Origin of the sequence: Pseudoalteromonas sp. NEC-BIFX-2020_002 (genome assembly GCF_013002825.1) — a bacterium.
In the GTDB taxonomy this organism is placed as follows: domain Bacteria; phylum Pseudomonadota; class Gammaproteobacteria; order Enterobacterales; family Alteromonadaceae; genus Pseudoalteromonas; species Pseudoalteromonas neustonica.
The window spans coordinates 230687-288357 of sequence record NZ_JABEPJ010000002.1 but is presented as its reverse complement, the minus strand read 5'-3'; the positions used below and the strand labels follow the sequence as shown (position 1 = coordinate 288357).

At 39.9% G+C, this 57671-nt stretch carries 49 protein-coding genes and 1 tRNA gene (2 of these 50 running past the window's edge); 33 read left to right on the top strand and 17 right to left on the bottom strand.

Features of this window, described 5'->3' with window-relative positions; all coding sequences use genetic code 11:
- Positions 1-765, top strand: the 3' portion of a protein-coding gene (locus HJP15_RS03520) for a sigma 54-interacting transcriptional regulator (RefSeq protein ID WP_054204232.1). 585 nt of this gene lie to the left of the window's left edge; 765 of the gene's 1350 nt are visible here — the last part of the coding sequence; its start codon lies beyond the left edge, outside the window; it ends in the stop codon at positions 763-765.
- Positions 766-786: 21 nt separating this feature from the next.
- Positions 787-1287 (top strand): DUF1543 domain-containing protein, encoded by a 501-nt coding sequence (locus HJP15_RS03515; protein WP_064435251.1) that lies wholly within the window; start codon positions 787-789, stop codon positions 1285-1287.
- A gap of 30 nt (positions 1288-1317) precedes the next feature.
- On the opposite strand, the gene HJP15_RS03510 is transcribed toward HJP15_RS03515, so the two are convergent.
- Together HJP15_RS03510 and HJP15_RS03505 are read right to left on the bottom strand one after the other, a co-directional pair.
- Positions 1318-1551 carry a hypothetical protein gene (locus tag HJP15_RS03510; protein ID WP_054454874.1) on the bottom strand — a complete coding sequence of 78 codons (234 nt, stop codon included), beginning with the start codon at positions 1549-1551 and terminating at the stop codon, positions 1318-1320.
- Between the two features lie 266 nt (positions 1552-1817).
- Entirely contained in the window at positions 1818-2774 is a 957-nt protein-coding gene (locus HJP15_RS03505) for a DMT family transporter (RefSeq protein ID WP_054204229.1), read from the bottom strand.
- 282 nt (positions 2775-3056) lie between these two features.
- On the opposite strand from HJP15_RS03505, the gene proB reads away from it, so the two are divergent.
- The 6 genes from proB (at position 3057) to HJP15_RS03475 (ending at position 10131) form a co-directional block, all read left to right on the top strand.
- Positions 3057-4160 (top strand): glutamate 5-kinase, encoded by a 1104-nt coding sequence (proB, locus tag HJP15_RS03500; protein WP_054204228.1) that lies wholly within the window; start codon positions 3057-3059, stop codon positions 4158-4160.
- A gap of 457 nt (positions 4161-4617) precedes the next feature.
- Positions 4618-4977 carry a glutaredoxin family protein gene (locus tag HJP15_RS03495; protein WP_170173082.1) on the top strand — a complete coding sequence of 120 codons (360 nt, stop codon included), beginning with the start codon at positions 4618-4620 and terminating at the stop codon, positions 4975-4977.
- Between the two features lie 82 nt (positions 4978-5059).
- Positions 5060-6544, top strand: a complete 1485-nt coding sequence (gene gltX, locus HJP15_RS03490) for a glutamate--tRNA ligase (RefSeq protein ID WP_064435252.1) — start codon at positions 5060-5062, stop codon at positions 6542-6544.
- A gap of 322 nt (positions 6545-6866) precedes the next feature.
- Positions 6867-7568 (top strand): DUF3581 domain-containing protein, encoded by a 702-nt coding sequence (locus tag HJP15_RS03485; protein WP_054204225.1) that lies wholly within the window; start codon positions 6867-6869, stop codon positions 7566-7568.
- A 109-nt stretch (positions 7569-7677) separates the two neighbouring features.
- Positions 7678-8922 (top strand): DEAD/DEAH box helicase, encoded by a 1245-nt coding sequence (locus HJP15_RS03480; RefSeq protein WP_054204224.1) that lies wholly within the window; start codon positions 7678-7680, stop codon positions 8920-8922.
- Between the two features lie 231 nt (positions 8923-9153).
- Positions 9154-10131: a sensor domain-containing diguanylate cyclase gene (locus tag HJP15_RS03475; protein ID WP_054204223.1), complete on the top strand. Its 978-nt coding sequence runs from the start codon at positions 9154-9156 to the stop codon at positions 10129-10131.
- Between the two features lie 10 nt (positions 10132-10141).
- Here the strand turns inward: HJP15_RS03475 and HJP15_RS03470 are convergent, their stop codons facing one another.
- A complete protein-coding gene (locus HJP15_RS03470) occupies positions 10142-11098 on the bottom strand; it encodes a methylenetetrahydrofolate reductase (RefSeq protein ID WP_054204222.1) in 957 nt (318 codons plus the stop codon).
- A gap of 523 nt (positions 11099-11621) precedes the next feature.
- Here HJP15_RS03470 and HJP15_RS03465 point away from each other — a divergent pair.
- From HJP15_RS03465 to HJP15_RS03455, 3 genes are all read left to right on the top strand, one after another.
- On the top strand, positions 11622-14507 hold the full coding sequence (locus HJP15_RS03465) for a M16 family metallopeptidase (protein WP_054204221.1): 2886 nt from the start codon (positions 11622-11624) through the stop codon (positions 14505-14507).
- Between the two features lie 594 nt (positions 14508-15101).
- On the top strand, positions 15102-15920 hold the full coding sequence (gene cysE, locus HJP15_RS03460; RefSeq protein WP_054204220.1) for a serine O-acetyltransferase: 819 nt from the start codon (positions 15102-15104) through the stop codon (positions 15918-15920).
- A gap of 110 nt (positions 15921-16030) precedes the next feature.
- Complete coding sequence (locus HJP15_RS03455) at positions 16031-16705, top strand: hypothetical protein (RefSeq protein ID WP_054454868.1); 675 nt, start codon at positions 16031-16033, stop codon at positions 16703-16705.
- A 36-nt stretch (positions 16706-16741) separates the two neighbouring features.
- Here the strand turns inward: HJP15_RS03455 and xseA are convergent, their stop codons facing one another.
- Positions 16742-18076: an exodeoxyribonuclease VII large subunit gene (xseA, locus tag HJP15_RS03450; RefSeq protein ID WP_170173081.1), complete on the bottom strand. Its 1335-nt coding sequence runs from the start codon at positions 18074-18076 to the stop codon at positions 16742-16744.
- Positions 18077-18211: 135 nt separating this feature from the next.
- Here xseA and guaB point away from each other — a divergent pair, with 135 nt between their 5' ends.
- The 5 genes from guaB (at position 18212) to rimI (ending at position 22414) form a co-directional block, all read left to right on the top strand.
- Positions 18212-19681, top strand: coding sequence for an IMP dehydrogenase (gene guaB / locus HJP15_RS03445; RefSeq protein WP_054204217.1), 1470 nt, complete (start codon positions 18212-18214; stop codon positions 19679-19681).
- A 102-nt stretch (positions 19682-19783) separates the two neighbouring features.
- Entirely contained in the window at positions 19784-21361 is a 1578-nt protein-coding gene (guaA, locus tag HJP15_RS03440; protein WP_054204216.1) for a glutamine-hydrolyzing GMP synthase, read from the top strand.
- A gap of 154 nt (positions 21362-21515) precedes the next feature.
- Positions 21516-21592 (top strand) — tRNA-Trp (locus tag HJP15_RS03435).
- Positions 21593-21657: 65 nt separating this feature from the next.
- Positions 21658-21966 (top strand): hypothetical protein, encoded by a 309-nt coding sequence (locus tag HJP15_RS03430; RefSeq protein WP_054204215.1) that lies wholly within the window; start codon positions 21658-21660, stop codon positions 21964-21966.
- The gene (rimI, locus tag HJP15_RS03425; RefSeq protein ID WP_054454862.1) at positions 21953-22414 is read left to right on the top strand and encodes a ribosomal protein S18-alanine N-acetyltransferase; all 462 of its coding nucleotides are present in this window, start codon (positions 21953-21955) and stop codon (positions 22412-22414) included. Before HJP15_RS03430 ends, rimI begins: the two co-directional genes overlap by 14 nt.
- Here the strand turns inward: rimI and HJP15_RS03420 are convergent.
- Entirely contained in the window at positions 22400-25078 is a 2679-nt protein-coding gene (locus HJP15_RS03420; RefSeq protein ID WP_170173080.1) for an ATP-binding protein, read from the bottom strand. The genes rimI and HJP15_RS03420 overlap by 15 nt on opposite strands.
- A gap of 262 nt (positions 25079-25340) precedes the next feature.
- Between HJP15_RS03420 and prfC the strand changes: the two genes are divergently transcribed.
- The 4 genes from prfC (at position 25341) to HJP15_RS03400 (ending at position 30568) form a co-directional block, all read left to right on the top strand.
- The gene (gene prfC / locus HJP15_RS03415; RefSeq protein ID WP_054204212.1) at positions 25341-26924 is read left to right on the top strand and encodes a peptide chain release factor 3; all 1584 of its coding nucleotides are present in this window, start codon (positions 25341-25343) and stop codon (positions 26922-26924) included.
- 54 nt (positions 26925-26978) lie between these two features.
- On the top strand, positions 26979-28721 hold the full coding sequence (argS, locus tag HJP15_RS03410) for an arginine--tRNA ligase (RefSeq protein WP_170173079.1): 1743 nt from the start codon (positions 26979-26981) through the stop codon (positions 28719-28721).
- Between the two features lie 428 nt (positions 28722-29149).
- Positions 29150-29788 carry a pyridoxamine 5'-phosphate oxidase gene (gene pdxH, locus HJP15_RS03405; protein ID WP_170173078.1) on the top strand — a complete coding sequence of 213 codons (639 nt, stop codon included), beginning with the start codon at positions 29150-29152 and terminating at the stop codon, positions 29786-29788.
- 6 nt (positions 29789-29794) lie between these two features.
- Complete coding sequence (locus tag HJP15_RS03400; protein WP_170173077.1) at positions 29795-30568, top strand: TatD family hydrolase; 774 nt, start codon at positions 29795-29797, stop codon at positions 30566-30568.
- On the opposite strand, the gene HJP15_RS03395 is transcribed toward HJP15_RS03400, so the two are convergent.
- Positions 30535-31155 carry an AhpA/YtjB family protein gene (locus HJP15_RS03395; RefSeq protein WP_054204208.1) on the bottom strand — a complete coding sequence of 207 codons (621 nt, stop codon included), beginning with the start codon at positions 31153-31155 and terminating at the stop codon, positions 30535-30537. The genes HJP15_RS03400 and HJP15_RS03395 overlap by 34 nt on opposite strands.
- A 133-nt stretch (positions 31156-31288) precedes the next feature.
- Here HJP15_RS03395 and serB point away from each other — a divergent pair, with 133 nt between their 5' ends.
- Positions 31289-32311 (top strand): phosphoserine phosphatase SerB, encoded by a 1023-nt coding sequence (serB, locus tag HJP15_RS03390; protein WP_054204207.1) that lies wholly within the window; start codon positions 31289-31291, stop codon positions 32309-32311.
- On the opposite strand, the gene HJP15_RS03385 is transcribed toward serB, so the two are convergent.
- On the bottom strand, positions 32295-34781 hold the full coding sequence (locus HJP15_RS03385; RefSeq protein ID WP_170173076.1) for a PilZ domain-containing protein: 2487 nt from the start codon (positions 34779-34781) through the stop codon (positions 32295-32297). The genes serB and HJP15_RS03385 overlap by 17 nt on opposite strands.
- 379 nt (positions 34782-35160) lie before the next feature.
- Here HJP15_RS03385 and radA point away from each other — a divergent pair, with 379 nt between their 5' ends.
- A complete protein-coding gene (gene radA, locus HJP15_RS03380) occupies positions 35161-36546 on the top strand; it encodes a DNA repair protein RadA (RefSeq protein ID WP_054204205.1) in 1386 nt (461 codons plus the stop codon).
- Positions 36547-36646: 100 nt separating this feature from the next.
- Positions 36647-37579 carry an aq_1923 C-terminal domain gene (locus tag HJP15_RS03375; RefSeq protein ID WP_054204204.1) on the top strand — a complete coding sequence of 311 codons (933 nt, stop codon included), beginning with the start codon at positions 36647-36649 and terminating at the stop codon, positions 37577-37579.
- A gap of 138 nt (positions 37580-37717) precedes the next feature.
- Here HJP15_RS03375 and HJP15_RS03370 read toward each other — a convergent pair whose 3' ends face one another.
- Positions 37718-38131: a hypothetical protein gene (locus HJP15_RS03370; RefSeq protein WP_054204203.1), complete on the bottom strand. Its 414-nt coding sequence runs from the start codon at positions 38129-38131 to the stop codon at positions 37718-37720.
- 575 nt (positions 38132-38706) lie between these two features.
- On the opposite strand from HJP15_RS03370, the gene HJP15_RS03365 reads away from it, so the two are divergent.
- The 3 genes from HJP15_RS03365 to HJP15_RS22270 all read left to right on the top strand — a co-directional run bounded on the left by HJP15_RS03365 (position 38707) and on the right by HJP15_RS22270 (position 40129).
- Complete coding sequence (locus tag HJP15_RS03365) at positions 38707-39402, top strand: aspartate/glutamate racemase family protein (RefSeq protein ID WP_054204202.1); 696 nt, start codon at positions 38707-38709, stop codon at positions 39400-39402.
- Between the two features lie 88 nt (positions 39403-39490).
- Entirely contained in the window at positions 39491-39931 is a 441-nt protein-coding gene (locus HJP15_RS03360) for a hypothetical protein (protein ID WP_331458692.1), read from the top strand.
- Positions 39932-39946: 15 nt separating this feature from the next.
- On the top strand, positions 39947-40129 hold the full coding sequence (locus HJP15_RS22270; RefSeq protein ID WP_331458691.1) for a hypothetical protein: 183 nt from the start codon (positions 39947-39949) through the stop codon (positions 40127-40129).
- Between the two features lie 130 nt (positions 40130-40259).
- Here the strand turns inward: HJP15_RS22270 and HJP15_RS03355 are convergent, their stop codons facing one another.
- On the bottom strand, positions 40260-40562 hold the full coding sequence (locus HJP15_RS03355; RefSeq protein WP_054204201.1) for a hypothetical protein: 303 nt from the start codon (positions 40560-40562) through the stop codon (positions 40260-40262).
- 511 nt (positions 40563-41073) lie between these two features.
- Between HJP15_RS03355 and HJP15_RS03350 the strand changes: the two genes are divergently transcribed.
- Both HJP15_RS03350 and HJP15_RS03345 read left to right on the top strand, forming a co-directional pair.
- Positions 41074-41532 (top strand): hypothetical protein, encoded by a 459-nt coding sequence (locus HJP15_RS03350; protein WP_054204200.1) that lies wholly within the window; start codon positions 41074-41076, stop codon positions 41530-41532.
- A gap of 487 nt (positions 41533-42019) precedes the next feature.
- Complete coding sequence (locus tag HJP15_RS03345; RefSeq protein WP_082379012.1) at positions 42020-42670, top strand: YceI family protein; 651 nt, start codon at positions 42020-42022, stop codon at positions 42668-42670.
- 217 nt (positions 42671-42887) lie between these two features.
- Here HJP15_RS03345 and serA read toward each other — a convergent pair whose 3' ends face one another.
- The 5 genes from serA to HJP15_RS03320 all read right to left on the bottom strand — a co-directional run bounded on the left by serA (position 42888) and on the right by HJP15_RS03320 (position 47756).
- Positions 42888-44117, bottom strand: coding sequence for a phosphoglycerate dehydrogenase (gene serA, locus HJP15_RS03340; protein WP_054204199.1), 1230 nt, complete (start codon positions 44115-44117; stop codon positions 42888-42890).
- Positions 44118-44130: 13 nt separating this feature from the next.
- Positions 44131-44784 carry a ribose-5-phosphate isomerase RpiA gene (rpiA, locus tag HJP15_RS03335; protein ID WP_054204198.1) on the bottom strand — a complete coding sequence of 218 codons (654 nt, stop codon included), beginning with the start codon at positions 44782-44784 and terminating at the stop codon, positions 44131-44133.
- Positions 44785-44837: 53 nt separating this feature from the next.
- On the bottom strand, positions 44838-45434 hold the full coding sequence (locus HJP15_RS03330; RefSeq protein WP_054204197.1) for a 5-formyltetrahydrofolate cyclo-ligase: 597 nt from the start codon (positions 45432-45434) through the stop codon (positions 44838-44840).
- A gap of 19 nt (positions 45435-45453) precedes the next feature.
- Positions 45454-46011 carry a hypothetical protein gene (locus HJP15_RS03325; RefSeq protein ID WP_054204196.1) on the bottom strand — a complete coding sequence of 186 codons (558 nt, stop codon included), beginning with the start codon at positions 46009-46011 and terminating at the stop codon, positions 45454-45456.
- 224 nt (positions 46012-46235) lie between these two features.
- On the bottom strand, positions 46236-47756 hold the full coding sequence (locus tag HJP15_RS03320; protein ID WP_054204195.1) for a S10 family peptidase: 1521 nt from the start codon (positions 47754-47756) through the stop codon (positions 46236-46238).
- 274 nt (positions 47757-48030) lie between these two features.
- Between HJP15_RS03320 and HJP15_RS03315 the strand changes: the two genes are divergently transcribed.
- From HJP15_RS03315 to mrcB, 5 genes are all read left to right on the top strand, one after another.
- Positions 48031-49263 (top strand): GGDEF domain-containing response regulator, encoded by a 1233-nt coding sequence (locus tag HJP15_RS03315; protein ID WP_054204194.1) that lies wholly within the window; start codon positions 48031-48033, stop codon positions 49261-49263.
- Between the two features lie 176 nt (positions 49264-49439).
- Positions 49440-49778: a P-II family nitrogen regulator gene (locus HJP15_RS03310; RefSeq protein ID WP_054204193.1), complete on the top strand. Its 339-nt coding sequence runs from the start codon at positions 49440-49442 to the stop codon at positions 49776-49778.
- Between the two features lie 9 nt (positions 49779-49787).
- Positions 49788-51017 carry an ammonium transporter AmtB gene (locus tag HJP15_RS03305; protein WP_054204192.1) on the top strand — a complete coding sequence of 410 codons (1230 nt, stop codon included), beginning with the start codon at positions 49788-49790 and terminating at the stop codon, positions 51015-51017.
- 177 nt (positions 51018-51194) lie between these two features.
- Positions 51195-51356 carry a YqaE/Pmp3 family membrane protein gene (locus tag HJP15_RS03300; protein ID WP_082355624.1) on the top strand — a complete coding sequence of 54 codons (162 nt, stop codon included), beginning with the start codon at positions 51195-51197 and terminating at the stop codon, positions 51354-51356.
- Between the two features lie 86 nt (positions 51357-51442).
- Positions 51443-53824, top strand: coding sequence for a penicillin-binding protein 1B (gene mrcB / locus HJP15_RS03295; protein WP_054204191.1), 2382 nt, complete (start codon positions 51443-51445; stop codon positions 53822-53824).
- 48 nt (positions 53825-53872) lie between these two features.
- On the opposite strand, the gene HJP15_RS03290 is transcribed toward mrcB, so the two are convergent.
- The 3 genes from HJP15_RS03290 to HJP15_RS03280 form a co-directional block, all read right to left on the bottom strand.
- Positions 53873-55714, bottom strand: coding sequence for a methyl-accepting chemotaxis protein (locus tag HJP15_RS03290; RefSeq protein ID WP_054204190.1), 1842 nt, complete (start codon positions 55712-55714; stop codon positions 53873-53875).
- A 134-nt stretch (positions 55715-55848) separates the two neighbouring features.
- Positions 55849-57129, bottom strand: coding sequence for a glutamate-1-semialdehyde 2,1-aminomutase (hemL, locus tag HJP15_RS03285; protein WP_170173075.1), 1281 nt, complete (start codon positions 57127-57129; stop codon positions 55849-55851).
- Positions 57130-57160: 31 nt separating this feature from the next.
- Positions 57161-57671, bottom strand: the 3' portion of a protein-coding gene (locus tag HJP15_RS03280) for an aspartate carbamoyltransferase (RefSeq protein ID WP_054205533.1). 506 nt of this gene lie beyond the right edge of the window; the window shows 511 of its 1017 coding nt (coding positions 507-1017); its start codon lies beyond the right edge, outside the window; its stop codon occupies positions 57161-57163.

The following is a 57671-nucleotide window of genomic DNA, read 5'->3' as shown; positions in this document are numbered from 1 at the left end:
AACTGTGGTGCTGTGCCTGGTGAATTGCTTGAGTCTGAATTATTTGGTCACAAAAAAGGGGCTTTTACGGGAGCTGTTAAAGATCATCAGGGACTGTTTCAGCAGGCGCAAGGTGGCACATTATTTTTAGATGAAATTGGCGACATGCCATTAAACTTACAAGTTAAGCTGCTACGTGTATTACAAGAAAAAACGATTCGCCCCGTGGGCTTTCAAGAAGAAATACCAATTGATGTACGTATTGTCTCTGCAACACATAAAAACCTACCCGATGCCATTGCCAATCAACAGTTTCGCGAGGATTTGTACTACCGCTTAAACGTTGTGAATCTTAAGTTGCCCCCGTTACGCGAGCGCCGAGAAGATGTTAGTTTACTTGCTCAATATTTTAGTGCCTCAATTGCAAAGCGAATGAACCAAAAAGAAAAGCGTTTTACAAACGATGCCATGCATGCCTTAGTGCGCCATGACTGGCCTGGCAATATTCGCCAATTACAAAACGTGGTTGAGCAAGTTGTTGCACTGACTCCCGGTGAGGTAATATCAGTTCAATTAGTTGAAAGTGCGCTCAATAGTAATGAAAGTAATATTGAACCACTATCGCTTAATGATGCTAAAAAAGAGTTTGAGCGCGATTACGTGATCAATACTTTAAAAATGGCGGGTGGTAATGTGGCAGAGGGCGCAAAGCTTGCAAAGCGTAACCGATCAGATTTTTATAAATTAATAAAAAAACACAACATTGATGTTGATAACATTATCTAACATTGAGGTTTAGGGGTGAAAATGCAGTTATTTATGGTGTACTTAGGTGGGCGAATTCAGGGTTGTCATATTGAAATGCACGATGTGCGTTTTGTTGTGGGTGAGTCAATTGAACACACTTATACAAAGCTAAAAAGCCAATGGGTGGGTGACAAAAACAGCGTGCATATGGATAGTTTTATGGCTATAAAACACATTGATGGCTTTGAGGTTAAAGTTGTTGATCATCCCGTAAAGCAAGTACAGCAACTGTATTTTGTTAATTTAGGTGCCTACCGGGCTGATAGCCTTGCTGAACAGCATGATTTTGCGCTGTATGTAGCCACTGACGCTGAGCAGGCTAAGCAACGCGCCAAAACGGATTTACTAGCAGGGCTAAGTCATATTCATAAAGATGATTTACACGATGTGGATGATTGCTTTGCTATTGATTTACTTGATAGCCAATTACATATTCAACTAACCCCTAGCGGCGAATCGCAAGCAATCAAACCTGATTGGTTTGGTTACCATATACTGTAATTTCGTTACAAAATGGGCAAAGTAGGTAATTTAGTCTTTATCGCTTTGCTCTTCACGCTCTTTGTCTTCGCTGTTGCTGGCAATTTTAAACGCTAAAATAACAAATCCAAACATCAGAAATGGTAACGCGGCAAGCATATACTCTATGATATTGCTATCTTGAAAACTCGCCTGTAACAAAAAGTGCCCAGCAATACACATTATGATCACGACCAGTAAAATTGGCAGTAAAATAAGTTCTTTTTTTGACGAGTGATTTTTCATTAGACAGCATAACAATTTAAGATGCGTCATTGTAGTGAGCGAACAGCCCCTTGGTCAAATAACTGCGTGGTAAATTCTCATTATATTGTGCTGTATCAAGGTTTTTGTATTCAATAGTAAGAATTTATCAGCTTTGTCGCTTTTGCCTAGTTGGTAATTAGGTGTTCCTATAAATTAATTCTTAGACAATGGTAGATTAGGTCGTATTTTACAGTGGTTGGCCGCATAACACTTTTTAGCACAAAGCGGCCTTACTTATTAATCTGTTATTCGTTGAACTCATTAGCGGTTGGGGCTGAATTGCGTTTGTGGTTGCTGACAGGAGGATTAGCGGTATCATCTTGCGTGATCGTAACGGCTAACTCCTGATGGCGTTGACTTATCATTACGCCAATAAAAACCACCGCAATACTAAGCCATTGTCCTAGGGTGAGTATTTCACCGAGAATAATTGCTGAAAGAATCAAAGTGAAAATAGGAATTAAATTTGAATATGCAGCAGCGGTTAATACAGAGACTTTACTAATCGCATAGTTATACAAACCATAGCCGCCGAGTGTTACGCATGACCCTAAGTATAAAATACTCAATAAGGCAGTCAGGTCATGTTGATTTTCACTCGGTAAATCAATAAAGAGTAGAAAGGGCGCAAAAAATAAACTGCCACTCACGCCTTGCAATGCAATAAGAGTTAATGGTGAGTAGCGTGCCACCAAATGCTTAACGCTGACGGTATAAAACGCTGCGCAGACCATCGCCAATAGCTCTAAAAAATTACCAAGCATTGGGTTGGGGGCTTGTTCTGATTCGGGTGACAGTAAAGTCAGTAAAATGCTGCCGCCAATACAAAATGTAAAACCAATTATAATCGCTTTGCTGATGTATTCTTTAAGCATGAAATAGGCTAAAAACGCCACTATGATCGGCAGGCATGAGACAATAACGCCGGCTTGTGATGCTGACGTATACTCCATTGCATGTCCTTCAAACAAAAAGTATAAGCACGGCTCTGCCAGCGACATACCTACTAAATACTTCCAATCACCGATGCGATATTCAAAACGGATAACATACCGCCACAAACATAAAGACATAATTAATGTGGTTAGCATACGTAAAAAAATCACTAGGGCGGGGTCATAGATAGCAATTGCGTACTTTAGCGCGATAAACGAGCTTCCCCATAAAAAAGTGGCGATAATTAAACATAAACTGGCTGGCATGACACTCGCTTGCTCTTAAATTAAAACAGGATCCTAGCATGTTAATAGCGCATGTTTGGCATTTATACTGCGTTATCGCCCATTTGTGGGGAGCAACTATACTGCGTTATCGCCCATTTGTGGGGAGCAACCACACTCCATAGGCGCTGCCTTGCCTAAATACCAAACAGTCTGCTGTAAAATTAATCACGAAAGACTAGTGATATTGAATATTTTTAACTTGTTCAAAAAATGATAGCTGGTATAAATTAATTCATCATTATTTCATTCGTAGTAAAAAGCATGCAAAGGGCGCAGGTCATAGTTGTTAAGCTGGGAACTAGTGTACTCACCGGCGGTACAGATAAACTCGATAAAGCACACATGGTAGAACTTGTTCGCCAATGTTGTGAGTTAAAAAAACAAGGCCATCAGGTGGTATTAGTGTCAAGCGGTGCTGTGGCTGCAGGACGAGAGCAATTGATTGCTCCATGTGGGCGAGGAGTTATTGATAAACAAATGCTAGCGGCGATTGGTCAAGGTCAGCTTATTCATATTTGGCAAAGCTTGTTTGCTTTATATGGTGTGAATGTAGGGCAAATGTTGCTAACTCGTGCGGATGTAGATGATCGAGAACGCTACCTAAATGCCCGTGATACATTAACTGCGCTGTTACGTTATGACGTAGTGCCAATTATTAATGAAAATGATGCCGTTGCCACGACGGAAATAAAAGTGGGTGACAACGATAACCTATCAGCGCTGGTGGCTATTTTAGCCAATGCTGACAAACTCTTATTATTGACTGATCAAGAAGGCTTGTTTACCGGTGATCCACGCACCGATGCGAATGCCCAATTAATTGATGAAGTGCGTCATATTGATGATGAATTACGCCAGCTTGCAGGGGGAAGTGGCTCAAGCTTAGGCACTGGCGGTATGGCGACCAAACTACAAGCTGCTGATATTGCACGGCGAGCCGGTGTAGAGGTCATTATAGCAAGAGGCGCAGGTCAAAACGTTATTCTCAATTGCATGAGTGAACAGCTGCCCGGTACACGCTTTCTAAAATTAGTAGCGCCGCGAGATGGGCGTAAAAAATGGCTATTAGCAGGTCCTAAAAGTAACGGTCAAATAGTGATAGACGACGGAGCTGTCAGTGCTTTGCAACAACAAGGTGCGAGTTTATTGGCCAAAGGCGTTCGAGGTGCAAATGGCCAGTTTGAACGAGGTGCTTTAATTGATTTAGTTACCAGTGAGCAGCAGCTAGTAGCGAGAGGTTTAGTGCGTTTTAATAAACTTGAAATAGATAAAATAAAAGGCCGACATTCAAATGAAATAGCCGCTTTACTTGATTTTGATTGCGGTAATGAAGTTATTCATCGTGATGATCTGGTACTTTTTTAGAACATTTATTTATTTTTAACAAATTGAAAAAGCTGACCCTAATTTTATGTAAGTTTTAGGGCAGCTTGAAATATGGTTAACCCTTACGTGTATGTGTGGATAGTTTAAATAACACTGCAAGGTGGTTAACTTGAGCTAGATAATGCACTTATGTCTTCGCTTATAAAGGTTTGAAAAAAAACGTTTTTGCGATTTATGTCAATAATCACTTTAACCGTGACACTGTTTCCATATTTATTAATCCCCACACAAAGTTAAATGTGGGTGATATGCTTTACTTCAGCGCTAATGCTTGTACGTTTTTTAATATAATCAATACATCAAGTGCAATTTAAATATACGCGAATAGGTAAATATTCCTATATTTACATCAAATAGAATTACTTATTTCCAAGTGACTTGGTAATTATGTGTGTTAAAATCGCGCCCTAAATTGTTGGTTACAAGGGCGAAGTAAATGAAGTTAGTTCGGTTAGTCTTAGGTAGTTTAATCTTGTTTTTTGATTTTGTTTTTACGCCACGTAGTAAAAAACGTCCCGCGCCAGAGCAAGCTCAATTAGATGAGCGCACCGCACAATTTAAATTGTATCAATTCAAAGCCTGTCCATTTTGTGTAAAAGTACGTCGCGCTATTAAGCGTGAAGGTTTAAAGGTAGACACACGTGACGCTAAAAATAATGAGCAGTATCGTCAAGAGCTACTAGAACAAGGCGGAAAAATAAAAGTACCGTGCTTACGTATAGAAGAAAATAATCAAATTACTTGGTTATACGAATCAAACGATATTATTGCTTACTTAAATAAAGTAGCCGCATAATACCCCTGTATTCATTTTTATAGCGCATTTGCTATGTTGGCATTTAGCGCAATTTTATTGCCCATAGAAAGAGAACTTAACCATGACAATTCGCACACGTGTTGCACCATCACCAACGGGTGACCCGCATCTTGGCACCGCTTATATCGCCTTATTCAATTACTGTTTTGCCAAACAACAAGGTGGCGAGTTTGTACTTCGTATTGAAGATACCGACCAAGTACGTAGTACATCAGAATCAGAACAAGCTATTATGGATAGCCTTCGTTGGTTAGGCCTTCAATGGGATCATGGTCCTGATGTGGGCGGCGAATTTGGTCCTTATCGCCAATCAGAACGAAGTGATTTATATAAAAAATATGCGCATCAATTAGTTGACGATGGCAAAGCATTTTATTGTTTTGCAACCAGCGAAGAACTTGATCAAATGCGTGAAGAGCAAATGGCAGAAGGCCTACGCCCTAAATACGACGGTCGTGGTTTAAATCACACAGACGAAGAAATTAAAGCAAACTTAGCTGCGGGCAAACCTTACGTTATACGTATGAAAATCCCAAGCGAAGGTACCTTTAAGTTTAACGATTACTTACGTGATGAAATTGAGATCCCGTGGGAAAATGTTGACATGCAGGTTCTGCTTAAAGCAGATGGTTTCCCTACTTACTTTTTAGCGAATGTTGTTGATGACCATCACATGGAAATTAGTCATATTTTCCGTGGTGAAGAGTGGATCAACTCAGCACCTAAGTTATTAAAACTGTATGAAGATTTTGGTTGGCAAGCGCCAGTACTTGGCCATTTACCATTATTACGCAACCCAGATAAATCAAAGCTGTCTAAGCGTAAAAACCCAACGTCTATTAACTACTATAAAGAAATGGGCTACCTGCCAGAAGCAGTACTGAACTACTTAGGCCGTATGGGCTGGTCAATGCCTGATGAGCGTGAAAAGTTCACACTTGCTGAAATGATTGAAAACTTTGACATGAAGCGTGTATCGCTTGGTGGCCCTGTATTTGACGTAGACAAATTAAGCTGGTTAAACGGCATGTGGATCCGCGAAAATCTAACTGACGAAGAACTTGTACAGCGCTTTGTTGATTGGAAATTTAACGCTAAAATGCTCGCTAAAGTATTACCTGAAGCGAAAACGCGTATTAATACTTTGTCGGATATGGTTGATTTAGCTGGTCATTTTGTAGGTGGTATTCCAACTTACGATCCGGCTTTATTAACGGCAGGTAAAGCGGATGAGAATGTAATTCGCCAAGCTTTACAATTTTTTGTATGGCAGCTTGAAGGTTTACGTAGTTTTGATAAACCAGCTATTTTTGCTATCGCAAAAGAAGTGGCAACATTCCACGAGCTTAAAATTAAAGACTTTTTAGAGCCGATATTTGTAGCAATCACAGGCAAAACATCATCTACATCAGTGCTTGATGCGATGGAGATTTTAGGGTCTGACCTATCACGAGCTCGTTTACGTGTGGCACTTGCTCATTTAGGTATTTCTAAAAAGCAGGCTAAGAATATCGAGCGTGCGTATCGTGAATACCCTGCGAGCTAAAGATATGATCAAATAGCTGATAATACCCAAGCCACCTCAAAATGCAGAATTCAGCGTTTCACAGGGGCTTAATACCAAGGCGTTACTTTGCAACAATGGCAATCCCTTTTAATAAGTAACAACGATGGGAGTAAATTCCAACTAAAACTCGTATCTTGAGGTAATTTGGGTATAAATATCAAAGCATTTTATAAATTTTAAAACCGAGGTTCTACATCTCGGTTTTTTATATTTGAAACAAAACTTTAACAGATTCGACCTCTATTTAATTTTTATCTGGTAGAATAACTCGGTTATAAGCAGTTTAAGCAGTGAAAAAACTATGTTAAGTCCTTTTTATCAGCAACATGCTGATTATGTTTCTATTTCTCGTGAGCAAGGTTGTCGTTTCGCCAAATGTATTGCTGATGATTACAATCCTCTTCATGATAAAGATGCAAAGAAATTTTGCGCACCAGGAGACTTACTTTTTTCATTAGTGCTAGACCGCTATGGTCTGAGTGAGCGAATGGAATTTACGTTTTCGGGTATGGTGGATGAAAATACTAAACTACACTTTCCAGAAGGTGCCGATGAGTTTGAAATAACCAGTGGTGATAAGGTTATTTTAAAGGTCAAGCGTGAAGGTAAAACCAGTCAATGCCCAACACTAACGAATAGTTTAATAAAAAATTATGTTGAGTTCTCTGGTACTACTTTCCCCCATGTGATTATTCCACTAATGGGTAAGCAAGAGGTAATGATTAACCCCGCACGACCAATGGTTATTTACGAATCAATGCTTATTAATCTTGATAATATTGATATTACAGCGCCTACACTTGAATTTGCAGAGCCAAGTTTTGAATACACAGGCAAGCGCGGTAAAATCACATTACGTTTTAACCTATTAGAAAATGGCGTTAAAGTAGGTTGTGGTGAAAAGCATATGGTGGTCTCAGGTATTCGTGAGTATTGCCAAACAACGGTTGATGATTTAATTGCGTTTTACAATGAACGTAAAGCAACTTTAAAACCAGCATAAAGCAACCATTTATATTAAGGCGCTAAATTAGCGCCTTTTTTATTGGTTAATTTACGAGGTGGCTGAATATGCGTACAATAGCGCTCTTTGTCATTTTAAAGCCAAGCCTATGTCTGCTACTACATTCTCATCACTTAATCTCGATCCGGTGTTATTAAACGCAATTGAGCAAAACAATTATACTCAACCTACCGCAATTCAACTCAAAACTATCCCCCTTATCTTAGCGGGTAGTGATGTAATGGGCAGTGCGCAAACAGGCACAGGCAAAACAGCCGCATTTGTATTACCGCTATTGCATAAGTTGCTAAACACGCCTAAAAAAGATGAGCAAGGCTTGGCTCGTGTTCTTATTTTAACGCCAACGCGTGAGCTGGCTCAGCAAGTGTTTGCCAGTTTTGAAAAGTACGCACAGGGCAGTGATATAAAAGGCGCTTTAGCTTATGGTGGTGCCAGTATTGGCCCGCAAATTAAAGCGATGAAAGATGCGCAAGTCGTAGTCGCCACACCAGGGCGTTTACTTGATCACATCATTAAAGGCAGCATTAAACTTTCAAGTGTTGATTCATTAGTCTTTGATGAAGCGGACCGTATGCTCGACATGGGCTTTATTGATGAGATAAAACGTATACTGCGCCATGTGCCGAGTGATCGCCAAACATTATTATTCTCAGCCACATTTGATGACAGTGTTTTTGAGCTTAGTAAAAAATTACTTAGAAACCCAGAACTCGTGGAAGTTGATAAGCGAAACTCTGCGGCTGTTGAAGTTGAACAGGTTATTTACGCGGTAGATGAAGACCGTAAGCGTGAGCTTGTATCACACATGATTGGCATGAAAAACTGGCGCCAAGTATTAATTTTTACGCGCACTAAGCAAATGGCCGATCAGCTCGCTAAAGAAATGTGTAAAGACGGTTTAAAAACACAGTCAATCCATGGCGATAAATCGCAAGGCGCACGCGATAGAGCTTTGTTAGATTTTAAAGAAGGTTCAACACGCGTTTTAGTGGCTACGGATGTAGCTGCACGAGGCCTTGATATTCCAGCGTTAAAATACGTTATTAATTTTGAATTACCTTATATTGCTGAAGATTATGTACACCGCATCGGTCGTACAGGGCGCGCTGGTGAACAAGGGCTCGCCATGTCTTTAGTAAGCCTTGATGAGCAATGGTTACTGGAAGAGATTGAAGTGTTACTTGATACGCGTTTAACACCACAGTGGCTAACAGGTTATGAGCCTGATCCAAACAAAAAGCCGAAAGATAATCGTAAAAATAGTAATAAATCCCGTAAAGAACGCGACAAAAAGCGTGTTTTGGGCAAAAAAACTCCAAACCGTCGTCGTTAGTAGTTTATATACCCAAATCACCTCAAGATGCAGGATTCAACGTTTCACAGGGGGTTAATTGAATCACAACAAATATCAAGGCGTTACTTTGCAAGAATGGCAGTCCCTTTTAAGAAGTAACAACGATGAGAGTAAGCGCCTGCGAAACGCCCAATTTTAACTCCAACTGAAACTCGCATCTTGAGGTGGTTTGGGTATACTCATATAAGGTTAATTGTGTGAGTATGTGCTATGTTTCAAAGCAACCAGTGGATTTTTACAGACAAAGATAATCAAATATCACTGCAGAAGTGGCAAAAAACAGTCGATTTAATGTCTGATCTATTTGCTGCGCCTGCGGGTTTTATTGTGCAAGCGATGCAAAGTGGTTATCGTGTTGTCATTGCCAGTGAACAGCAAGACAATCCTTACACTGCGGGTACTATGATCCCCCTAGAAACCAACATATTTTGTAAAAAAGTCGTACAAGATAATCATTCCCTCTATGTTAATAATGCCAGTAATGATGAATATTGGCACGACAACCCTGAAGTAAGCAAAGATGGGTTTGAATCTTATTTAGGCTTGCCTATCCATTGGCCCAATGGGGATGTTTTTGGCACTTTGTGTGTGATGGATTTTGAGCAGACAGATTATCAGCGAAATTACTTAGAGTTGATAAAACAATTACGGGATATGATTGAAGATGATTTATTCATGGTTAATAGTTTTGTGCAAATGCGCGAAATAGCCATGCTTGATCCCCTTACTCATATTTATAATCGGCGTGCAGTAAGTATTCTTTCTCAGCAAAAGCTAAATTTAGCGCAAAGGTTAGGTTTTGAGGTCTGTTGTCTATTTATCGATGTAAATGATTTTAAGTTACTAAACGATACGCATGGCCATGAGGTAGGTGATAAAGCATTGGTTGCATTAGCCGCAACGCTTAAAGAGTGCTTAAGAGAGGCTGATATAATAGGCCGCTTGGGGGGAGATGAATTTGTGGTTGTATTACAAACAAATGATACCAATGAACCACTTCAAATAAAGGCTAAGATAGTTCAAGGGTATAATGCTCAATTAGCTAAGCTGTCTTTACCACCGTTGAGTATTAGTATTGGTTATGGATTTGCTGAGCACACCAAAGAAACGTTTGAAATACTACTCAATAAAGCCGATAAAGACATGTATAAAAATAAATTGGCGTTTAAAGCTGGGCAATTACTTTAAACGTAAGTTGTTAGGCTATTTGTTTTTCAGCTAAATTAAGTTCCATAGTCGCTTTTAATAAACGGTATAGGTTTATTGATGCGTCGATTTCTTCTTTGCGGTTAGTTAAGCTTTCAATATTTAAACCTAACGGCACCTCTAAATGTGCACAGCTTTTTAAGATCAAGTCTAAATTTTCGCGGCAAATACGCACAGACTCACTTAATGGGTTGTGCGAATCTAGCATGCGCCACTTTGTCGCTTCAGGCACTGATATACCTAACCACTCCATAAAGTCTAAGGTTTTTTCACTACCACACGGTGTAAACGTTAGGATAATGCGTTTTGGCTCAATATCTTGTGCTTTACAGCTACGTACATAACTGGTAATTAAATCAATGGTTGCTTGCGCGTCGTATACGGCTTGTGAGATAAAAAATTGACACCCTTGCGCCGTTTTCTCAAGCAGACGTTCATGTTCATTTCGCTTACTTGCATGACGTTCTGCAATCGTAACACCGCCTAAAAAGAAATCTTGCTGCTGTTCACTTAGGGTTTTATAAGCGTTAGGTAAGCTTAATTTAATATCGCCAGCAGACGATGGGCTACCTACTAGCACTAAGTTTTTTAAATCAAATTTTTCCTTCGTTTCGCTTAACCAATCTTTAAATTCAGCCACCCCGCGTTGTGCCACACTTTTATAAGTGATGACATCTTGGTGTGATAACTTACGTAACAAGTGACTGTACTCACGCGGGTCGACCGTTTGTTTAAAAGGGAATGGCCGTGGTTTTTCTGTGCGACTGCTTTCATCTTGAATGTCGTATATGATGACACCATCGTATTCAATTTCATGTAAACGAGCTAAAAGCTTTTGTGCAATGGTTTCAAGTTGAGTTTCATCAGTTCCAATACGTGGCGGAGTTGTACCAATTAAATACACGCCTTGATTGGTATCTTCGATTTTCTCTTGCAGTGATAAAGCCATAACTCTCATTCCAGCTGTTTAGATGTCTATACCAAACAATATAACAGCCATTTAGACGTCTAGATAGATTTTTTTAATGAAAGTTATTCAATTAATATGAAATTTATTCATGTTTGGCATGTAACTGAGTTTGTATATATACCCAAGCCACCTCAATATGTAGGATTCAGCGTTTCACAGGGGCTTAATATTAAGGCGTTACTTCGTAATAATGGCGATCCCTTTTAAGGAGTAACAACGCAGAAAGTAAGTGCCGGTGAAACGCCCAAAGGATTGGTTTAAAAGCGATTTATACTGAGTTGCCTTTGTGATGGATTGATTTTGATAAGGGAATAACCATTGCCTGCAATCAATGCCTTGTCTAAATCGCTTTTAATTCCAACTGAAACTCATATCTTGAGGTGATTTGGGTATACACAACTGTTTACATAAATAGCTGCGCTAGGGCTCTCATATCTGCTCGCTTTATTGCATAATAAAATGACTAAAAACAAGAAATTTATTCAACTAACAAGGGATAGCAATGAAATTTAAATTATTAGCAACAAGCCTCGCGGTGACACTTGCACTAAGTGGTTGTGCGAGTAACTCAGGTTCAACTATGGTGAAAGAGGTTGAAATAACACAAACGGCTGCTAAAGCTGCAAATGATCGTGTGTTTTCACAAGACTACTTACTTGAAGAGTTAGAGAATGGTTTACGCGTCATGGTTGTTAAAACTGACTACCCTGATGTTGTTTCATTACAAATACCTGTCTCTGTCGGTTCACGTAATGAAGTTGAAGCAGGAAAAACCGGTTTTGCACACTTTTTTGAGCACATGATGTTCAAAGGATCTGAAAAATTTCCGCAAGATGTATATTCAGATATTTTAAAAAACTCAGGCGTAGATAACCGCGCGTATACAACAAATGATTATACTAACTACCATTTAAATTTCTCTAAGCAGCATCTTGATAAAGTGCTTGAGATCGAAGCTGATATTTTTCAAAACTTAAAGTATTCAGAAGAGCAGTTCCGTACCGAAGCATTAACTGTTAAAGGTGAGTACCTTAAAAATAATGCCAGCCCAGTACGCAAGTTACTTTCAGCTGTTCGTAATGAAGCATTCGAAAAACACACTTATAAACATACCACAATGGGCTTTTTTGAAGACATTGAAGCGATGCCTGATCAAATGGCCTATGGTAAAGAGTTTTTTGAGAAGTTTTATAAGCCCGAATATGTATCGTTAGTGATTGTGGGGGATGTCGATCCGCAAGAGACTATGGCAATGGTTAAAAAACATTGGGGTCAGTGGCAAAAGGGCGACTATGTTGCCGATATACCAACCGAGCCAAAACAACAAGCTGCTAAATATGTACATGAGCAAAATGAAGGCTTACCAGGGCATTGGTTGTTAGTGTCTTATAAAGGGGCAGCTTGGGAACCTAAGAAAAAAGACAGAGCTGCACTTGATCTTCTCTCTCAGCTTTATTTTTCAAGCAACTCAGAGCTATATCAAGAGTTAGTTGTTAACAAACAAATTGCTAGCCAAATGTTTAGCTACAACCCAGACACTAAAGATCCGGGTTTACTCCATGTGTTTGTAAAAGTTGAAAATGAAGAAGATTTAGCGAAAGCCCGCGAAGCAATTAATAATACTTATGCAAAAGCTCGTACAGAATTAGTTGATAGTCAAAAGTTAGCTGATTTAAAATCGAATCTTAAGTACAGCTTTATTAATGGTTTAGATTCATCTCAATCAATCGCATCAACACTTGCAAGTTACATGCATTTTGAGCGAGACCCTGAAGTTGTTAATCAGCTATATGCAACCGCTGACAGTATCAGTGCGCAAGATATTCAAAGCATTGCTAATAAATATTTTGTAGATAGCAGCCGTACAACCGTAACTATGTCTGCACTTGATAAAATTGCAGGGTTTGATCAAGAGGTTGATTTAAATACCTTAGTTGCTAGTCAGCAAACGGTTAAAGAACGCCATTTTAATGTGCTTGATAAAACCAATAGCTCACCACTGATTGATGTAAATTGGTTATTTCATACTGGCGCTGCGGCAGACCCTAAAGGTCAAAAAGGCGTAGCAGCACTAACAGCAGCAATGCTTGCACAAGGTGGCTCAGAATCTAAGAGCTATAACGATATCAAACAAGCGCTTTATCCACTGGCTGGCAGCTTTGGTTATCAATTAGATAAAGAAATGATTTCATTGCAAGGGCGTGTTCATAAAGATAATGCAGCAAAATGGTATGCGCTTGTAAGTGAGCAGTTACTTAATCCCGGTTTTAGAGAAGATGACTTTAAACGTTTAAAGAAAGAACTGATTGACGGCATTAAATCTGGCTTAAAAGCGTCTAACGATGAAGAGCTAGGTAAAGAAGTGCTTTATCACAAACTATATCAAGGCCACCCTTATGAAAGTTATAACTATGGTGACTTATCAGATCTAGAAGCGTTAACATTAAATGATGTAAAGGCGTTTTATGCTAAAGAATTTACTCAAGCCAAGCTTACAGTTGGTTTGATTGGTGCAGTGCCTGATTCGCTTAAAAACACCATGTTTGCGGATTTAAGCGCATTACCTAAAGGTGAGCAAAGCCGTTTATCAATTCCAGATGCACCAGAGTTAAAAGGTCACCACGCAACTATTGTTGAAAAGTCAGCACAGTCAACGGCGGTATCGTTTGGCTTTCCTATAGATACTATTCGTAGTAGCGAAGATTGGACTGCGCTTTGGCTTGTGCGTTCTTACTTTGGCGAACACCGCAGCTCTAACTCATATTTATATGAGCGCATTCGTCAAACACGTGGCATGAACTACGGTGATTACGCGTATATCGAGTATTTCCCTCGTGGTATGTATCAAACTAAACCTGATGCAAACCTAGGTCGTTCAGAGCAAATATTTCAAGTCTGGTTACGCCCACTTCGTTCAAATAACGATGCGCACTTTGCAACACGTACAGCGTTATTTGAACTTGATAAGCTGATCAAAAATGGCATGACAGAAAAAGACTTTGACGCAACGCGTAACTTCTTAATCAACTTTGTGCCACAAATGGTCGCAAGTCAAAATCGTCAATTGGGTTATGCGCTTGACAGTGAATTTTATAATACAGATACCTTCGTAAAATATGTAACCAGTAAGCTTGAAAAGCTCACTGTAGCTGACGTAAACCGCGTTATTAAAGCTAACTTACAAACGGATAATATTCAGTATGTATTTATCACAGGTGATGGCAAAGACATGCAAAAACGCCTAGCGTCAGAGCAAACATCGCCAATGGTGTATAACGCTGAAAAACCAGCTGAGTTAGTTGCCGAAGATAAAGTCATTGCTGATTATAAACTGGCAATACCAGCGAAAAATATTGAAGTACTTGCTGTAGATAAGGTATTTGAATAATCAATATTCAAATACCTAAGAAAGCTGCAGCTTAACTAAAGTGCCCCAATAATTGGGGCATTTTTATTTTGCCTATAACAAAGTAAGCCAATATACCCAAACCAACCCTTCGGGCATTTCACCGGTACTCACTCTTATCGTTGCTACTTCTTAAAAGGGACGACTATTGTTGCAAAGTAACGCCTTGATATTATACCAATCGGCTTAAATATTTAACCATTCTAGCGGACTAAATAAAGCGCTAACTGCGTTAGTAATTTTTCATATACGACTACATGGATGCAGGGGGTAGAGCAATGCAGGAGGTAGAGCAATGCAGGAGGTAGAGCAATGCAGGAGCAATTGCCGAGAACAACACCATGTCAAAATTTCTGCCTTGTTATCACTGTATTTATCTTTCGCTATAAATGGTCATTAACTTAACACGATTGGTATTAAGCCCCTGTGAAACGCTGAATTGTGCATCTTGAGGTGGCTTGGGTATAGATTAGTTATATATAATAACCAGAACAAATAACGGCTGTATTAACACATCAAGGTAGAAATCCGTTAGACTGAGGAAAAGCCCATCTAGGTATTAAATAAGGCAAACCTATGCGTCATGAAATTTGGCAACAGCTTCGCACTGAAGCAAAAGAAGTCGTTACCCGTGAACCTCTGTTAGCAAGTCATGTGTATTCATGCATTTTAAATCATGAGTGTTTAGGGTCTGCGCTGAGCTTTATTGTTGCTAATAAATTGTCGGACGCAGTGGTATCAGCATTTACCATTCGAGAATTATTTGATCAGGCCTTTGTTGATTGTGACCGAATGCTCACGCATGTTGCTCATGATATAAAAGCCGTTAAAGATCGTGACCCAGCTGCCGATACCTATTTAACAGTGATATTAAACTTAAAGGGTTTTCATGCAATTCAAGCACATAGACTTGCCCATTGCTTATGGCGCCAAAATCGTAAAGAGCTCGCGCGATTTATTCAAAGTCGTACCTCAGAAGTATTTGGCGTTGATATCCATCCTGCTTGTAAAGTCGGCCATGGTATTATGTTTGACCATGCAACTGGTATAGTTATTGGTGAAACAGCCATAATAGAAGATAACGTGTCTATCTTGCAGTCTGTGACGCTAGGCGGTACGGGTAATGAAAAAGGTGACCGACATCCAAAAATTCGTGCCGGTGTTTTGATTGGTGCAGGTGCAAAAGTATTAGGTAACATTGAAGTAGGCGAAGGGGCACGCATTGGTGCAGGTTCGGTTGTTCTGAGTGCAGTACCTGCACATACGACTGTTGTTGGCGTTCCAGCTAAAATAGTGGGTAAACCAAACTGTCCCTGTCCGGCGAAAAGCATGAACCAAAACTTTTTAGATGCGGATGAGCCACAGAACGAATCACATACCAGTGCAATGTTATAAACCATACTTATTCAGGCTATCCCAAGGTGTGATCATCTTGGGAAATACAGTGATTTAGTAAAACCTCGATTACAAGCCGTGGTCAAGGGTAGTAAAGGAATTACCGCACAATGATAAAAAATATTTATCTTTCTTTATTATTGGCTTTTTTAGCTGGTGTAACTATTACTTCTGTTTTTTTTGGATTTATCGCCTCCTCTCAATTAGCATTTTTTGAAGATGATGTTCAATCAGAGCAAGCGTTTCAAACATTTCTTAATGAGTCAGACTCAATTAAGCTTCCTCCTGCGCCTGTTAGTGCAACGCAAAGCCAAACAGATATTGCTGGAGTAAATATTTCAGCAATATCTGAATTAGTAAACCCTGCACCACTTGAAGCTCAGTTAGAAGAGTTGAGAGTTGAATTAGAAACACAGCGTAAGCTTGTAAAAGTATATGAAAAACGCCTCAATGCTCCCACCGATCTTGAACAGGCGTTACTAACCCAATTTGACGAACAAACACGTAACGAAGAGTGGGCTTATCGAACAGAGACCGCAATGAAAGACTTTTTGCAAACGGCCGATCTAAGCATCACCCCAGACATGGTAAATGCTCAGTGTAAAAGTTCGGTATGTAAATTTGACCTTTCAGCACCAAAAGATATGGATGATTTTAACCATATTCACTGGCGTGAGTTAAATGATAAGTTGGTAAAACAAGAATTTTGGCAACAGTTTACCGTTAGTACATCCAAATCCAGCGATCGAGACTTTTCTTTACTGCTTGCTACAGAGTCAAAATAACCAATTGTGCAGCAAGCAAAGAGTCGTTTACTAAAGTTAACTAACGATAGATTGAATTACTCCATCAGCTAATTCTGTCACAAGTGAATCGCCTTTATTCACTTGTGACGTTGATTTTATTACACTTCCTTGCTTATTTTTAGTGATGCTATAACCACGGGCGAGCACATTTAATGGGCTAACTGACTCTAGTTTCCCTGCTTGCATTGATAATTGGTTATTAGCATCATTTAGTTGCTGTTGCATACTTTGCTGAAGTCTTGCTTGTAATTGCTGCAATTGATGACTTGCTTGAGTAAGTTTACGATCAGGTGATTGCTGCATTAATCGTGGGGCTAAATTATTTAAACGACGCTCGTGTAAATAAATATGCTGTTGCATAGCTTGTTGTAGCGCCAAACTTAGCTCATCTAAGCGTTGTGATTGTTGATTTAACTGATTGCGCGGATGACATAGTGTTAAGCGGTGTTCAAGTGCGGTTGCAATGCTTTGCTTTGCAGATAATTGGTGTTTAAAGGCATTTGCTAAGCGATTTAACTGCTGTTGAATTTGGTTTGCAAGCTCGCTGCTGTTTGGACTTACAAGCTCCGCAGCTGCACTAGGTGTTGCTGCACGTACATCAGCTACATAATCACTTATCGTGGTATCAATTTCATGACCCACAGCGCTAATAATTGGCAGCTCACTGGCAAAAATAGCACGGGCAAGCAGCTCATGATTAAAACACCATAAGTCTTCCAGTGAGCCACCACCCCGGCCTAAAATAAGTACGTCGACTTCATTACGGGCATTGGCTATGTTTATTTTATCAATCAGTTGCAGGTGCGCCTCTTTCCCTTGCACCATCGCAGGGTAGATCACGACTTCAAGTTGTGGGGCGCGGCGTTTTAGAACCGTCAAAATATCTTTAATTGCTGCCCCTGTAGCGGATGTAATAATGCCCACACGATGCACAACAGATGGAATTGGCAGCTTATGTGCTGAGCTAAATAAGCCTTCAGCGGCAAGACGCATTTTTAAATCATCAAACTCTTGCTTTAATTGACCTTCGCCCGCGGCTTCCATATGTTCAACAATCAGTTGGTAGTCGCCGCGTGGCTCATATAAAGAAACACGCGCACGTACAGTTACTTGTGCGCCATTTATAGGGCGGTATTGTTGATTGCGGTTGTTACCGCGCCACATGGCTGCTTTTACTTGGGCACGATCATCTTTGAGTGTGAAATACCAATGGCCAGAGGCAGGTGTAATGAAATTTGATATTTCACCCGTTAAATTTAACGATGCAAACCCTTGTTCGAGTACAGTTCTGATCTCTCTATTTAATCTAGAAACGGTATAAATCGTTTGCTGCTGGGATGTTACGGCCATAAAGCGACTCTAAAAAGCGATGATGACGGTATTTTATCATAAATATTTGTGAAATCTTATTTACTCGTGTCCATAACGCTGATAAAATTTGGCCGCAATTCCTTATACAAGATCCACATGTGAGAAGTTGCCAAAATGCTTAGAATTGCTAAAGAAGCTCTTACCTTTGATGACGTACTTTTAGTACCAGGTCATTCTACTGTTTTGCCACATACGGCAAATATTTCAACTCGCTTAACGCGTGGTATCAAACTTAACTTGCCGCTAGTTTCAGCATCTATGGATACTGTTACAGAAGCCCGCTTAGCGATTGCGCTGGCACAAGAAGGCGGTTTAGGTTTTATCCACAAAAACATGACTATTGAAGAACAAGCTAAAAACGTACGTAAAGTTAAAACGTATGAAGCCGGCATTGTTTCTTTTCCAGTTACAGTTACAGCGGATTTAACCATTGCAGATGCGATTGTACTTGCTGAAGAAAAGGGCTTTTCAGGCTTTCCGGTAACGGATGCTGAAAATGGCCTTGTGGGTATTGTTACCAGCCGCGACATGCGTTTTGAAACAAAACTTGAACAGCCAGTTTCAACGGTAATGACTAAAAAAGAAAAATTAGTCACCGTTAAAGAAGGTGCTGCACGTGATGAAATCTTAGGGTTAATGCACGAGCATCGTATCGAAAAAATCCTTGTTGTTGATGATGCGTTTAAATTAAAAGGCATGATCACAGTAAAAGATTATCAAAAAGCACAAGACAAACCTGATGCGTGTAAAGATGAGCAAGGTCGTCTTCGTGTAGGCGCTGCTGTAGGTGTCGGTCCTGGTACAGATGAACGTATTGCCGCATTAGTTGAAGCGGGTGTTGATGTATTACTAATAGATACTTCACATGGTCACTCTCAAGGTGTTATTGACCGCGTAGCTGCAACACGTCAAGCTTACCCAGACTTGCAAATAGTCGCGGGTAATGTGGCAACAGCTGAAGGCGCTATAGCGCTTGCTGATGCCGGTGTTGATGCCGTTAAAGTAGGTATCGGCCCAGGTTCAATCTGTACTACGCGTATCGTTACTGGTTGTGGTGTACCACAGATCACGGCTATTTCTGATGCAGTTGAAGGCCTAAAAGGTCGCGATATTCCAGTGATAGCTGATGGCGGTATCCGTTTCTCTGGCGATATCGTAAAAGCATTGGTTGCTGGTGCATCATGTGTAATGGTTGGTTCTATGCTAGCGGGCACTGAAGAAGCGCCGGGTGAAGTTGAGCTTTATCAAGGTCGTTACTACAAATCATACCGTGGTATGGGCTCGCTTGGCGCGATGAACCAAAAAGAAGGTTCATCTGATCGTTACTTCCAAAAGTCAAACCAAGCAGACAAGCTAGTTCCTGAAGGAATTGAAGGTCGTGTGGCTTATAAAGGCCCAATCGCAACCATCATTCACCAACAAGTTGGCGGCCTGCGCAGTGCAATGGGTTTAACCGGTTGTGCAACTATTGATGAATTAAACACTAAACCTCAGTTTGTACGCGTTACTTCAGCAGGTATGGGTGAGTCACACGTTCATGATGTGCAAATCACTAAAGAAGCACCTAACTACCGCTTAGGTTAATCAATATATTATTGATATTACTGGGCTAGCTTTTGCTGGCCCTTATTTATTTTTAGTCATTCAGATACCCTGAGTGCCAGTTCTTGACTAACGAGACCCTCAATGAGCAAAGACATTCACGATTCACGAATTCTTATTTTAGACTTTGGTTCGCAATACACGCAATTGATCGCCCGCCGTGTGCGAGAAATTGGTGTTTACTGTGAACTGTGGGCATGGGACGTAACGGAAGAGCAAATCCGTGAGTTCAATCCACAAGGTATCATCTTATCTGGTGGCCCTGAGTCAACAACGTTAGAAAACAGCCCGCGTGCCCCTGAATATGTATTTAATGCCGGTGTACCCGTACTTGGTATTTGTTACGGCATGCAAACAATGGCGACTCAACTTGGCGGCAACGTTCATAGCTCTGATAAGAAAGAGTTTGGTTATGCGCAAGTTGAAAAAGTAGGCAATTGTGCATTATTTGATGCCATTGAAGACAGCATTACTGACGGCGGCGAAGGCATTCTAGATGTATGGATGAGCCACGGCGACAAAGTAATGGAAATCCCTGATACTTTCAAAACCACAGCTAAAACATCTACTTGCCCACATGCGGCAATGTCTAACGAAGAAAAGCGTTTCTACGGCGTGCAGTTCCACCCTGAAGTAACACACACTCATCAAGGTCAGCGTTTATTAGAGCGCTTTGCTGTTGATATTTGTGGTTGTGAAAAATTATGGACTGCTGAAAAAATCATTGATGACGCAATCGCGCGAATTAAAGAGACTGTTGGTGAAGATGAAGTCATATTAGGTTTATCAGGCGGTGTTGATTCATCGGTTGTAGCTATGCTTATCCATCGCGCCATTGGCGACCGTTTAACCTGTGTATTTGTTGATAATGGTTTACTTCGTTTAAATGAAGGCCAACAAGTAATGGATATGTTCGGTAATAAATTTGGCTTGAACATCATTAAAGTAGAAGCTGAAGAGTTATTTTTAGCGGACCTTGCTGGTAAATCTGATCCTGAAGATAAGCGTAAAGCCATTGGTCATACGTTTATTAAGGTATTTGATAGCGAATCTAAAAAGCTTAAAAATGCTAAATGGTTAGGCCAAGGTACTATCTACCCAGATGTCATCGAATCAGCAGCATCAGCTACAGGTAAAGCACATGTGATCAAGTCTCACCACAATGTGGGGGGCTTACCGGATGATATGGAAATGGGCTTAGTGGAGCCATTACGTGAATTGTTTAAAGACGAAGTGCGTAAAATTGGTTTAGAGCTAGGTTTACCATACGACATGCTTTACCGTCATCCGTTCCCTGGGCCTGGTTTAGGTGTGCGCGTACTTGGTGAAATCAAAAAAGAATACTGTGATTTACTACGTCGTGCTGATGCTATCTTCATTGAAGAGCTACACAAAGCTGAGCTTTACCATAAAGTGAGCCAAGCGTTCACGGTATTCTTACCAGTTAAGTCGGTAGGGGTAATGGGTGATGCACGTAAGTACGATTGGGTTGTGTCGCTTCGTTGTGTAGAAACTATCGACTTTATGACAGCGCGTTGGTCACATTTACCGTATGAGTTCTTAGGTCTGGTTTCAAACCGCATCATTAATGAAATCGACGGTATCTCACGTGTTGTTTACGATATTTCAGGTAAACCACCTGCAACAATCGAATGGGAATAATTAAAACTTAGTAGCAAACTAGTTTGATAATTGATTGTAAAACGGCGAATTAGCATGCTAATTCGCCGTTTTGTTTATTTAAAAAGCAGTTGAACTAAAAGTGTAATTTTTTTCTTTACCTTTAGCGAAACTTCTCTATAATTCGTCGCATTGCAGGGGCGTAGTTCCAATTGGTAGAACAGCGGTCTCCAAAACCGATGGTTGGGAGTTCGAGTCTCTCCGCCCCTGCCATTTCTTCTTTACATCGTTTTTATTACTTCTTATATTGTTCTTGTTTTTAAATCTACTGAGTTGTTATGCATCCACGATACGCAGCTATTTTTGGTATAGAAAACCTTGAACTAAATCAACATTTTCGTCCACAGTCTATTGTTGAGCAATTTCCTGATCAAACAATGACGGCACCACAGGTAACTCTAGAGTTAAATCAAAAGCTGTTAGCAGATCTAAATCGTGCTATTGCACCAGAGCAAATTAAGCACGTAGTGCAAAGTGATACGCTAGCATGGCATGAAGGCCAACTGAGTTTACCAAATCAACAGCTTAGTGCTGATAATAAACGCGCGCTATGGGCGCTGATGAGCATACACCTTGATAACCTTTGAATCTGTTACTGAATCATCTATTGACGCGCTAATGCGTGTTGAGAGTGCATGTCACAGCCATCCGTGGACTGTTAACACAATGAAATCATGTTTAGCTGGGCGCTACTTTAATTTAGCCGCGTTTAGTGAACAACAAATGATTGGTTTTTACATTGGTGAGAAAGCAGGACCTGACTTTACCTTAATGGATATTTGCGTAGCACCTGATTTTCAGGGGAAAGGCATAGCAAAGCAGTTACTTACAGCATTTATTGAATATGGCGAAAAGCACAACGCTGAAAACTTATTCTTAGAAGTACGCGAAACCAACACCCGTGCAATTAACTTGTATGAACGGGCAGGCTTTAGTGAGATGTCAGTACGTAAAAATTACTACCCAAGTGATGACCCATCAAAAAATGGTCATGAAGATGCAATACTAATGGGGCTCACTTTACTCTTTGGGTGATTTAGCTTGTTGTATCGTATATTTAATTGCTTCAATTAAACTCAATGCCAAATAGTCACGACGACTATGATCGCGCCCTCGCAAGTTATCCTCAAGAGTCGCAGCACCATGATGAATATTACTAAACCCAAAGCACCCAGCACTGCCTTTTAAGTTGTGTGCTAGTGCCCTGAGTTGATCCCATTCACCTGAATTATATAAATCCGTCACTTCAACTAGGTAATCAGGTAGTTTAGAGCGATAGTTTTCATTTATCTGTTGAAACTTATCGCTGTTGAGCAAGCTATCCCATTTGCTTTGACTGTCTTTTTCTATGTGTAAATAACTAACGAGTACGCTTTCAAGCGCATCTTTGTCGATAGGTTTTGCTAGTGCTTCATCGCAACCTGCTTTGAGGTAGGTGTCAACATCATGCTTCATTACATTCGCAGTAAGCGCAATAATAGGACCATCGTAAGCGGCGTGACGTAGCATTTGTGTGGCTTCTAAACCACCCATCACAGGCATTTGCATGTCCATAATAATGAGCTGATAGTCATTCACTAACGCCATTTCGACAGCTTCAGCTCCATTTTTTGCGATATCAGGCTCAAGCCCCCATGTTTGTAGTAATAACTTAATTAGCACTTGGTTATCAGGGTTATCTTCAGCAACAAGGATATTGGCATCAAAGCTATTAGCTGCAAAGGAAAGCTGCTGGTCTTTAGTGGGGGTTAGTTGCTCTATTGCTGTTAGCATTGTATGGGCATGCTCTGCATTTTCATCAAGGTGGCAGGCTATTTGAATGCAAAATCGACTGCCTTTACCCGGTTCACTTTCTAAATGAACATCACCGCCAAGTAATTGTGCTAAATTTTTGGAAATACATAACCCGAGACCAGTACCGCCAAAACGCCGCGTAGTCGTTGCATCGGCTTGTTCAAATGGTTTAAAGACTCGTTCAACTTCATGCTCTGACATGCCAATGCCGGTATCTTCAATTGCAAATTCAATAAATTGTTTATCTTCGAGGTATTTAATATCGAGGGTTATTTGTCCTTGCTCAGTAAATTTTACGGCATTACTGGCAATATTAATCAGAATTTGCTTTAAGCGAGTCGCATCGCTATAGATTGTTTGCGGTAAAGGTAATGTGTAATTTATTTCAAAAGTGAGCTGTTTTTCTTGCGCTAACGGGCGAATAATCGAATCTATATCATGGACTAATTCAACAACAGACAGCGGCTCACGTTCAACGGCTAGTTTTTCAGCTTCAATTTTTGATAAATCTAAAATATTATTAATTAGCTCAAGTAAGTGCTTTGAGTTACGTAAAATCGTGCTTAAATGCAATTCATCATTAACTGCTTTTTTTGTATGTAGCAGTTGCTCTGTAAAACCCATAATCGCAGTTAGTGGTGTGCGAATTTCATGACTCATATTCGCTAAAAAACGGCTCTTTAATTGGTTGGCTTGTTCCGCTTGTGCAATAGCCCCTTCAAGCTGGCTATTCATTGTTTCAAGCGCTTTAGTACGGCTCTCAACTTTATCTTCAAGGTGGTGCTTGTATTCTTTTAATTCATCTTGATAATGACGGATTTGGTTGATCATATGATTAAAATCATTAAATAAAACACCAACTTCATCATTGTTGTGTGCTGGTAAGTAAACTGATAAATCACCATCGCCAACGCGATGGCTCGCCGCACCTAGTTGCTCAATGGGATTGAGTAATAAGTTACGCACTACAATAAAAATAAGCAGTGGTAGCGTAACCACCGAAATAATTACAATTAAAGCTGTGATCAGGCTAATGGCTCTACCCGACTGATAAAGCAGTGCTTTTGGGATAGTCGATACGTAATAATAACCGCCACTCATTTGCACGGCATAAATCATTCGTTCAACCTTATCGATACTGGAGAGCTCTATGGTGGAGAGTTTACCTAAATCAGCTAATTCATGAATTTGTTTTAACTCATACTCACTGATGTAATTACCCCGTTTGTCATAATCTGAACTAAATAAAATTTTACCGTCGTTAGTTAATAATAAATTAAGTGTGTTGTTATAGGGGGCTTCTAAAATACTGGTATTTAAAATTGACGGCTCAACATGAACAATAATAAAACCTAATTGCTGAGGACGCTTTAAGTAATAATCAGCACTAAAAATACGTTGGATGAAATACAAGCTGGTGGTGCCATCTTTTTTTTGCACCATAAACTGTTGTTGGCCTAAATTACTTTGTAATACTTGATCGAAAAAAGGGTAGCTGTCAGGAGCTATATTTAAACTACTAGAGTAATACGCGTCACTTTTACCATTTGGGGAAACTAAATTTACACTAATAATGTCTGGGTACGCTTCAGAATAACTGGCAAATACGTCCATTAATGCGCCCAAACGACGTGTGTAATTACCATTATAGCGAAGGTCGTCAGCGAGAAAGTCGCTTAAAACAGGGGAGGTTGACAGTAATTTTGTGGTGGAATGAAAGGAGTCAATGTAGTTGAACATTTTTTGCTGTTGTTGTTCTACAAAACGGCTCACGATAAGTTCAGCTTGTTTTTGTGTTGAACTAGTGACGTTAGTGAGCGTAAAGCCCCCTAAAAACAGTAACGGTAAGATCACCAACGGCGTGATATACCATAATAATCGTATGCTTAGCTTACTGGTTTTCATGCCCAAACAAAATATCCTCCATGTAATCCATCAATAGTATGCGCTAGTGTAAAATTACACAAGTTTAGCGCGTTGACTGCACCTACGTGCTTGGTGCAATTTGAAACAAAGTTATCAGCTAATTACTTACAATCGTTGCTTTTTTGGCTAAGGTAAACAAGGTATAATGTGGGTAATTCTATTTTATATTTACAGTGCGCAAAAAAGACCTTTGCTTAGGTTTGTTTTTAGTTGCGCCTTGTTCTGACTTAAAGCGGCTTACATGTCTAATTTATTAAACGAAATCAATACGCGACGTACGTTCGCAATCATCTCGCATCCAGATGCGGGTAAAACGACCATCACTGAAAAAGTGTTGTTGTTCGGACAAGCAATTCAAAAAGCCGGTACGGTAAAGGGTCGCGGTTCAAATCAACATGCTAAATCTGACTGGATGGAGATGGAAAAAGAGCGTGGTATCTCTGTAACCACTTCTGTAATGCAATTTCCGTTTAATAAAGCACTTGTTAATTTACTTGATACCCCAGGGCACGAAGACTTCTCTGAAGATACTTATCGTACCTTAACGGCTGTGGATTCATGTTTAATGGTTATCGATGCAGCTAAAGGTGTTGAAGCCCGAACTCGTAAATTAATGGAAGTAACACGCCTTCGTACCACGCCAATTGTTACCTTTATGAATAAATGTGACCGCGACATCCGTGATCCTATGGAGTTACTTGATGAAGTTGAAACAGAGCTAAATATTGCGTGTGCACCTATTACATGGCCGATTGGCTGCGGTAAAGAGTTTAAAGGTGTTTATCATATTCATCGCGGCGAAACCTTGTTATATAAAACAGGGCAAGGTCATATGATTCAAGAAGTGCGCAGTATTAAAGGGCTAGATAACCCTGAACTTGATGATGCAATTGGTGAAGAGTTAGCTGCGCAATTGCGCGATGAACTTGAGCTTGTGATTGGTGCATCAAATGAGTTTGATTTAGATCTTTTCTTAGCCGGTGAATTATCACCTGTGTATTTTGGTACAGCACTTGGTAACTTTGGTGTTGATCATGTTTTGACAGGTCTGACTGAATGGGCACCAACGCCATTGCCGCGCGAAACGGAAGACCGCACAGTTGTTGCAAGTGAAGAAAACTTCACAGGTTTTGTATTTAAAATTCAAGCAAACATGGATCCAAAACACCGCGACCGTATTGCATTCATGCGTATTGTATCGGGTAAATACAGCCAAGGCATGAAAATGAATCATGTGCGTATAGGTAAGCAAGTAAGCATTTCAGATGCCGTAACTTTTATGGCAGGTGACCGTGAGCGTGCAGCTGACGCCTACGCTGGTGACATCATTGGCCTACATAACCACGGTACGATTCAAATTGGTGATACTTTCACACAAGGTGAAAAACTTAAATTTACTGGTATACCAAACTTTGCACCTGAGTTATTCCGTCGTATTCGTCTGCGCGATCCATTAAAGCAAAAGCAATTATTAAAAGGCTTAGTGCAGCTATCTGAAGAAGGTGCAGTACAAGTATTTAGACCACTCATTAATAACGATTTAATTGTTGGTGCTGTAGGTATATTGCAGTTTGATGTAGTAGTAGCGCGTTTAAAAGCCGAATACAACGTTGATGCTATTTACGAAAGTGTTAATGTAAATACGGCTCGTTGGGTGAGTTGTGATGATGTTAAAAAGTTTGAAGACTTTAAGCGTAAATGTGAAAGCAACCTAGCGCTAGATGGTGGCGATAATTTAACTTACATTGCCCCAAGTCGTGTAAATCTTAACTTATCGACTGAACGCTACCCAGAAGTGACGTTTAACCACACGCGTGAAAACTAAACAAAAATTCAATTTAAAGCCTGCAATAGCGGGCTGGTAAAGGTAATAAATTACATGAACATTCGTACGCTATTGATTGAAAAAGCCATCGCGGCAATGACGGGGGCAGGCTTACCTGCAGATACCAACCCTGCAGTCACACAAAGCACTCGCCCACAATTTGGTGATTACCAAATCAATGGTGCAATGGGCGCAGCTAAAAAAATGAAAAGCAACCCGCGCGAGCTTGCACAAAAAATAATAGATCATTTAGATGTAAGTGATATTGCAGAAAAAACGGAGATCGCGGGTCCTGGTTTTATTAATATTCACTTAAAGCCTGAGTTTTTAGCGCAAAGTTTAAAAGCGGCAAATCAAGATGAAAAACTGGCTGTTGCAGAGCATGCACAGCCACAAAAAGTTGTGGTTGATTACTCATCTCCTAACTTAGCTAAAGAAATGCACGTAGGGCATTTACGTTCAACGATCATTGGTGATGCAGTAGTACGTGCGCTTGAGTTTCGTGGTGACACTGTTATTCGCCAAAATCACATGGGCGATTGGGGTACGCAGTTTGGTATGTTGATTGCGCATTTAGAAGATCAAATAAGCCAAGGTGTTGATCTTGATACTGTTGCGTTAGCTGATTTAGAAACTTTCTATCGCGATGCTAAAAAGCGTTTTGACGACGAAGAAGGTTTTGCTGATAAAGCCCGTGACTACGTAGTAAAACTACAAGGCGGCGACGCTCATTGTGAAAAACTGTGGAAGCTGTTTATCGCAACATCTGTAAAGCATTCTGAAGAAGTTTATAAACGCTTAAATGTAACGCTTACGCCAGACGATATAATGGCTGAAAGCGCTTATAACAGTGAGCTTAATAACATTATTGCGTTATTAAAAGATAAAAATATTGCGGTTGAGTCACAAGGCGCACAGGTAGTTTTTTTAGATGAGCTGGCAAATAAAGATGGTGAGCCATCTGTATTTATCGTACAAAAATCAGGTGGCGGTTTCTTATACGCAACCACCGATTTAGCAGCTTGTGATTACCGTTCAAACAAGTTGGGTGCAGCACGTATCCTAATTTTTGTTGATGCACGCCAAAGCTTACACTTTAATCAAGTAGAGCTTACAGCACGCAAAGCCGGTTTACTTCGTGATGAGACTAGCTACGAATTTTGCCCTTTCGGCACCATGATGGGTGAAGATGGCAAACCATTTAAAACCCGTACTGGTGGCACAGTAAAATTAGCCGATTTACTTGAAGAATCAATTGTTCGTGCAACAGCAAAACTTGCTGAGCGTGAATCAGATTTAAGCGACGCTGAGCGCAGTGAAATTGCCCGTAAAGTTGGTATTGGCGCAGTTAAATACGCTGATTTATCTAAAAATCGTACCAGTGATTATATTTTCAACTGGGATACCATGCTCAGCTTTGAAGGCGCAACTGCACCTTACTTACAATACGCTTATACTCGCGTACGTAGCATTTTCCGTAAATCAGGTGTAGATGCTGCAAACCTAAATGCTGAAATAGTCATTGTTGAGCAACAAGAAAAAGCTCTAGCACTTAAATTGCTACAATTAGAAGAAGTGCTTGATCAAATGATCAATGAGGCAACACCGCACGTATTGTGTAGTTACTTATACGAACTTGCTAGCCTATACATGACATTCTACGAAGCCTGCTCAGTACTTAAAGAAGGTGTAGAGCCAAGTGTACGCGACAGCCGTTTAGTGTTGTGTAATTTAGTGGCAGATACACTGCGTACAGGGTTGGATCTGTTAGGCATTGAAGTCATGGAGCAAATGTAACCACCGTCGTATTTTAACCTAATACTGCGTTGTCCACTCGATTGACCCTAATTACATACAACACGTATGCTCATAGGGCTCAATCGAATGTCCGCCTTGTTTTAGGCTAAATTACTTAGGTGGATTCTGCTGCTTGTAGGTTGGGTTGAGTGTTACGAAACCCAAAAATGCTAAGTCACATACAAAATACGTATGCTCCTTGGCATAAATAAACTCATTGCCTTGCTAGCGCTCCTACACTTGCAGATAATTTTAGGTGCTAGGTGCTAGGTGCTAGGTGCTAGGTGCTAGGTGCTAGGTGTAGCTTGACACTGAGCTGCAATTGCTTAATTTTGTAGCTGATAGCTGATAGCTGATAGCTGATAGCTGATAGCTGATAGCTGATAGCTGATAGCTGATAGCTGATAGCTGATAAAGAAGGATTTGATATGAAACTCGAAGATATTCGTCGTGAATACCTGCAAGATGCGCTTAGCGAAGACAACTTGCTTGATTGCCCATTTAAGCAGTTTGAAAAGTGGCTCGATAATGCTGTAACGGCTAATTTATCAGATCCTACAGCTATGGTCGTGGCGACGGTTGATGAAACAGGGCAACCATCGCAACGCATTGTATTGTTAAAGCATCTTGATGATGACGGTTTTGTATTTTTTACCAATACCGGCTCACGTAAAGCACAAGAGCTAAAAGGTAATAACAAAATATCATTGCATTTCCCGTGGCACACCATGGAACGCCAAGTGATTGTATACGGTGAAGCTAAACCATTGCCAACCGCAGCGGTTGCCAAGTACTTTTTATCACGCCCTAAAGAGAGTCAGCTTGCTGCATGGGCGTCTGCACAAAGTCGGCCTGTGTCATCACGAAAAGTATTAATGGAAACCTTTGCGAATATGAAAAATAAATTTGCGAAAGGTCAGATCCCTTTACCTGATTTTTGGGGCGGATACTGTGTTGTGCCAACTAAAATAGAGTTTTGGCAAGGCGGGGCGCATCGCTTGCACGATCGCTTTATGTATCAACGCCAAGCTGACAACAGCTGGCAAGTAACGCGTTTAAACCCATAACCAGTTATGGCGTTTATTGATTCCCACTGCCACTTAGATTTTGCTGAATTTGACGCCACGCGCGAACAACTCATTCGGCAAAGTTTAGAACTGGGAATTAATCATTTTATTGTGCCGGGTGTTAGCTTGGCACAATCTTATTCACTCACCTCTTTTGCTAAACAATACCCGAGCGTATACATTGCCATTGGTTTGCACCCTTATTTTATGGCTGAACACCGTGATGAGCATTTAGATGAACTTAACAAACTGGCTCACAAGCATAAAGATCAGTTAGTCGCTATTGGTGAATGTGGGATCGATCGTAGTATCGAAAATATAGCAAAGCAAACACAAATATTTGAATATCAAATTGAACTTGCTAATCAACTGGAACTCCCACTGATTGTACATCATCGGCAAAGTCATGATTTAATTGCGCAATCATTTAAGCGCTGTAAGCCTAAATACGGTGGTGTTATTCATGCTTTTTCAGGCTCATTACAACAAGCAAATTCATACATTAAGTTGGGCTTTAAACTTGGGGTAGGCGGGGTAATTACGTATGAGCGCGCGCAAAAAACACGTCACGTTATTGCTCAAATAGCGCCAGAGCATTTATTACTTGAAACGGATGCACCATCAATGCCGCTTGCGGGCTTTCAGGGGCAGCACAATACACCACTGCAATTACCATTAGTGTTTGATAAGCTTTGTCAGTTAAAACAAGTCACATCATTAAATAGGAATGATCTAAAACAACGCCTTTATGACTCGTGCTCAGCACTTTTTCGAATATAACGATTAACCTGCCAACGTTTTAAACCGCGCCCTAGTTGCCATGTAAAAATACAGGTTATAACCAGCATCAATAATACTTGGCGGCCTAAGTCATGAAAGTGGCTGTGGCTTTGTGCTATCGATGATCGCGTTAAATACGTAATGGATACAAAGCCAAGGGGGCGGTCATCATCGCTAATAACTGGTTCAACAAAGGGGGTTTTAAGTTTACTTATACCGGGAGTGGAATCTGGTAATTTACCTAATAAATGATGCGTTTGCCAATTAGCGCTGTTTGCAATAAGCACTCCTTGGTGATCATAAATCATTGCCGCAAGCACAAATTCGTCCTTACTAATATTATTGCAAAGCGCGTTTAGTGCGGGTTTATTTTTTTCAAGTAATGGGGTTTTTGCATTAAGCGCCATGAAGCGAGTTAAGCTTTTAGCGGTACTGTCGGCACTGTCATAAAGTAACTGATGGCTTTGAAAACTACTATTTATTGCAACCCAGCTCAACAGTAAAAAACATGCAGCAGCCAGACTCAAACGAACTAAGCGTTGCCTTTGAGATGCAGAAATAGGGTTTTTAAGATGGTTATTTTTCATAGTCACCGCTTGCGCTGCTGACAGCTTTTGCTTTTGATGTTACAACTAAGCCTAACTATAACCTTAAATCCCCCTCAATGGCGAATTTACTCTTAAGTCGCAGTTGAGACATTAGTATCATTATGGAGTCATCATGACATTGGAGCGCTTTGCGACCCTAACATCTGAGCAAGTGGCAATGCAGTTTTCGTTAGGACAATGGTATCGCGATCAGGGTGCGTTAGTAGAACAAACCAGCGCAGTGATTAATTCACAGGGAACATTCAGTATCGCCTTTGCAGGTAATTTTGATGGGCAAAAGCTCGTTAGTATTGCGGCTTTCTTAACTCAACATGGCTTTATTGTTAGTGCTGTATGTCGTTACCAGCCTGATCAAAAATTAACGCCTGCATGGTGCTTTTATAGTGATAAAAGCCAATTGACCATTAATCCGTTGTTATTAAATGAGTTTGCTCATCCGTTAGGTTTTCAGCTAGTACAAGTTAGCAAGCCACCTAGCTTAATACAGCCTGGTTTATTGGTTATGGATATGGATTCAACTGCTATTACTATTGAATGCATTGATGAAATAGCGCGCCTTGCAAATGTGTACGATGATGTTGCGGCGGTAACAGCGCAAGCAATGGCTGGAAAGTTAGATTTTAGCGAAAGCTTACATCAGCGCGTTGCCAAACTTACAGGTATTAAACAAAGCTTAATTGATGAACTTAAAAATAATTTACCTTTAATGCCCGGCATTCAAGCGCTATGCAAAGTGCTAAAACAACATAACTGGTATTTAGCAATTGCCTCTGGTGGTTTTGTGCCTTTTGCAGAGCAAGTACAAAGCATACTTGATTTGGATGAAGTGCATGCCAACGTATTGGAGTTTAAAGATAATCAGCTCACCGGCAAAGTACTTGGAACTATTGTTGATGCACAGCAAAAAGCGGTGGTGTTGACTAAACTACAACAGCAATTAAATTTGCCTGTACAGCAAACGGTTGCCATTGGCGATGGCGCGAATGACTTAACCATGATGGCTGCGGCAGGTTTAGGTGTAGCAGTACATGGTAAGCCAAAGGTGGTTGAGCAAGCTCAAGCTGCAATTTGCCAAGGATCGCTATTACAAATATTATACCTTTTGACGATCCCTGAGCTTAAGTTAAACGCTTAAGCCAAATTTGTTTGCGCTTATTCATTTGCTCTATTAGCTCAGCTGTAAAATCCAAGTGGCTGAGCGTTTCATCAGTTACATCTACCATGTCGCCAACACCTGCAACTGACCATAGCGCTTCCTCAAGATCTTTAGCTTTATGAAGCGCATATTGGCTCACGTATTTAAGCTCGTTTGATAAGTAATCTGTATCAGGGCGGCCAGTGCGAGAAATATATAAACGCATAACGAATACTAATTCAGATTTTAAGCCTTTCTTTAAAAATAAGTGCAAAGGTGAAAAGTTATCATCAGCAACACACTGGCTTTTAACGGCTTCTTGAAGTGTCGATTTTTTAGGATCAAAGCGAATAAACAGCGTAAATTGTAGCGGGGGATCTTGGCGACTACGATCTTTAATTAACGGAGTAATAATATCGGTAATTTGCTCTGTTGATAAAAAGGGATCAATTGTTGTGGTGTCATTAAGCAAACCGTAATTTTGTAAAATAGTATGCAGTGAGCTTGGGTATAGCCCATGACCAATTGCCCCTGTTTTGAAGTGCGCGGCTTCTTTATGCAAATAAAATGGGAATTGGCATACACTTTTAGTGACCATGTTTCTAAGCGCTGTAGACAAACCTGGAATTTTTGGCGCTTCTTCAGATACTTTTAGCTTATCTTTATTATTTTCAATTAACTGCGTGAAAAACTTTACACCCATATGCGGTAAATCAGCTATCCGCGTTGCTTTTAAATTAATTGTAGTAAGCGACTTACTTACAGCCATAACTTCATATTTCAATGCTGAAAGTTGGTATTTTTTAGTGATCTTTTGCAGCTCAGGCATGCTTAATTCAACAACATCACCTTTATTAAAGCTAACGGGTTGCTGGCACTCAATCTGTAGTCCCATGACCGAAAAATCGCGACTATGCGCTGTATAAACTTGCTCATCAGGCAAAGTGATCAAGATATCTGTTTTATAAAGGTAGCGCTTATGTGCGCGTAAATTTACATATTCTAAATCAACGGTTTCGAGCTTTGGCGGCGCTTTATGCTTACCATGACCAAAGCGCTTTAACTGATTTACCAAGCTTTTGTCATAACTAAAAGTTTGATAATGCGTTTGTTCAGTTTTAGTCCCTACAGACGTTAAAATCACTAAGTACTTAACGTCTTTCACCATCCCTTGCACGCGAGGAGTGGGGGGCTTATTTAATTTTTCGATGTCTTTGCCAGCGGTATTTGGCAAACTTAAAGGGATAAATGAATCATCGGGATGACTGGGCATCAGCTGTACTTTAAAGCATTGCCAGCTTTCTTTTTGACTGCCAAAACCAAAGAACAGCTGTTTTAATTCAGGTTCAGTGGCAAGCTCTGAGCGGGTTGCTGAATAATAATAAACTTTACCGCCAACAACATGGGTAAACGTATATAAATATTCTTCTTTTACTGGAGATGGGTCACTCAGTAATAAGTTTATCCGTTGTTGATTTAATATTGTGTATAAACAAGATAGTTTTCGCTCATCGCAGAAATAGCGCTGGATAAAAATATTATTTTCAGTGGTAAGCACTAAACTCGGGTATATTTTATCATCATGCTGGCTGAAGAAAGTAAATAAAGAAGTAACACGGGGAATATAATATTGCTCATAACCTTTAGATACAACAGCATCTAAAGTGTTATCTAAATTTACTTTATAGCGGCGTTTATTTCCATGGATAAAGCTTTCTAAGAATCCATCAAACTTTTCATTATTTTCAACAAATGTTCTTTTTAGGCGAATATGGTTAAAGTCAGCAGAAACTTTTTCAACGGCAACAACTTCGTATTGAATACCATTTTTTAAACCAAGTTCAAAATCTTGCTCAAGACCAACTAGCCGTAAGCCAAGTATTTGTCCTCGTTTGACATGGTAGCGAGGTGCGAGTTTTATTTTGGCGCCGCTTAACGATATATCAGACGTCGTGGCCGCAACCGTATTGCTTTTTTCAAGCTCAACAGTGATTTTAATTGAGTAATTCATCCGCTCTTCGCGGCGGCTCTCATAGGATGCAAACTTGATAACCTGACAATCAAAGTTCTGCTCTTCTTGATGCTCAGGCTGCTGGGCTAATTGTGCCGCTTTTTTTTGCATCACCCGATGGTTATTATCAGTATTCATTACGGCTTCATAAACAGCAAGCGTATAACCACCATGTCGTTCAATTGCTTTTTCAAACACTTCTATGGCTGTTTCATCCATAAAGTGCTGTTTACCTTCATATTCAAAAGGTTTTACTTGGCCTGTTACTTGGCCTCGTAAATCAATAAACCGGGCGATTGGTTGCGAAAGGCGAGACATTTCCATCTTGATCAAAAATTGCTCAGGCTTGGTTAAGCCCGCGGTTTTCGATTTAAAGATCGAGTCAAATTTGGAGTTACCTAAATATGATTTAAGTTCATCAACTAAACTTTCATATTTAAATAGTATGTCATCAGTCATTTATAAAACCATCACCGTCTATTCTAAAAAGTTGGTATACTATTGCGTTATAAATACGTTTATCTTAATGCATTATTACGACAATTTAAGTGTAGCGAGTATCCATCTTTAAGTTTTTATTATTATGAGATTGCCAAATTAATGACTGTTACTTCCAATTGCTTTAGTAACAAAATACTAAAGCAAAAAGCGTGCCCTAAAGCAAAAGTAACAAAATAGCTTTAATTATACTCCGATTGTGGCGCTGAATTGCGCTATTGGCAAGGGCAATGTTCGATGTTAAGGCAACGAAATAGTAAAATAAGCACCTAATCATAAATGAGTTTACTCAATATGCTTAGGGAGAATGAGCAAAAAGTTAGCAAAGTAGGCACTGTAAATGGCAAAAGCGGCAAAAATAGAATTTGTTTGTACCGAGTGCGGTATGAATTACCAGCGTTGGCAGGGGCAATGCCGTTGTGGGGCATGGAATACCTTAGCTGAATTCAAACCCTCTGCGGGGCAAAGTAAAAAAGCAGCTACACGAGCAGTTGTGGGTGGTTACGCTGGTGGTGTTGGTGGTGGCTCTAAAAAAATTAATGACATAACAACCACAGAGGCCGAAAAACAACTTACCGGTATTGGCGAGCTTGATCGTGTGTTATCGGGTGGTGTTACCACCGGTTCTGTAAATATTATCTCTGGCGACCCTGGGGCTGGTAAAACAACATTATTATCTGACTTAGTTGCGCGCATGTCACAGCGCATGCCTTCGCTATACTGTACCGCAGAAGAGTCACTGTCACAGTTTAAAAATCGTGTTAACCGCTTAAAGCTTGATTACAACCCTGATGAACTGTACTTATTATCAGAAACCAGTGTTGAAACCATTATCGAAGAGCTTGAAAAAAATAAGATTAAGTTTGCTGTTATCGACTCAATTCAAGCGGTTGTGACCGATAACGCAAATGGCAGCCCGGGTTCTCCATCACAAGTAAAAAGTGCCGCCCAAGCGTTAACGCAATACTGCAAGCAAAACGACGTTACTATGTTTATCATTGCCCACGTTAATAAAAATAACGAAATTGCAGGCCCGCAAACACTAGTTCACATTGTTGATGCATTACTGCATATAGACACAAACGATGGTCAAATACGCACCTTGCGCGCGAATAAAAACCGTTTTGGCGACATTGATACCGTGGGTATTTTTAGAATGTGCGAACGCGGCATGTTGAGCGTTGATAACCCTAGTGAAATATTTTTATCAGGTTCCAGCACTGACTCCCCTGGTTCAACGATCACCTGTATCCGTAAAGGCAATCGTAATCTGTTACTCGAAATACAATGCTTAACTACTGAAACAGAGGCCGAGTTTCCACAGCGAGTATGTGTTGGTTTGAATATGAATCGGATTAAAATGCTGACCGGTATTTTACGTAAGCACACTAAAACAAAGATATTTCACGATACGTTTTTTAACATTGTTGGTGGCCTACGCATCGATGAAACAGAAACCTGTATTGATTTAGCGCTAGTAACAGCATTACTCAGCAGCTTAAATGAGTTTGTTGTGCCGCGTACCACTTGCATAATGGGCGAGCTGAGTTTAAATGGTGATGTACGCCCAATAGACAGTGGCGTGCCCCGCGTTAAAGAAGCTGCCCAGCATGGTTTTACCGAAATATTTATTCCATTTCGCAATTACCATAAATCAATGGAAGGGCTGGGCGCTAAAATAACGCCAGTAAAAACAGTGCACGAATTACTTAGTTTAATAAATTAAGAGGGTATTTTTGTTACAATTACCAATAACGTCAGCTTACTTATAAATGCTATTGTAAGCACAAATTAATGATTAAAAAGAACAGTAATAAGGAAATAAAATGAAAAAATTAGCGATTGTTGCAGCTGTTGTTGCACTAGCTGTGGGTGGTGCAAGCTACGCAAACTATGCGCTTACCAAAGAAGTAAAAACAGAAGTAGATCGTCAGCTTGCTTTATTAGCTAAGCAAACAGGTTCAACTGCAACCTATGAAACATTATCAGCAAGTGTGTTTTCACAAAGTGTTGAATTATCAGGTGTTGAAATCAAAGGTTTTGATAACGAAAGTATTGCGCAAATAAGCAGTATTACAGTTGCAGGTTACGAGGTTGATAAAATAGCACCGCGTACAGAGCTGTCATTAAAAGGCTTTAAATTTAGTGATGCGTTTGTAGCGCAACTACCAAATGATGCAAATAACCAACTTGCCTCAGCAAGTTACGATTTACACACGCTAATGAACTACGACGAAAACTCTGGCGACAGCGATATTGCTTTTTCGCTCAACGCAAACCAGATTGTTGCGCTTAACTTTGATCTAGGTTTAGCTAAATCAAAAGCACTAATGGAAGCTTCACTAGCAATGGGTAAAATGCAACAAGCGCAAGGCACACAGGCGTTGCCGCTTGAGCAGCAATTACAGCAACAAACTTTATTAATGCAAGCTATCTCAGAACTTGAGCCTCGTAGTATTGAAATTAAACTTAATAACGAAGGCGAGTTTAAAGCCCTTATTGAACAAGTATTAAGCAAGCAAGGCATGACGCTAGAACAAATGCAGCAAATGGTTGAAATGCAGCTACAGCAAGCCCCTGTTAGTGACGAGCTTGCACAGGCAATTAGAGACTTCACACAAGGTTTAGGTTCATTAACAGTGTCAGCCAGTTTACCCGCAGGGCAAACAATGACAGAGATTAATCAGCAAATATTTACTTTGATGGGCCAACCAAACGAGCTAGCAGAGTTTATAAATTTAAAAGCGAAAGGTGAATAGATCGCAGAGTTATAAAAAGCTGTAAGTTGTAAGCGCGAGTATATCTCGCGCTTTTTTTAATATTTAATTTCTAAATTAAAATGCTCGTTTTTAACTCCACGCATACCTATGATAGATTAGCGCATAACGAAGTTTATTTTATTCAGAATATGGGATTGAAGAATACGGCTTATTATAAATACCGAAGGCACAATAATTGCTATTTTCCCAAGTACCGTCAGTATATAAAACCCTAGTAACACAAGCATTAGCATCAGCTAAAAACTCACCAAAACGGCCATTTTCATTAAATGTACAATATGATGACGTGCCGCATCGCCAAGTCCCTGAGTTAGATGCACTGTAACTCCAAGTAACCTCCTGGATAGGTCTATCACTAACAAACCTAAACGCAACACCTGGGCGAGGCGAATTTGTTGTGCTTGAACAATGATCAACTGAATACTCTTGCTGTGTAGGTGTGCCGTTTATCATACATTCAACATGTGCAGCTAAAGTCGAACCGCTATAGCCTAGTGAAAGTAAAGCCGTGGCAATAATTAACTTTTTCATCCATTTATCTCCTTGTTTATTAAAGTTCTATATTTATTGCATTTTTGTATCATAATGTAAATGGTTTTTGTTCTTCTTATTGGTTCTTGAGGGTGGAACCATCATTTTTTAGTATTGATTATGTGCTAATTAAAATCGGGTGTGAATACGTTTTCAATGTTGCCTTGTTTTCTTTAAGTTTTTGTATTTTATTGTTTTAAATTGAATTTTGGCTCGTGATTAAAACAACCTGGATTTCATAAATAGCTAGGTGAAGGCCTTGTGATAGGTGTGTTTTTTATAGGGAATAAATTTGTTAATTACTTGTGGTTTTGGCTGGTTTTTTGTACTGATATGTTAGAGGTAAAGTGAATATGTGTTAGGTTTTATGTTCAAAATGTAGGGGCACTATAAATGCGATTGATTTGAAAGAGTAAGTGCTTTATCACATATATAAAAGATAAGGCGTTTAAATAAAGACCGTTAACCTTATTTTTTGTGCTTTCTTCTTCGTTTAATAAAGCCTGTGACTATACTTAGCTTAAAGCTGAGCAATGCCTACTAATTAGGTTTTATAATAAAAATTGGTGAAATTAATGAAAACGATTGGACTTTTAGGTGGAATGAGTTGGGAGTCAACCTCAAGCTACTACACATTAATTAATCAAGGCGTTAAAGCTAGGCTTGGTGGCTTGCATTGCGCTAAGATTTTTCTACACAGTGTTAATTTCGATGATATTGAAAAGCTTCAACATGAAGGTAATTGGCAAGAAACAGCTAAAATATTGACGAGTGCAGCTAAATCAATCGAGCAAGCGGGCGCTGATTTTTTAATGATTTGTACCAATACGATGCATAAAGTGGCACCTGATATTGAGCGAGAGCTATCGATTCCAATTTTGCACATCGTTGATGCAACAGCGCAATTTTTATTGCGTGATAATATTAGTAAAGTAGGGTTGTTAGGTACGCGGTTTACAATGGAGCAAGACTTTTATAAAGGACGTATCACCGATAAGTTCGCAATTGATGTGGTTGTGCCCAATAAAGCGGATCAACAAATTGTGCATGATGTTATTTATAATGAATTGTGCCAAGGAACGATTAACCCACAATCTAAAGTTAAATACATAAATATTATTAACGCGCTTGCTAGAGAAGGTGCTCAAGCAGTGATCCTTGGCTGCACAGAAATAGCTTTGCTCGTACAGCAATGCGATACAGATATTATCTTATACGATACAACACAAATACATGCAACTTTGGGTGTAGAGCTGGCATTGGCTGAATAGGTAAGCTAATCGATATTTTAATGAGACCCTTAGCTAGAACGCCTTAATATTTAGCGTTTAATCTGCTTAGGTATAAAAGAGGATGTTTATGCAAGCTAAATATGAATGGAGGAAAAAAGAGAAAGCGCTGTACCTTCCAAAAAATCAACCTGAAATAATAGATGTGCCTGAGTTCAAGTTTATTACAATCGAAGGCACAGGCAGTCCGGCAAAAAGCATATTCACTGAAAAAATTGGCGCTTTATATTCGTTAGTCTATACGATAAAAATGACACTAAAGAAAATGGATGTGACACCAAAGGGTTATTATGACTTTACGGTATATCCTCTGGAGGGCGTTTGGGGCATTAATGAAGCTGCAAAAGCGAACTTTACCGGTGAGATCAACAAAGACGACTTTGTATATAAATTGATGATACGCCAACCCGATTTTGTGGATGAATACTTCTTTAAAGAAATGCTTGAAGTGGCAAAAGCAAAGAAGAAAAATCCATTATTAGCGCAGCTAAATTTTGAACGTTCGCCTTAAGGTCTTTGCGTACAAATGTTGCATTTAGGCATTTTTGAAGATGAATCAATCAGCTTTAAAAAAATGGAAGAGTTTGCAAAAAATGCAGGCATTGGGCGGCAATCCAAAATACATCGGGAGATATATCTGAGTGATCCCCGTAAAGTTGCACCTGAAAAACTTAAAACAGTATTGAGGTTTCAAGCGCAACGAATATAAAATGTTTAGGTAAAAGCGAAGCCCTAATCGTTGTTTTTAAGTTATTACGGCAGATAAATGGCCAGTCTCACTTGTCACTAATAACAAAGTGTATGTTATAGGTCATTCCTTCACTAACTCGGCCATAAGTTTATTGCGCTGTTCTTTGTTCAGTTAAACTCAAGCGTTTATGTGAGCTGTAAACATGTTGTTGTGAATTATTTAAAATTAGGAATGCATCAATTTCTACAGAGAATAACGACGATAATGGATTAATTTCTAGCACGCCATAATCACCTAAGTTTGCACATACGAGTGCTATTTTACCATTTGCGAACAAGCTAAAATCGTGATCACGTAAATCACCGTCAACATATAATTTTACGCCGCGCATCCAAGAATTAACGACTTTAATAGTGTGACCTTTAACTTTAAATAAAAACTCTTTTCTCATAGTGAGATACCATTTTTTTTAACGTTTAACGAACCTGTAGAACCACTCGTTTTGAATTTGTTTTTTGTTAGTGTATCAGCGATAGGGGAGTTCCTATTTTGATACAAATATCGAGTGAAATAATAAACTGAATGACGGTTTAGATCAAATTGCAGACGGTTAATAATTATGATGTCTGAAGTCAGGGTTTGACCCCTTTGGTTTTCAAATATTGCATTTAGGCATTTTTGAAGACGAACCAATCAGCTTTAAAAAATGGAAGAGTTTGCAAAAAATGCAGGCATTTAGCGCCAATCCAAAATACATAGGGAGATATATCGAAGTGATCCTCGTAAAGTTGTACCTGAAAAGCTTAAAATAGCATTGAGGTTTCAAGTACTTCGAACATAAAATGCTTAGGTAAAAGCCAAGCCCTAATCGTTATTTTTAAGTTACTGGGTTTAATTGTCATTCTGATAGCGAAGTGGCATTTTTTAATCACTCAAAAGTATCAATTGCGAAAGGTTATTAAATGAAAATAGTTATATTTTTTATCATATTGGTTGTTTCTTTCAACGTTTTTTCAGACATGAAAATAAGCACTCCTTATGTCAGTATTATCAACTTAATAAGTTCTCCAGATGAATATAATAAAGTCGAAATTAAGGTTGCTGGGTACTTCCTCAAAACAGAAGAAGGTAATTTTTTATGCCTAAATATGGCTTCTTGCTTTAGTCGAGGTAAAGAAAGAATCAGTATTAGAGGTTTATCTGATCTCGATGTATTAAAAATTAATAATTGCCATATCGGCCTCACAGGTAAATACCTCTCATTGAATAAAGCAGCCCAAGGTCACTGGCCACTTATTGGGTTTATGGATGTTACAAGGGAATATTCAATGTCTTTTTATAATGGCTACGAAATTGTTAATAATTCATGTGAGCTATTTAATCAATTTCAAAAGATTAAGTATCCAAAAGAGAAAAGGTAACGTAAATGTAAGTAGCTCGTTTTTAGTGTTCACAGTGGTCTTGTTTTGCGGCATTTCTTTATGATAAGCCTATTAATTAATAGACGGGGAATTGGCGGCTTTTACTCCATCATGAATATAAAAGAGAGGTGAAAATGGAAAATATGAGGCATTATATACCCAAGCCACCTCAAGATGCAGAATTCAGCGTTCCACAGGCGCTTAATATCAAGGCGTTACTTTGCAATAATGGTCGTCCCTTTTAAGAAGTAACAACGTAGAGAGTAAGCGCCTGTGAAACGCCCAGAGGGTTGGTTTAAAAGCGATTTATACTGCGTTATTGATTTGAACAATAGAACCACTATTATTTGCAATCAATGCCTTGCCTAAATCGCTTTTAACTCCAACGACGCTCGCATTTTGAGGTGGCTTGGGTATAATTTTGATTTTATGCAAAATAACGTTTTGTTTTACCAATACTTAACACATCACTAATGGCTTAACTACTATGAACTCAGCATTAAAAAATACAATGCGAACATTTATACATTCGGTCTCAGTCATGTGCGGTGCGCTGTTACTGACAAGTTGTGTGAGTTGGATTGCACCCACTGTTAAATCTGAGTTGATAGCGCTTCAAGCAGGTGAATATCAGCTAGATAATCAACATGCTGCATTAATATTTAAAATCCAACATTTAGGGTTATCAACCTATGTAGGACGTTTTAATCAATTTGATGCACAACTGAACTTTGATCCTAATAATATGGCTGTCGCGTCATTAAACGCAGTGGTGGATATTAGCTCTATCGATATTAATAATACTGAGTTAGCAGAAACCTTACAAAATAACACTTGGTTTAACAGTGAACGCTTTCCACAAGCATCATTTACTAGTCACACCGTTACGGTTGTATCTGATACCAGTTTTAATTTCTCAGGCGATTTAACGCTTAGAGGCGTTACTAAACCAGTGACGTTTAAAGCCACATTTCACGGTGGAGCAGACAACTGGATGACAGGGAAATACACCATTGGTTTTAGCGCGGTAGGTCAAATAAAACGTTCTGACTTTGGTATGGACAGTTATATACCGATTGTTGGGGATCACATTGATTTAGAAGTTTATGCGGAATTTCTTAATGTTGGCAAGCAGTAAGAATAAAGTAGGTAGCTGCTAAATCGTCAAGAGTGAAATGTGTAAACTGCATGTCGTAGATAGTCGCTTAAATGAATAATTTCAATAAAATCAAGCTGGATTTCTTCATTATGTTTAATGCTCTGCTCAGGTTTTGAAAGACGATTGCTAATCTAAATAAAAGCCGTGCTTAACTTAACAGGCACGGCTTTTATGCTTTTCGCTTACAGCTTAGCTTTTAGTGCAAAATTCTCGCTCTAATCGTTCCCTCTACTGCACTTAATTCTTTAAGTGCGACTTCAGAGTGATCGGTATCCACATCTATTACAACATAACCAATGGCTTCGTCTGTTTGTAAGTATTGCGCGGCGATGTTGATGCCGTGCTGGGCAAACGCTTGGTTAATTTGTGTTAGTACACCAGGGCGATTGTGGTGTACGTGTAATAAGCGGCTACGATTTGCAAGCTCTGGTAGCGATACTTCTGGGAAGTTAACAGCAGTAATTGTTGAGCCGTTATCTGAATATTTCGCTAATTTACCGGCAACTTCAATGCCGATATTTTCTTGTGCTTCTTGTGTTGAACCACCAATGTGCGGTGTTAAAATCACGTTGTCGAATTCACGCAGTGGCGAGATAAATTCATCTGCGTTAGATTTTGGTTCAACAGGGAATACATCAATGGCTGCGCCACTTAACTTTTTCTCTGTAAGGGCTTCGGCTAGGGCGTCAATATCAACCACAGTACCGCGAGAGGCGTTGATTAATATTGCGCCTTGCTTCATTACTGAAAGCTCAGCTGTGCCAATAAGGTTTTTGGTTTGCGGTGTTTCTGGTACGTGTAGGCTTATAACATCGGCGCGTTGTAATAATTGCGTTAAGTTATGCACTTGCTTGGCATTACCTAGGCTTAGTTTGTCTTCGATGTCAAAAAACTCAACATTCATGCCGATATTTTCAGCCATAATACCCAGTTGAGTACCGATGTGGCCGTAACCAATAATACCGAGTGTTTTACCTCTTGCTTCAAATGAGCCATTGGCCGTTTTTAACCAGCCGCCACGGTGTGCAATGGCGTTACGCTCAGGAATACCACGGAACAACAGGAGTATTTCACCTAGTACAAGTTCAGCAACAGAGCGAGTGTTAGAAAACGGCGCGTTGAATACTGCAATACCGCGCTGGCGGGCTGCATTTAAATCAACCTGATTGGTGCCGATACAAAAACAGCCTATCGCAACGAGTTTATCTGCGGCTTCTAAAACAGCTTCTGAGATATGAGTACGAGAACGAAGGCCGACAAAATGCACATCTTTAATACGCTCAATTAGCTCATCTTCAGGTAACGATGTTTTTACGTAATCAATGTTGCTGTAACCATTACGTTTAAGTGTTTCAACTGCACTTTGGTGCACACCTTCAAGCAAGAGAATTTTAATTTTGTCTTTTGCTAACGATACCTTACTCATATCCTCATCCTATTTATTTAATTTGTGGCCCATTTTTGGTGCCTATAATGACTTTATCTGCACCGCGATGGGCAAATAAGCCGTTAGTTACTACACCAACAATTTGATTAATTGTTAGCTCTAATTCTTTTGCTTGAGTGATTGATAAATTGTGAACGTCTAAAATGACATTGCCATTATCAGTCACCACTCCATGGCGATAAACAGGGTCGCCGCCAAGCTTTAGTAATTCACGGGCTACATAGCTGCGCGCCATTGGAATCACTTCGACTGGCAGTGGAAACTCACCAAGTGTGTCGACTAGTTTCGTATCATCAACAATACATACAAACTGTTTAGCCACGGCTGCAATTATTTTTTCGCGGGTGAGAGCTGCGCCGCCGCCTTTGATCATTTCGTTTAGGGTGTTGATCTCATCAGCGCCATCTATGTATACATCAAGGCCATCTACATCGTTTAATTCGTATACTTCAATGCCTAGTTCTTTTAACTTTGCAGTTGATGCATCAGAGCTTGAAACCGCACCTTTAATGGTGTCTTTTATTGTGCCAAGGGCGTCAATAAAATGATTTACCGTTGAGCCGGTGCCAACACCTACTATCGTGTTTTCTTTTACAAACTCTAGGGCTGCCCAAGCAGCGGCTTTTTTTAATTCGTCTTGTGTCATAGTTTTATGCTCTATAGGTGGAGTTGCTAAACGTTAGTATACAAATTAATTGCTTACCAATGATAGATTTTCTGTGGTGTGATTATGAACTTTAGTGGTACATCCCACGATTCAATTGGTAAATTTTCCACATGTTGGCATTGATGTGCAAGGCCTATTAGTTGTGGTTTTTGCCAATTTTCTTTTTCGTAGCGCGCCAACGTTTTATCATAAAAGCCACCCCCCATCCCTAAACGGTTGCCGTGGTCATCAAATGCAACTAATGGCATAAGTAGATAATCAAGCTCTGCAAGTGGGCATATCTGACTACAATTTAACTTAGGCTCCAAGATACCATAGCGATTTGGCCTCATGGGTGAATTTTCTTCATAGCGCTGAAAGTATAAAGTAGTGCCGTTAAATGGGTGAATGATAGGGAGGTAGGTGGTGTGGTTTTTAGACCAAAGGTCTTTTATTAACAATGATGTATCTAATTCTGAATCATTACTTAAATATATACCTATATGGGCATTTTGAGTTGTTTTTTGTAGTTTTAAATGTTGAGTAAAATTCACTTTTAGCGCAGAGGCTGCAATTTTTTGTTCATTATTTGACAGTGAATTGCGTTTTCTTCGGGTTTCTTGACGGATTGTGGCTCTTTGTTGGCTCATTTTAAGCGTATATTACCTTTTAACTATCCAAAATATTAAAAAAATCAGGAAACAAAAACGATAAGCCCAATACAATTAATAGCAGGATCACCATCGATATCAGTGAATATAATAAAATATTACTGCGTTTTTTTACCGGGGTTGTTAGTTCGTCATCGATGAGTAAGTCGTCATCTTGCCAATCATCGGTTTCATCTTCTAAAGGTTGTTGTGCTGTAGCAGGTAAACGCTGTTCTAAGTCGTCGAGCTTTTCTTCTATACGAATTAAGCTGCTTGTAATGTAATCAAGGGCATTAAAAATACGTTCGTCACGTAAGCTTGCTGTGTCGTTATTATTTGTTGCCGAGGCTGAATTATTTAGTGGCAGTAACTTGCTTGTGATACCAACACTGGCAAGTAACTTGGCTTGTTTTAATGCTTTTTCTTTTTCACATGGTGCAAATAGAGGTTTGTTGTCAAAAAAGGCAGCGACTTTGCTTGTGGGGGCTTTTAGCTTTGTAGCTAATTGGGTGATCGCTTGTGTTTGCTCTGTATCTGGCGCTAGCCCTGCAAACATGACACGGAAGTTTTCTGCCATTTGTGTTTTCCAAAAACGTGAGATCAATAGTTTGAGTATATACCCAAGCCACCTAAAGATGCGAGTGTCGTTGGAATTAAAAGCGATTTAGCCAAGGTATTATTACACAAGGTAACGCTTTGACCCTAAGCCCTTGTAACATCCTAAATACGCGACTTGGGTAGATCAAAATCATGGGTGAAAAAAAGCCCGCAATAAGCGGGCTGTTGTAAACGTTAATACGATTAGTATTTTGCAGCTTGGCCTTCTTTAGGCAATGCTTTGAGCATAAAGTCACGTAAATCGTTATTTGAACTTTCTAAATCGGCATGACGTAGGTACATCATGTGGCCACTACGGTAGCCTTTAAAGCTTAAACGATCGCGCATTTTACTGCTTGGATCGAGCTGCCACATAGTGTATTTAGCATCAAAGTAGTTTGTTGCGCCATCGAAGTAGCCGGCTTGAACAAGTACATTAAGATATGGGTTTTGTGCCATTGCTAAACGTAGGTTCTCGCCTGTTTTGTTATTACTGCGATCCCACGGGTGAACATTACCAAACAAGTTGTATTTTATGTCTGTTTTATAGTTAAGCTCTTCACGAAGATAATGGTTAATGGCCGGTGTAAATGAATGCAACCACGACGTTAGCTCAGGCCAATAGTCAGGTGATTCGCCAGCGTCACGTTTATCAATTCCTAGGTAACGTGAATCTAAACGCCCCAGTGTTTGCCCGCGTTCACGTAATAGTTCTTTCCAAAAGAAGTTGTTTGGAATATCAAGGTTGTTTTGCTGAACAAATTTTTCAGATACCCCTGCATAAAGCGCCATTTGTTTAATAATCGCGTTCTTTTCTTCATCACCAATAAAACCACCTTTGGCAAGTGCAGGAATTAGTTTGTTGATAGTAAAATTTTCTACCTCAGGCAGTAATTCATCTAGATCTTTAGCTTGTAGTTCCGGGCTTAGTGCTTTGTGATACCAGGCAGTGGCAGCAAAATATGGCAGGCGGTTAGCGGCTTTTACTGGGCCATCGCGTTTAATCCCAATATCAGTAGGGGACACTAAAACAACACCGTTGATGTACATCCATTGACGATTTTGTAGTTCATGAGCAAGGCCAGATACACGCGTAGTGCCGTAGCTTTCACCGATTAAAAATTTTGGTGAGCGCCAGCGTTCATTACGATTTACAAAAGTATTTAGCCATTCTGCTAAGTATTTTATGTCGGCATTTACGCCAAAAAACATACTCTTTTGTGCATCTTTGCTTAATAATTCGCCTTTTTCATTTTCAATTACCCGCGAGTACCCTGTATTTACAGGGTTTACGTAAACTATGTCAGCAACATCAAGCACAGAATATGGGTTGTCTTTAACGCCATAAGGTTGAATTGGGTAACCTTCGTCATCAATTTTTAATACGCGTGGTCCAGTATAGGCTAAGTGCATCCATACAGATGCAGAACCTGGTCCGCCATTGAATGAAATTAGTAATGGGCGCTTAGTGCGATCATCGACCTTATCTCGCTCGTAGTAAGTGTATTGCAAGGTGGCAACCGCATCGCCTTTATCGTCCCACACCGGCTGTGTACCTGTGGTAGCGGTATAAGAAAAACGCTCACCATTAATACGCGCTTTATGTTGAGTTACAACATTACTGTCAACGTCGATTCGGCGTTGATTGTCTGTGGCATAACTACTGGTTGTTACACTTACTGTTAGTGCGGCCAGAGATAAACTAATGATACTGACAAGCTTCATGGGGGATCCTTTAAACGAAAGTTAGCCTATTAAAGATAATTTTTTAGAAAATAACAAAGGTAATGAGACTAGCTACCAGTATTAATCGTTAAGAGGCAGAAGTTTATATTAGCTTTTTTCAAAGAAAGTATGCTTTATGCGTATATTAACCTTAATAGATTTTGATTATTACAAGAGTGGAGTATATTCCATGCTAAATTATTACGTTGTGCTTTGTTGTTTCTTAGGGAAGGGATAAAACAAGCAAAATCCATCTGCAGTATAGAGAAGATTTATGCAAAGAGTTTTAGTGGTTGAAGATAGTAAAGTTGTTCAGCAAGTGTTGCGCCATTTAGTTGCCCACTACCTTAATGTAGCAGTTGATTTTGCTTGGTCACTAGCAGAGGCTAAAGAATATATAAGCAATCAAAACTATACTTTGGCGCTTGTTGACTTAACTCTTCCCGACGCAATGAACGGTGAGGTTGTTAAATACACGTTGGAAAAAAATGTTCCTACAGTTGTTTTAACTTCAAAAATTGATGAATACAAGCGCCAAGAAATGCTCGAGATAGGGGTTGTTGATTATGTTATTAAAGACAACCGTGATTCGTATCATTACGCTGTAAAATTGGTTGCACAATTATTACGTAATCAAGGATGTAAAGCATTAGTTGCTGATGACTCGTTACTAAGTCGTTCATTGATGAAACAAATGCTAGAAAAGCAGTTGTTTGATGTACAAGTGGCCCATGATGGTGAAGAAGCGCTAAAAATTCTAAAAAAAGACGCTGAAATTAAACTACTCATGACTGATTACGCTATGCCTACTATGGATGGTTTTGAATTAGTTAAAGCGGTGCGCAATTTTAGAGGGCGTGATGATTTAGCCATCATAGGGTTATCTGGGGCTGGCAAACATGGCCTATCAGCACGCTTTATAAAGTATGGCGCTAATGACTTTTTAACAAAGCCATTTATGAACGAAGAGTTCCATTGTCGGGTATTGCAAACAATGGAGCAACTTTCGTTAATCGCAGATATTAAAGAAAGTGCATATCGTGATGATTTAACTGGTTTATATAATCGACGTTACTTTTATCAATTTGCAGAGTCGCTTTTAAAGGAAACAGCACGTAAAAATAGCTTAGCATTGCTGGATATTGACTTTTTTAAAGCGATTAATGACAAGTTTGGTCATGAAGCGGGCGATCAGGCATTAAAGCAAGTTGCGTCTTTATTACGCAGCTCTTTCAAAGGTTTTACGGTAGCGCGTGTAGGAGGTGAAGAGTTTGCAATTGTGTTGGCTGACATCAGTTTAGAGCAAGCATACCCGCTACTTGATGCATTTAGATCACGCCTTGCTGCGTATGACTTTGTTATAAATGGTCAGTCATTTACCATTACGGTAAGCATTGGCTTAGCAAACTTTCAAAATGTAACATTAACGAGTGCGATGCGCTTGGCAGATAAGGCGTTATATCAAGCAAAAGCGCAAGACAGAGATTGTGTTGTACAACAAAGCTAGTGTGCTGCACCAGCACTGTAGAAATGTTAATAAAACGCACCTATATGGTGCGTTTTTTATTGCTTAAAATTAACTTTAATTAATAAGCTCTTGTTTAGTAAGAGCTTTAAATAGTGGCACAAAGGTTGGATTATCTAAGGAAACAGGATAACAATAAGCGTCCGAAGGGGGCCACTATGAAAATGATTAGTGCAATAATAAAGCCATTTAAACTGGATGATGTGCGAGAAGCATTGGCTGATTTAGGCATTGAAGGAATGACCGTTGTTGACGTTAAAGGGTTTGGCCGTCAACGAGGGCACACCGAGTTATATCGCGGCGCCGAATATCAAGTCGATTTTATTCCAAAAATAAAGATCGAAATTGCTACTCGTAGCGAAAATTGCCAACGTGTTGTTGAAACCATTACTAAGGTTGCTTCAACAGGAAAAATAGGTGACGGCAAAATTTTCGTTTACGACTTGGATCAAATTGTCCGTATTCGTACGGGTGAATTAGATGAAGAAGCAATTTAAGGGGGCTTTATGGAAAACACGATTATAGAACTCAAATTCTCGTTAGATACATTTTATTTTTTAATCTCAGGTATTTTAGTGATGTGGATGGCTGCAGGTTTTGCCATGCTTGAAGCCGGTTTAGTGCGTTCAAAAAATACCACTGAAATTTTAACTAAAAATGTGGCGTTGTATGCAATCGCATGCACCATGTTTTTACTGGTTGGCTACAACATTATGTATGTAGACAACACTGAAGGTGGCTTAGTCCCTTCGCTTGGCGCATTAATAGGCACGCAAGCTGCTGATGCAGATCATTCTTTGGAGTCAGACTTCTTCTTTCAAGTTGTATTTGTAGCAACTGCGATGTCAATTGTATCGGGGGCTGTTGCTGAGCGTATGAAGTTATGGGCTTTTCTTGCATTTGCAATTGTATTAACCGGTTTTATCTACCCGATTGAGGGCTATTGGACTTGGGGTGGAGGGTTCTTATCTGAAATGGGTTTTGTTGACTTTGCAGGTTCTGCGATTGTGCACGGTACAGGTGCAGCGGCGGCGCTTGCAGGTGTATTAATGCTTGGTGCTCGTAAAGGTAAATACGGTAAAAATGGTGAAATTTATCCAATTCCGGGTTCTAACTTGCCGTTAGCAACATTGGGTACGTTTATTTTATGGATGGGATGGTTTGGTTTTAACGGTGGTTCTCAGTTATTAATTTCAGATGCAGCAAATGCAACTGCCGTAGGCAAAATATTACTAAACACCAATGCCGCTGCGGCCACTGGCGCAATTGCAGCGTTGTTTGTATGTAAAGTGCTATGGGGTAAAGCAGACTTAACAATGGTGCTTAACGGTGCATTGGCAGGACTCGTTGTGATTACGGCAGACCCCTTATCACCTTCGCCGGTAATGGCGTGTTTATTGGGTGTTTTAGGTGGCTCACTCGTGGTATTTAGCATTGTAGCGCTGGATAAAGTTAAAATTGATGATCCCGTTGGTGCAATTTCAGTTCATGGTGTATGCGGGGTACTTGGTATCATGCTAGTGCCTGTTACGAATGCAGAGGCAACCTTTGTTAATCAGTTAATTGGTTTGGTGTGTATTTTAGGGTTTGTATTTATAGCGTCAGTCATTGTATGGACTGTTTTGAAGAAAACCATAGGTATTCGTGTCACAGAAGAAGAAGAGTTAAATGGAATGGATCAGCACGATTGTGGTATTGATGCTTATCCTGAGTTTGTCTCTGTGCGTGGTAACTAATCAGTAATAGCAAATTTAAATAATTGTGTGTTCAAAACAAAGTCCTAACTGCGGTTAGGGCTTTTTTGTGCGACAGACAATAAAGACACGGAAAAATCAGAACATTCGCATAGGAAAAATAACGATTACTGGCTATGCTTAGGTCAAAATTATTACCAAACTATAATAAGGATCCTTATGGATAACAAATTAGTACTGATCATTTTGTCGTTATTTTTACCACCGATAGCTGTATTTTTAAAAGCGGGTGTGGGTAAAGATCTCATCATTAATATCGTTCTATGTTTTATCTTTTTTATACCTGCCGTGATCCATTCACTTTGGTTGTGTACACGCTAAGTTTCAGTGACTGTTAATTTTACAGGTGTTAATATTGTCGTCATTACCTCTGTAAAATTAACTTCTGGAAATAAATAGCAACGTCAATGACTGATAAAAAAGACTCGCGAACAACAAAAACGTCTTCAAAACGCCCTGCAAAAAAAGAGCCAAGCTCGACACCTAAAGCCGCAAAAAAAACGGTGAGTAAAACCACTGCCAATAAAAAAACTGAAGCTAAAAAGAACGCGTCTGAAAATGTTAAAAAGCGCAGTATTGGGCGTAAGCTATGGTCTATTTTCTGGAAGTTAACTTTAGCGGGTATCGTCGCTATGAGTTTATATTTGATTTATCTTGATGCAAAGGTAACGCGCCAATTTGAAGGTAATAAATGGCAACTGCCTGCGCAAGTATACGCCAGAGCAATGACATTTTATCCAGGACAGTTTTTATCTAGTGACGAAGTTATTTGGGAGCTCAAACGCTTAAGTTATTCTTCCGTTAATAAAATAAGCCGTACTGGGCAATATATTAAAGGCCCAGACAGTATCAAAATTTACCGTCGTGAGTTTGATTTTTATGACGGGTTTGAGCAAGCGAGTGAAATTGAGCTGCGTTTCGCGGGGCAAAAACTGGCGACGATTAAAGATAAGTTTGGGCGCCGTGTTAATTCAGCGCGTTTGGAGCCGGTGCAAATAGCACGTATTGGCAATGACTCAAAACAAGATCGCGAATTTGTACCACTTGATAAATTCCCGCCAATGCTAAAAGATACCTTGCTGGTGGTTGAAGACCAAAATTTTTATAAACACCATGGTGTGTCTGTGTGGTCAATTATGCGTGCTTTGTATAGTAATATTAAAGCCGGTCGTACGGTTCAAGGTGGCAGTACGTTAACACAGCAGTTAGCTAAAAATATTTATTTGACCCGTGAGCGCACGCTGGTGCGTAAATTCAACGAAGCACTCATTGCTTTAATTTTAGACTACCGTTATTCAAAAGATCAGATCCTAGAAGCCTATTTAAACGAGGTATACCTTGGTCAATCCTATAACCAAGGTGTTCATGGCATGGGGTTAGCGTCAGACTTTTATTTTTCAAAGCCCGTTGATGAACTTGAGTTTGACCAAATAGCCTTACTGGTGGCAATGGTTAAAGGTCCGTCATATTACAACCCGCGTCGTTATAGTGAACGGACGATGGAACGCCGTGACTTAGTATTGCGTTTAATGGTCGAAAATCAATTAATTGATACCAGAGAGTACCGTGCAGCGCTAAAGCGTCCTATTACTGTGTCACCAATGAAAGACAGCATTACAAAATCATACCCGGGTTATTTGGAGTTAGTTGATCGTGAGTTGAAAAAACTATTACCTGATCAAGAGGTGCTAGATGCCGGTGTGAGGGTGTTTACCTATTTTGATTTGCAAAAACAAGCTGCGATGGAAGAGGCAATAGCAAATAGTTTACCGTACTTAGAGAAGCGCTCAACGACAGAGCAGTTAGAAGCGGCGATGATCTCAGTTAATGTAGAAAAAGGCGGTGTATCGGCTTTAGTTGCGGGACGTGATCCGCGCTTTTTAGGGTTTAACCGTGTACTTGATACTAAACGAAATATTGGTTCATTGGTGAAGCCTGCGGTATATTTAACGGCACTTAGTTCGCCTAATTATAACTTAGCCACCTTGTTAGATGATTCACCTTTGCAGGTGACAAATGAGCAAGGAAAAGTATGGCAGCCTGAGAACTTTGATCGTCAGTTTCGTGGTATGTTGCCGCTTTATAAAGCGTTTAGTCAAAGTATTAATATTCCAGCAGTGAATTTGGGCTTGGATGTTGGTGTTGATAACGTCGCCGATACACTTAATAAACTGGGTGTTAAAGAGCAAATAGATCATTATCCTTCACTATTATTAGGTGCACTTGAAATGTCGAGCTTTGAGGTGGCGCAGCTTTACACCACGCTTGCAGCTGACGGTGAATACCGAGCGCTGACATCGATTTCAGCAATGACTGATTCTGTAGGCAGTGTTTTGTATTCACATAAGGTGAAATCACAGCCAAGGTTTGCAAAAGACGCCATGTACATGACCAAGTATGCGATGAAGCGAGTGACAAAAGATGGTACCGCAAAACGTTTAAATGCCCATTTTCCGTCAATTCAGTTAGCGGGTAAAACAGGCACGAGTAATGACTTGCGTGATAGCTGGTTTGCAGGGTTTGATCAAAATACAGTAACGGTCGCATGGCTTGGTCGTGATGATAATAAAAGTACGGGCTTAACAGGCAGTGTAGGGGCGCTTGAAGCGTATATCCGTTATCTTAAACCGCTTAACCCACAAGCAATTGCCGATACACGTCCTGCTTCGATTCGCTGGGCATTTATTAATGAACTGACAGGAAAACAAGCACCACCGGGATGCGGTAAAGTTATTCAACTACCACTTAGGGTTAGCGAGTTCGAACCAAGGCCAAGTTGCCAGCGTTAAGTCTCTAAGTAAAAAAGCCAACATAAGTTGGCTTTTTTATAGCATACATTAAGATTTAAAAAATCGCATTGCATCGGATAGTAGCTCTGAAAGCTGACTAATTTTTTTCGCATCACATAGGCTAGACTGCGCAGATGTTTGGGTTTGCTCTGCTAAGTGACTAATTTGTTGGGCATCGTTTAACGCTTGGGTTGTTGCTTGGGATTGTAATTGCACACGCTGCGCAATTTGCTCACCTTGTACTTTGATCTCTTGCATGCTTTTTTCTGCATTTTGTAGCACATTATTAGTGTCATTTGCTGACTGCACTGAGTGCACCATCTTCTCTACACTTGAACGCATTTTTTGTTGTGTATCATCTGATGCTTGCTGCAATGAGCTGATAATTTGGTGTATTTCTTGAGTTTGTGCCTGTGTACGTAAAGCAAGTGTTCGTACTTCATCAGCAACAACAGCAAAACCACGGCCTTGCTCTCCAGCGCGCGCTGCTTCAATAGCGGCATTTAGCGCTAATAAGTTGGTTTGATCAGCTATTTCACTAATACCTTTACTTACATTACCAATATTTTGGCTATCCACGGCTAGGCGATCGAGTGCTTGTTGGTTTTCGCTAAACTCCACTTGTAAGTCTTGCATATACTGAGCAAGCTCCATGGTGTTACGCGAGCCTTCTTTAACATGTTGGGCTGCATTTTGCGCAATTAACATTGCTTGATTTGCTGATTCTTCAACAGCATGAGCACTGTCTGACATATCACTTAATGCGTTGTGAATTGTATTTACACGCCCTTGTTGCTCGCTTACATCATGACTTGTTTGATGGCTTGCTTGTTCAAGTGATACCGTAGCGCTGCTTAAATCTACGGTTGTTTTTTTTACTTCTGCTAATAGATTACTAAATGCTTTTAGTAATGCATTGTAACGGGCTGTAATAATGCTCATTTCATCACTGCCGATAGATTCTAATCTAGCACTTAGATCGCCATTAGCAGCTTGTTCTGCTGCGCCAGCAAATCGGGTAATACCATCCACTACAGCAAAATAAAAACCAATTAATAAATAAAATGCACTCAACAAACTTAATATTGAAGCAATTAATACAATGTTTCTGATCCATTGTTGCTGCTGTAACTTGTCAGTAATTAGTTGCTCAAGTGTTGGCACACTTTGCTTTATAAGTTCTTTGATATTGCTGGTGACTGCTTGATGTAATTGAGAAAACTCGGCCTGTGTTATTTCTAAATTATCGGGCTCTAATAGTTTGCTGTCGATGGCGCGCTTAAAGTTAAGGGTACTTTGCTGTAGTTTATTTATCAAAGGAGTTAAAATTTTACTCACTTGTTTGTTGGCCGTTGTGGCTACTAATAAGGTTTTTTCAATGTTTTCTTCATACTGAGGTAAGGATTTAGATAAATTTGACAGCGCTATAAATGTGTCAGGAGTAAAGCCTTGATTAGTTAAAACTGTATTTGCGCTATTGCTTGTTAAATTAACTTGTTCTATTAAAGCTGGGATGGGAGATACCAGTGCGCGGTTCAAGTAAGCACTGGCTAAATGATCATCCACAGCGAGTTGCGATTGGATAGAGACTAATTCAAGCGCATCCTTGTTTTGAGAGTCACTAACTTGATAACCGAAGCTGCGAGCAATAGCAGCATTTTTATTTGTTTGGGAGTTCATTTGGTTTTCGAGTAAAGCACTGTAACTTTGTAAACCTTGACGTTTCATTGTTGAAACATGAATACTATCGGTTAATAACGAGAGTAAGAAGAATAGGCTAACACTTAGGGGAACTAATAAAATACCAAATACTAGACTAATTTTAGTTTTGTATTTTAAATTTGCCATCAAGTTGATAGCAGGGGAAGTTGCGCGTCGTAGTCCTGACATAGTGCTCTCTTGTTATAGGCAAAATAGTGAATGCTGTTTAGTAAGACCTAGCTTACTTGCAATATCATTCATTAATATTAGCCTATAAACAAAAAAAGCCCTTACGGGCTTTTTAATTACACTAAAACTAATACTTATAGTTTAGCAAAAGCGCGCTGTGCAGCGGCAATCGTATCTGTAATCTCTTGCTCTGAATGCTCAGAACATACAAAACCTGCCTCAAATGCTGATGGGGCCAAGTAAACGCCTTCTTCAAGCATTAAGTGGAAGAACTTTTTAAAGCGCTCTAAATCGCATTGTGTAGCTTGCTCGTAAGTGGTTACTTTGTCTTGATCAGTAAAGAAAAAGCCATACATGCCACCGGCATAGTTAGTTGTAAGGGCGATACCTGCAGCTTTTGCTGCTGCTTCAAAACCCTCACAGATTGCTTTACTTTTCGCTTCAAGCTTAGCGTGTAGGCCTTCAACGCTAAGTAGCACTAGCGCTTTCAAACCTGCGGCCATTGCAATAGGGTTACCTGAAAGAGTACCCGCTTGATAGACAGGGCCAACTGGAGCTATGTAATCCATGATCTGCGTTTTACCACCAAACGCGCCCACAGGCATACCGCCGCCAATAACTTTACCTAAACAGGTTAAATCAGGGATGATGTTGTAATAAGCCTGTGCGCCGCCAAGTGCTACGCGAAAGCCGGTCATTACTTCATCAAAAATAAGCACTGATTTATATTCATCACATACTTCACGCAGGCCTTCTAAGAAGCCAGGAACAGGAGGAATACAGTTCATGTTGCCGGCCACTGGCTCTACAATAATACACGCAATTTCATCTGCATATTTTGCAAAAATGGCTTTCACTTCATCAAGGTTATTAAACGACACTGTTAATGTGTGCTTAGCAAAATCTTCAGGAATACCCGGTGAATTAGGCACGCCCATAGTTAATGCACCTGAGCCTGCTTTCACTAGTAGTGAATCAGCATGACCGTGGTAACACCCTTCAAATTTAAGTATTTTGTCACGGCCAGTAAAGCCACGAGCTAAGCGAATTGCGCTCATGGTGGCTTCAGTTCCTGAGCTTACCATGCGAACTTTTTCGATTGATGGAACTAGCTCTTTTACTTTTTCGGCCATTAATATTTCAGCTTCGGTAGGTGCGCCGTAACTTAGGCCATTTTCTACCGCTTCAAGCACTGCTTGCTTAATTGCAGGGTGATTATGGCCCATAATCATCGGACCCCATGAACCTACATAATCAATATAACGATTGCCATCGGCATCGAAAGTAAATGGGCCTTGTGCGCTGGTAATAAATAGCGGTGTGCCGCCAACGCCATTAAAGGCACGTACTGGTGAGTTAACACCACCCGGAATAGATTGTTGTGCGCGGGCAAATAAATCTTGGCTAATTGTCATGAAAAATCCTATTAAGTTGTCACTTTAAAAATTAACTATCGCGTTTGCGGCTAAACCAAGGCACTGCAACTTCGTATTGCTCTACTTTATCGGCAACATCAAGTGTAAGTGCAAACAGAGCCATGCGAATTAATACGCCATTTTGTACTTGACGAAAAATTGCTAAGTTGTCATTTAGGTTTAAATCGTTATCGAGCTCATTAGCTTCCATACGACTATCTCGCGGCAGTGGGTGCATTAAAATAGAGTTGGGTTTGCAATGGGCATTATAAATAGATTGACTAATTCTAAAGCCACCACGGTATTTGTTTGCTTCTTCTTGTGATGGGAAGCGCTCTTCTTGAATACGTGTTTGATAGACAATGTCAGCGGCTAAATTGCCTTCCATTTTATCAACAATTTCTATTTTATGACCCGCATTATCAACAGCATCCAAAATGTAGCTTGGCATTTGTAAGCCGTCAGGTGCGACCATCGAAAACTTAATGTTTTTATAATGACACAGTAGTTTTGATAACGAATGCACCGTACGGCCATATTTT

Bases quoted from the DNA above. Each gene is read 5' to 3' on its own strand.
- HJP15_RS03375 (WP_054204204.1), top strand. From the start codon at position 36,647: ATGAAAAAATTAGCGATTGTTGCAGCTGTTGTTGCACTAGCTGTGGGT.
- HJP15_RS03470 (WP_054204222.1), bottom strand. From the start codon at position 11,098: ATGGCTTTATCACTGCAAGAGAAAATCGAAGATACCAATCAAGGCGTG.
- HJP15_RS03300 (WP_082355624.1), top strand. From the start codon at position 51,195: ATGGATAACAAATTAGTACTGATCATTTTGTCGTTATTTTTACCACCG.
- HJP15_RS03465 (WP_054204221.1), top strand. From the start codon at position 11,622: ATGAAATTTAAATTATTAGCAACAAGCCTCGCGGTGACACTTGCACTA.
- HJP15_RS03320 (WP_054204195.1), bottom strand. From the start codon at position 47,756: ATGAAGCTTGTCAGTATCATTAGTTTATCTCTGGCCGCACTAACAGTA.
- HJP15_RS03325 (WP_054204196.1), bottom strand. From the start codon at position 46,011: ATGGCAGAAAACTTCCGTGTCATGTTTGCAGGGCTAGCGCCAGATACA.
- HJP15_RS03505 (WP_054204229.1), bottom strand. From the start codon at position 2,774: ATGCCAGCCAGTTTATGTTTAATTATCGCCACTTTTTTATGGGGAAGC.
- HJP15_RS03330 (WP_054204197.1), bottom strand. From the start codon at position 45,434: ATGAGCCAACAAAGAGCCACAATCCGTCAAGAAACCCGAAGAAAACGC.
- mrcB (WP_054204191.1), top strand. From the start codon at position 51,443: ATGACTGATAAAAAAGACTCGCGAACAACAAAAACGTCTTCAAAACGC.
- hemL (WP_170173075.1), bottom strand. From the start codon at position 57,129: ATGACAATTAGCCAAGATTTATTTGCCCGCGCACAACAATCTATTCCG.
- cysE (WP_054204220.1), top strand. From the start codon at position 15,102: ATGCGTCATGAAATTTGGCAACAGCTTCGCACTGAAGCAAAAGAAGTC.
- HJP15_RS03420 (WP_170173080.1), bottom strand. From the start codon at position 25,078: ATGAAAACCAGTAAGCTAAGCATACGATTATTATGGTATATCACGCCG.
- guaA (WP_054204216.1), top strand. From the start codon at position 19,784: ATGAGCAAAGACATTCACGATTCACGAATTCTTATTTTAGACTTTGGT.
- guaB (WP_054204217.1), top strand. From the start codon at position 18,212: ATGCTTAGAATTGCTAAAGAAGCTCTTACCTTTGATGACGTACTTTTA.
- HJP15_RS03495 (WP_170173082.1), top strand. From the start codon at position 4,618: ATGAAGTTAGTTCGGTTAGTCTTAGGTAGTTTAATCTTGTTTTTTGAT.
- HJP15_RS03385 (WP_170173076.1), bottom strand. From the start codon at position 34,781: ATGACTGATGACATACTATTTAAATATGAAAGTTTAGTTGATGAACTT.
- HJP15_RS03430 (WP_054204215.1), top strand. From the start codon at position 21,658: ATGCATCCACGATACGCAGCTATTTTTGGTATAGAAAACCTTGAACTA.
- HJP15_RS03310 (WP_054204193.1), top strand. From the start codon at position 49,440: ATGAAAATGATTAGTGCAATAATAAAGCCATTTAAACTGGATGATGTG.
- proB (WP_054204228.1), top strand. From the start codon at position 3,057: ATGCAAAGGGCGCAGGTCATAGTTGTTAAGCTGGGAACTAGTGTACTC.
- serB (WP_054204207.1), top strand. From the start codon at position 31,289: ATGACATTGGAGCGCTTTGCGACCCTAACATCTGAGCAAGTGGCAATG.
- HJP15_RS03395 (WP_054204208.1), bottom strand. From the start codon at position 31,155: ATGAAAAATAACCATCTTAAAAACCCTATTTCTGCATCTCAAAGGCAA.
- HJP15_RS03315 (WP_054204194.1), top strand. From the start codon at position 48,031: ATGCAAAGAGTTTTAGTGGTTGAAGATAGTAAAGTTGTTCAGCAAGTG.
- HJP15_RS03455 (WP_054454868.1), top strand. From the start codon at position 16,031: ATGATAAAAAATATTTATCTTTCTTTATTATTGGCTTTTTTAGCTGGT.
- HJP15_RS03360 (WP_331458692.1), top strand. From the start codon at position 39,491: ATGCAAGCTAAATATGAATGGAGGAAAAAAGAGAAAGCGCTGTACCTT.
- xseA (WP_170173081.1), bottom strand. From the start codon at position 18,076: ATGGCCGTAACATCCCAGCAGCAAACGATTTATACCGTTTCTAGATTA.
- HJP15_RS03485 (WP_054204225.1), top strand. From the start codon at position 6,867: ATGTTAAGTCCTTTTTATCAGCAACATGCTGATTATGTTTCTATTTCT.
- HJP15_RS03345 (WP_082379012.1), top strand. From the start codon at position 42,020: ATGAACTCAGCATTAAAAAATACAATGCGAACATTTATACATTCGGTC.
- HJP15_RS03370 (WP_054204203.1), bottom strand. From the start codon at position 38,131: ATGAAAAAGTTAATTATTGCCACGGCTTTACTTTCACTAGGCTATAGC.
- serA (WP_054204199.1), bottom strand. From the start codon at position 44,117: ATGAGTAAGGTATCGTTAGCAAAAGACAAAATTAAAATTCTCTTGCTT.
- HJP15_RS03290 (WP_054204190.1), bottom strand. From the start codon at position 55,714: ATGTCAGGACTACGACGCGCAACTTCCCCTGCTATCAACTTGATGGCA.
- prfC (WP_054204212.1), top strand. From the start codon at position 25,341: ATGTCTAATTTATTAAACGAAATCAATACGCGACGTACGTTCGCAATC.
- rpiA (WP_054204198.1), bottom strand. From the start codon at position 44,784: ATGACACAAGACGAATTAAAAAAAGCCGCTGCTTGGGCAGCCCTAGAG.
- HJP15_RS03350 (WP_054204200.1), top strand. From the start codon at position 41,074: ATGAAAATAGTTATATTTTTTATCATATTGGTTGTTTCTTTCAACGTT.
- HJP15_RS03510 (WP_054454874.1), bottom strand. From the start codon at position 1,551: ATGAAAAATCACTCGTCAAAAAAAGAACTTATTTTACTGCCAATTTTA.
- HJP15_RS03400 (WP_170173077.1), top strand. From the start codon at position 29,795: ATGGCGTTTATTGATTCCCACTGCCACTTAGATTTTGCTGAATTTGAC.
- gltX (WP_064435252.1), top strand. From the start codon at position 5,060: ATGACAATTCGCACACGTGTTGCACCATCACCAACGGGTGACCCGCAT.
- HJP15_RS03355 (WP_054204201.1), bottom strand. From the start codon at position 40,562: ATGAGAAAAGAGTTTTTATTTAAAGTTAAAGGTCACACTATTAAAGTC.
- HJP15_RS03475 (WP_054204223.1), top strand. From the start codon at position 9,154: ATGTTTCAAAGCAACCAGTGGATTTTTACAGACAAAGATAATCAAATA.
- radA (WP_054204205.1), top strand. From the start codon at position 35,161: ATGGCAAAAGCGGCAAAAATAGAATTTGTTTGTACCGAGTGCGGTATG.
- pdxH (WP_170173078.1), top strand. From the start codon at position 29,150: ATGAAACTCGAAGATATTCGTCGTGAATACCTGCAAGATGCGCTTAGC.
- HJP15_RS03365 (WP_054204202.1), top strand. From the start codon at position 38,707: ATGAAAACGATTGGACTTTTAGGTGGAATGAGTTGGGAGTCAACCTCA.
- HJP15_RS03515 (WP_064435251.1), top strand. From the start codon at position 787: ATGCAGTTATTTATGGTGTACTTAGGTGGGCGAATTCAGGGTTGTCAT.
- HJP15_RS22270 (WP_331458691.1), top strand. From the start codon at position 39,947: ATGTTGCATTTAGGCATTTTTGAAGATGAATCAATCAGCTTTAAAAAA.
- HJP15_RS03305 (WP_054204192.1), top strand. From the start codon at position 49,788: ATGGAAAACACGATTATAGAACTCAAATTCTCGTTAGATACATTTTAT.
- argS (WP_170173079.1), top strand. From the start codon at position 26,979: ATGAACATTCGTACGCTATTGATTGAAAAAGCCATCGCGGCAATGACG.
- HJP15_RS03480 (WP_054204224.1), top strand. From the start codon at position 7,678: ATGTCTGCTACTACATTCTCATCACTTAATCTCGATCCGGTGTTATTA.